The organism is Streptomyces sp. NPDC003042, from assembly GCF_053591315.1.
In genome coordinates, this window is the sequence record NZ_JBSFTP010000025.1 from 1 (window position 1) to 56,839 (window position 56,839).

Genomic DNA, 56,839 nt, shown 5'->3' on the forward strand with positions numbered 1-56,839 from the left:
GCACCGATCGGCGTAGCCGGTCGGTGCCGTCCGTGGCGTAGGCGGCGTACGTTCCGTCTGTCGGTGGACCGAGGCGGTGTGGTAGAACGCTTCATCCTCAGGGGAACGCGTGACCGGTTCTTCGCACCGCTGTTGCTACGCCCTTGCTCCTGTTGCTCCGCCCTTGCTACGCCGACCCGTCAGCCCCTCCGCCGCTCTGCCGAAGGACCGTCATGAGTGACTTACGCATGCTGGAGAACAAGGTCATCATGATCACCGGCGCCTCCAGCGGCATCGGCGCCGCCGCCGCCCGGCTGTTCGCCGCGGAAGGCGCCGCCGTGGTCGTGACGGCCCGCCGGGAGGGGCACCTCGACGCGCTGGCCGAGGAGATACGACGGCGCGGCGGGCAGGCGACAGCCGTCGCCGCTGACGTCGCCCGGTCCGCCGACGTGGCCCGCGTGGTGGCCAGGGCGGTCGAGGAGTACGGCCGGCTCGACGGCGCCCTCAACAACGCGGGCTGGGCCACGGCCGGAACGCGCATCCACGAGACGGACGACGCCGTCTTCGACCAGGTCCTCGACGTCAACCTGCGCGGCGTGTGGAACTGCCTCAAGCACCAGGTCCCCGCGATGCTCGCGGCCGGCTCCGGCGGATCCATCGTGAACACGGCCAGCGTGGCCGGGGTCCTCGCCACCGGCGCCACCGCGTCCTACGTCGCCGCCAAGCACGCGGTGATCGGCCTGACGAAGGCGGCCGCCCAGGAGTACGCGCCCGACGGCATACGGGTCAACTCCCTCGTGGTGGGCAGCACACGGACCGAGCTGATGACCGAGGTCCTCGCGCACACCCCCTCCCTGGAGGACTCCTTCACGGAACGCTCCCTCCAGAAGCGCATGGCCGGCCCCGACGAGGTCGCCCAGGCCGCGGCGTGGCTGTGCAGCGACCGGTCCTCCTTCGTCACCGGTACGGCGCTCCCCGTGGACGGGGGCTGGACGGCCGCGTAACCGGCCGCGTAACCGGCCGCGTGGCCGGCCGCCCGCAGGTCACGGCGCCACGCCGCCCGGCCCGGCCGCGGCGGTGCGGCGCGCGGGCCCCTGCCGGGCGACGTCGAGGAGGCTCTCACGGTCGGCCAGTATCCCCGTCAGCACCAGCCGCCAGGTGCTCTCCAGCAGGGCGATCGCGCCCTCCGTGGACCAGGCCGGGCCCGTGGGGCTCCGCGAGGCCATCTCGGTGGCCGAGACCAGGCTCACCACCAGGGCCGTCACCGCCTCCGGGTCGGTCCCCCCGAGCAGCCCGCCGTCGTCCCGGGCCTGCCGCAGCAGTTCGCGGGCGGCCGGCAGCCAGACCGCGGACCACGGCTGCGCCCCGGGCCGCTCCCGTTCCAGCCGGATGGTGGCCCGTACGGCCGTGCTCCTGCCGATCTGCCGGGTCAGCTCCAGTGTCAGTTCTACGAGTCGCCGCAGCGCGGGGCCCGGCAGGGCCCGGACGCGGTCCAAGGCCGCCCGGGTCTCGGCCCGGCCCGCCCGCTCGACGGCCTCGGCCAGTTCGGCCTTGGACTTGAAGTGGAAGGTCAGTCCGCCCACCGAGATCCCGGCCGACTTGCTGATCTGTGACAACGAGGTGCCGGCGTAGCCGTACTGGTCGAAGTGCGAGGCGGCTGCCCGCACGAGGGTGTCGCGGCTCCTGACCGCCCTCTGCTGCTTGGCCATGGGTTCTCCGAAAGCGCGTCGGGAGGTGCCCGGCCCGATCGGTGCGCTGTCCCGGCACCTCATGCGTGCGTCGTTGTTGCGATGCGTCACAGCTTCCGCATGATCAGCGGGCGAAAGCAACGCAGAGTTGCCGAAGTGGTGACTGGATGTGGTCGCGCCACCTCGGACGGGCCGGGCGCCACTTGCCGAAGTCGGGCCGTCGCGTGCGCGGCCGCGGCGGACGTACGTCCGCCCACTGGAAAAAAAACGAACGATCGCTATGCTACTGCCGAGCGGCTGGATGGCCGGTGGAGGAGGGATCGTGTCATGACGGTGAGCGAGTCGAGCCTTGCCCAAGCACCCGTCTCGGTGATGACCGAGCAGCTCTTCGGGCACCTGCCCCGGGCGGACCAGCGCTACTGGGCGCAGGCCTACCTTCAGGGGCTGCTCACCACCGAGGGCAAGAAGTCGGTACGGCGGATCGCCGCCGCGGTCTCCGACTCCCCGACCGCGCCCCAGTCCATGCACCAGTTCGTCAACGCCAGCCCCTGGGACTGGGACCTCGCCCGCGCCGAGCTGACCCGCTGGGTGGAACGCAGGCTGGAACCCCAGGCCTGGGTGCTCGACACGGCCGTCCTGCGCAAGCGCGGCGAGCACTCCTGCGGGGTGCACCGCCGCTTCGTGCCCGCCACCGGACGCTCCGTCAACTGCCAGGTCGGCGTCGGCGCCTTCCTCGCCACCGAGACCGACGCCTTCCCGACCGACTGGGGCCTGCTGCTCCCGGGCGCCTGGGCCGGCGACGAACAACGCCGCTCACGGGCCCGGATCCCCGACGGCGTCACCCACCGCGGTGTCGAACAGCACGCCCTCGCCCTCGCGGACAGCCTGGCGGCGAGCACCCGGACCGGCGCCCCGCCGATCGTCGCCGACCTCACCTCCTGTCCCGGCGCCGCCGCGCTGGTCCGGGCCCTGAGCGCGCGCGGCCGCGACTTCGTCGTGGCGGTACCCGGCCGCATCCCCGTCGTGCCCGGCGTCCACACCAACGGCCGGACGGCGTACGTGGGCGGCGGTGGACTGCCGGCCGCGATGGAGGCCCGGCGCTTCTTCGAGCTCAAGCCCGAGAGCCACTTCCGGCTCGATACCCTCGCCAGCCACGAGTGGCCCACCGGCCGCACCTCCGTGGTCACCGGCCTGGTCCGGCTGCCCGAACTGCGCACCACCCGCCAGAACCCGCACCACACCTACCGGCTGTTCGCCGTACGCCACCACGCGGGGCGGCGCTCCCCCCAGCTGTGGCTGACCAGCATGGTCTACCGGCGCTCCGACGAACTCGTCGCGCTGGCGCAGCTCCACCGCCGGGCGGGCATCACCGTGCAGCGCTTGGAGGAAGACTTCGGCCTGCTCGACTTCGAAGGCCGTTCGTACCCGGGCTGGCACCACCACATGACCCTGGTGTCGGCGGCCTACGCGTACAGCCGGCTGGCCGTCCCAGGCGAGACCGCGCCCGTGGGCCGTACGGCCTGACCCGCCCGGCCCCTCCCCGGGCCCGAACCCCCCGCCCCTCCGCCCTTCCAACCCCCGCGGCGGAGGGGCGGGGCCTTTCCGCGCGAGCCGCTCCTTCCCGAGCCGCTCCTCGCCGCCGTCCGGGCCGTCAGGTGGTGGCGGCCGGGGCGCGTGGTGGCATCAGGTGGCGGTGGGCGACCACGGCCAGCAGTGCGTACCCGGCGGCCAGCAGGCCGAAGGTGAAGATCCACTCGTGGGAGCCCCCGGGCCGGTAGACCCGCCCGGGGTTCCCGACGTCGACCGAGTCGGCGCTCTGGCCCATCCCGATCGAGCCGCGTCCGCTCGCATACAGCGCCACGTTCTCGCGCCTGCGCTCCCCGTCCGCCGAGCGGAAGGTCCCCGACCATTCGCAGGTCTCGTGCCCGGGGTGCTGGACGCACGTCAGCCGGCTCGCCGTGAACGTTCCCGCGACCCCGTCGGCCGTCGCCGCCCGCAGCGCGTTGCCCAGGTTGGGCAGCGACACGTAGAGCATCAGCACGGCGGCCATCAGCATCAGCAGCGAGACGAACCCGGACGGCCGGCGGGCGGGCTGGCTGGTGAACTCCGGGGCGGGGGCGGCCGTCGGGCTCATGCCGTCAGGGCGCAGTCGCAGCGGGCCGCCGCGTTCGAGCGGCCGGGGCGGGTGTGCAGCACCATGGCGACGATCATCGGGATCGTGACGATCGCGTTGTAGAAGAGGTGCAGCTCCACGCGCGGCGCCACCAGCTGGATGATGCTCGTCGCCACCGTCCGGTCGAACAGGAAGGCGCCGGTCAGGGCCTGGACCAGGAGCAGCAGGTGCTCGAAGTGGTGCCACACCTGGACGCCGAGGGTGATGTTCCACCAGGTGCGGGAGCGGCCCGTGAACCCGCGGCGCAGCAGCAGGAAGCCGACCAGCATCAGCAGGGCGTAGCCGTAGTGCATCCACTCGGACTTCACCAGCCACGGGAAGGGCATCCCGAGGACGCCCCGGGCCTCGGGCAGCGGCCAGCCCAGGATGTAGATCTGCGCCGCCTGCGCCAGGTGCTCGGCCCAGTGCGCCAGGACGATGACCAGGAAGGCCCGTAAGGCGGTCTTGTGGTAGCGGGTGTTGAGCGCGTCGATCAGCCCGTTCGCCCGCCGTGTCGCGGAGTGGGTTCCTGCGGCCATCGCGGCATACCTCCATCGGTTGCGGATCCACCCCTCATCCCAGCACCGCCGCCGACGGGCGGTCTTCTTCTGGATTGCGCAACAGCGGCCGACGGGCCCGTGTGGGTCCTTTCACGCAACTCTCCCGGCTACGGTGGGCCGCATGCTGCCACGGACATACGAAGGACAGGACTGCTCCCTCGCCCGCTCCCTGGAGGTGATCGGCGAGCGCTGGACCCTGCTGATCGTGCGCTCGGCGCTCCTCGGCGTGAAGCGCTTCGACGGCTTCCTCGGCAACCTGCCGATCGCCCGCAACGTGCTCACCAACCGCCTCGCCCGGCTCGTCGACCTCGGGATCATGGAGCGCGTCCCGTACCAGGACCGGCCCGTCCGCCACGAGTACCCGCTCACGCCCATGGGCCGGGACCTGACCACGGCCGTCATCGCCCTGATGCAGTGGGGCGACCGCAACCTGCCCACCGACGACGGCCCGCCGCGCCGGGCCGAGCACATCGGCTGCGACGGACACGTCCACGTCCGGCTCGACTGCGACGGCTGCGCCCGCGAGGTGCACGACGAGGAGGTCGCGGTCCGCCGCATCCGCTGATCCGCGCGGCGCCCCGGACCCCGTGCCGGTACGACGTGAACAGGCCCTGGCCGCAAGGCCGTTGCGCACACCGGAAGATGCCCCGCGCGCCCCCGCCCGCCCACCATGGGGCCCTCCGCCACCACCTCGGGTGGCCGCGCGAAGGAGGAACCGCGTGGCAACGGCACTGGGATCACTGCGCAGGCTGCTCATGGCCCCGTCCCTGCGGGACGTGAGCTTCTCCGGGCGGGGCTTCCCCGTCACCGAGAGCGCCGCCACGCGGCAGCTGGAGACCATTCCGCAGGCCGTCGTCAGCGGCTTCGAATGGGGCGTCGAGGCCCGCGACCTGTGGGAGACCGAGCGCCGGCTGTCGCTGGTCGACGCCGAGCTGCGCGGCTTCGCCTACGAGGGCGCCACCATGGCCTGCGTCATCCGCGACGCCATGGGCCCGGGCCGGGGCGGGCGCACCGCCGCGCTCCTCCAGGGGGGCGGCCGGCCGCACATCTTCCTCAACTACATCGGCATCGGCTTCGCCATGTCCAAGCTGCCCCGGCCCCTGTGGAAGAAGGTCGTGCCCGACCTGGAGGGCGAGGAGTTCTACCCGCCCATGACCTGGCTCGCCGTCGACGGCTACGGCTTCGACCGGGCCTACTTCGACACCCGCCGCTGGATCGACGAGCAGCGCCTCGACACCCCCTACCCGTGGGACGGACACCCCGGCTACTTCCAGCGCGCCGTCGACCAGGGCATCGGCCGCGCGCTGTGGTTCGTGGGCGGCGCCCGCGTCGACCAGGTCGCCGCTTCGGTCCGCCGCTTCGCCGCCGACCGGCAGTCCGACCTGTGGTCCGGCGTCGGCCTCGCCGCCACCTTCGCCGGCTGCTCCACCGCCGAGGACCTCGCCGCCCTCTCCGCCGCCGCCGGCGAGCTGCGGGGCCACGTGGCGCAGGGCTCCGTGTTCGCCGCCAAGGCCCGCCACTTCTCGCGGACGGTCCCCGAGCACACCCGCAGCGCGGTGCACGCGCTGGCCGGCCTCACCGTGGAGTCCGCCGCCGCCCTCGCCGACGACAGCGCCCCCGCCACGAGCCCCGGGCGAGAGGTCCCCACGTACGAGAACTGGCGCCGGGCCGTCCGCGAAAAGGTGCTCGTCCATTCTGTTTGAGCATTCCTGAAGTGGACCCGCCGACACGGTACTTGGCAGATTCGCATGGAGTAAGGAAATTCCAGGAGCAGTAAAGAGGGGCGGTTTACAACGTGTCCACCTTGCGTGCGCTGAGGCGCCGAGTCCTCACGCCCAATGTCCGCGAAACACAGCTGGAAACGCGCGGATTCCACGTGAAGGACCCGGCAGCGAAGCACCAGCTGGAAACCGTCGGGGCGACCTTCCTCCAGGGGTACGCCTACGCGGTCGAGGCCCGGTCCGCGGCCCAGGCCGAGGAGTGGCTGGAGACCGTCCCCCTCACCTACCGCGGCTTCGCCTACGAGGGCGCCGGCATGGGCGCCGTCATGCTCGACTCCCTCACCGGCGGGACCAAGCGGCTGACCGGCCTCCTCGAAGGCAAGGGCCGCCGCCACGACTACATGATCTACGTCGGCATCGGCTGGGCCATGGCCCGCCTGCCCCGCTTCCTGTGGCCCGACGTGACCCGCTTCGACCCGGTCCTGCGCTGGCTGATCCTGGACGGCTACGGCTTCCACCAGGCCTATTTCCACACCGACGGCTACGTCCGCGACCCGCTCGCCGAGCACCCCTTCCACTGGAAGGGCGGCCCCGACGCCTACAGCGCCCGGGTCGTCGACCAGGGCATCGGCCGCGCCCTGTGGTTCGTCGGGGGCACCGACCCCGAGGTCGTCGCCGCTCTGATCGCCGCCTACCCCGAGCACCGCCACGGCGACCTCTACGCCGGCTCCGGACTGGCCTGCACCTACGCGGGCAGCGCCGACGAGGACGAGCTGCGCCGCTTCGCCGGCCTCGCGGGCGCCCACCTGCCGAACCTGGCCCAGGGCTCCGCGTTCGCCGCCGAGGCCCGGGTCAGGGCCGGGACCGTCACCGACCACACCGTCATGGCGGCCCGCGTGCTGTGCGGCGGCCGCACCCCCGAGGAGGCCTCCCGGGTCTGCCTGGAGCTGCGCCCCGCGCACTGCGACGGCGGCGAGGTCCCGGCCTTCGAGACCTGGCGGCAGCAGATCGCCGAAAAGATCACCTCCCCGATCATCTTCCAGAAAGGGGTAAGCGCATGACACACCCCATTTCCTGGATACGCCGACAGGCCCCGGGAATTATCGCGCTCACCCTGATGGTGAGCATGTTCTACGCGGTGAAGCCCGGCTCCCAGGCAATTGCAGACGACGCGAAGCTCGCGAAGAATTTCAATTTCGTACCGATGTCGATCGCCTTGCCCGCCGGACACCGGCAGCAGACGGTCCGCAAGGTGAACAAGGCCTACAAGCACATCGAGGGCTGGATCTCCTCGGTCGGCGCCGGCGTCGCCATGAACGACATCGACGCCGACGGGCTGCCCAACGACCTGTGCATCACCGACCCCCGCATCGACCAGACGGTGATCACGCCCGCGCCGGTCCCCGGCCGCAAGAGCGAGACGTACCAGCCCTTCGTGCTGGACCCGGCGCCGCTGCCGGAGAACGACATCACAGCGCCGATCGGCTGCGTCCCCGGCGACTTCAACGAGGACGGCGCCACCGACCTCCTCGTCTACTACTGGGGCCGCACGCCCGTCATCTACCAGGCCAAGAAGGAAGCCCGCGCGGCCAGGGCACCGCTCGGCCCCGACAGCTTCGTCCCCGTCGAGCTGGTCCCCGGCGTCTCCGGCGCCGTCTACTCCGGACCGCTGTGGAACTCCAACGCCGCCACCGTCGCCGACTTCGACGGCGACGGCCACCAGGACATCTTCATCGGCAACTACTTCCCCGACAGCCCCGTCCTGGACGACACCGCCGACGGCGGCGTCGTCATGAACGACTCGCTGTCCCACGCCCAGAACGGCGGCGGCGGACACTTCTTCCGCTGGACCCCGAAGGGCTACGAGGAGGTCCCCGGCACCCTGCCCGAGGGCATCTCCAAGGGCTGGACCCTCGGCGTCTCCGCCACCGACCTCGACGGCGACCTCAAGCCCGAGATGTACCTGGCGCACGACTTCGGCACCTCGGCCCTCCTCTACAACAAGTCCCGTCCGGGGAAGTTCGAGTTCGCCGAGGTCAAGGCCACCCACACCGCGCTGACCCCCAAGTCCAAGGAACTGGGCCGCAGCTCCTTCAAGGGCATGGGCGTCGACTTCGCCGACCTGGACGGCGACGGCCTCTACGACGCCTTCGTCTCCAACATCACCACCTCCTTCGGCATCCAGGAGTCCAACTTCGCCTTCATCGCCACCGCCCGCGACAAGGCCGACCTCAGGACCCGCCTCAGCTCCGGCGAAGCCCCCTTCGAGGACCGCAGCGCCCCGCTCAACCTCGCCTGGTCGGGCTGGGGCTGGGACGTGAAGACCGGCGACTTCGACAACGACGGCACCCAGGAGATCACCCAGGCCACCGGCTTCCTCAAGGGCAAGCGCAACCGCTGGCCCCAGCTCCAGGAGCTGGCCACCGCCAACGACGGACTGGTCAAGCACCCCTACTTCTGGCCCAACGTCGAAGAGGGCGACGACCTCGCCGGCGACCAGTTCCTGCGCTTCTTCGCCAAGAACCGGGACGGCGCGTACAGCAACCTGTCCAAGCAGCTCGGCCTGGCCGTACCGGTCCCCACCCGCGGCATCGCCACCGGCGACGCCGACGGTGACGGCCGCCTCGACCTCGTCGTCGCCCGGCAGTGGGACGCCCCCGTCTTCTACTGCAACAAGAGCGGCTCCGACAACGCCTTCCTCGGCCTCCGGCTCACCGACGAGAACGGATCCCCCGCGATCGGGGCCCAGGCCACCGTCGTCCTCCCGGGCGGCAAGACGGTGCCGGCCCGCGTCGACGGCGGCAGCGGCCACTCGGGCAAGCGCAGCCACGACGTGCACATCGGACTCGGCGCGGCCGACGGCCCGGCGCAGGTCCGCCTGAGCTGGCGCGACCGGACCGGCCAAGTACGCAACCAGGATCTTCAGCTGACTCCCGGCTGGCACTCGCTCCAGCTCGGCGCCGAGGCCAAGGAGAAGTGACCGTGTCCACCACACAGCAAGCCGCGCCCCCACGCCACGACGCGAAGGTGGTCACCGCGCTCCGCCGGTTCGCCATCTCCATCTCCGTCCTGAACATCCTCGGCTACACGGTGCTCGGCTTCGAACAGGCCTGGCTGTGGCCGTTCGTCGCCGTCGCCACCGCCTACACCGTGGAGATCGCCCTGGAGGCGGTCAGCGCCCGGGCCGACGGACGCGCGCCCCGCTACGCCGGCGGCGGCTTCAAGGGACTCGTGGAGTTCCTCTTCCCCGCGCACATCACCGGCCTCGCCGTGAACATGCTGACCTACGTCAACGACCGCATCTGGGTCATGGTCTTCGGCGTCGTCGTCGCCGTCGCCACCAAATGGGTGCTGCGCTCCCCCCTCAAGGGGCGCATGCGGCACTACATGAACCCGTCGAACTTCGGCATCGCGATCATCCTGCTGCTCTTCCCCTGGGCCAGCATCGCCCCGCCCTACCACTTCACCGAGTACCTGCACGGACCCGCGGACTGGGTACTGCCAGCGGTCATCATCACCCTCGGCACCCTGCTCAACGCCAAGCTGACCGGCCGCATGTGGCTCATCCTGGCCTGGCTCGTCGGCTTCGCCCTCCAGGCCGTCGTACGCGGCCTGCTGCTGGGCACCGCCATCCCCTCGGCGCTCGGCATGATGACCGGCACCGCCTTCATCCTCTTCACCAACTACATGGTCACCGACCCCGGGACCTCGCCCTCCAAGCGCTCCTCCCAGATCGCCTTCGGCGCCGGCGTCGCCGCGATGTACGGCCTGCTGACCGCCCTCGGCATCGCCTACGGGATCTTCTTCGCCACCGCCCTGGTCTGCCTGATCCGCGGCGGCTACCTGTGGGGCCTGCACTTCCTCGACAAGCAGCGCGCCGCCCAGGCCAAGGCTGCCGCCACCACCGCGCGCCCCGCCGCGGGACTCACGGTCCTGCCCCTCGCGGCCGCGTCCCCGGCACCTGCCGCGGCCCTGGCCCCGGCACCGGCCCCGGCGTCCGCCGCTGCCGTCGTCGCGCCGGCCGCCGCGCCCGTCGCCGCCACCGTGACGCTCACCGCCCCGGCCGACGCCTGCGCCGCGGGCACCTGTCAGCACGGCAAGTGCGCCTCCATGCGGGCGGCCAGGGAGAAGCGGGAGGTCTCCGTATGACCAGAATCGCCATCGTGGGCATGGCGGCCCGCTACCCCGACGCCACCAGCCACCGCGAACTCTGGGAGAACGCGGTCGCCGGCCGCCGGGCCTTCCGCCGGCTCCCCGCCGTCCGCATGAACCTGGACGACTACTACGACCCCGACCCGGCCGTCCCCGACCGGTTCTACGCCCGCAACGCCGCCGTCATCGACGGCTACTCCTTCGACCGCGTCGCCCACCGCATCGCCGGCAGCACCTACCGGTCCACCGACCTCACCCACTGGCTCGCCCTGGACACCGCCACCGCCGCCCTGGCCGACGCCGGATACCCGGCCGGCGAGCAACTGCCCCGCCCGCGCACCGGCGTCGTCGTCGGCAACACCCTCACCGGCGAGTTCTCCCGCGCCAATGTGATGCGGCTGCGCTGGCCGTACGTACGGCGCGTGCTCGCCGCCGCCCTCAAGGGCCAGGAGTGGGAGGACGAGCGCCTGGCCGACTTCCTCGACGGGGTCGAGGACGCCTACAAGAAGCCCTTCCCGGCCATCGACGAGGACACCCTCGCCGGCGGCCTCTCCAACACCATCGCCGGACGCATCTGCAACCACTTCGACCTGAACGGCGGCGGGTACACCGTCGACGGGGCCTGCTCCTCCTCGCTCCTGTCGGTGACCACCGCCGCGGCATCCCTCGCCGGCGGAGACCTCGACGTCGTCGTGGCCGGCGGCGTCGACCTGTCGATCGACCCCTTCGAGATCATCGGCTTCGCCAAGACCGGCGCGCTCGCCAGGAAGGAGATGCGGCTCTACGACCGCGGCTCCAACGGCTTCTGGCCGGGCGAGGGCTGCGGCATGGTCGTCCTGATGCGCGAGGAGGACGCCCTCGCCCAGGGCCGCCGCGTCTACGCGGCCATCGCCGGCTGGGGCATCGCCTCCGACGGCCAGGGCGGCATCACCCGGCCCGAGGTCAGCGGCTACCAGCTCGCGATGCGCCGCGCCTACGACCGCGCCGGCTTCGGCGTCGAGACCGTCCCGCTCTTCGAGGGCCACGGCACCGGCACCGCCGTCGGCGACGCCACCGAACTCAAGGCGATCACGGGAGCCCGCGCCGCGGCCGGCGCCACCGCCCCGCACGCCGCCATCAGCTCCATCAAGGGCATGATCGGCCACACCAAGGCCGCCGCCGGCGTCGCCGGACTCATCAAGGCCACCATGGCCCTCGACGCGGGCATCCTGCCGCCCGCCATCGGCTGCGTCGACCCGCACGAGCTGCTCACCGGCGAGCAGGCCAACCTGCGCGTACTGCGCAAGGCCGAGGCCTGGCCCGACGGCGCACCGCTGCGCGCGGCCGTCACCGCCATGGGCTTCGGCGGCATCAACACCCACGTCGTCCTCGACAGGACCCCGCCCAAGCGGCGCACCGCGCCCAGCCGGCGCACCACCACCCTCGCCAACTCCCTCCAGGACGCCGAACTGCTCCTGCTGGACGGCGACTCCCCGCAGGCCCTGCGCGCCCGCGTCGCCGAGGTCGGCGCGTTCGCCGCGCGGCTGTCCTACGCCCAGCTCGCCGACCTCGCGGCCACCCTCCAGCGCGAACTGCGCGAACTGCCCTACCGCGCGGCCGTGGTCGTCACCTCCCCCGACGACGCCGAACTGCGCCTCGGCCGCATCGCCGCCGCCCTCGACGAGGGCGCCACCACCCTGCCCGCGGGTGACGGCCGCAGCTTCCTCGGCAAGGCCGAGGACGCGCCCCGCATCGGCTTCCTCTTCCCCGGCCAGGGCTCCGGCAAGGGCACCGGCGGAGGCGCGCTGCGCCGCCGCTTCACGGAGGCCGCCGAGGTCTACGACCGGGCCGCACTGCCCGCCACCGGCGACATGGTGGCGACCGGCGTGGCGCAGCCGCGCATCGTCACCGGCTCCACGGCGGGCCTGCGCGTCCTCGAATCCCTCGGCATCGAGGCCGACGTCGCAGTCGGCCACAGCCTCGGCGAACTCTCCGCCCTGCACTGGGCGGGCGCCCTCGACGCCCCCACCCTGCTGGAGGTGGCCCGGGTCCGCGGCCGCACCATGGCCGAGCACAGCGCCTCCGGCACCATGGCCTCGCTCGCCGCCGCCCCCGACGCCGCGACCTCCCTCGCCGAAGGCCTGCCCGTCGTCATCGCCGGGTTCAACAGCCCCGGCCAGACCGTCCTCGCCGGGCCCGTGGACGCCATCGAGGCCGTCGCCGAGCGCGCCGGGCGGGCCGGGGTCACCTGCACCCGCCTCGCCGTCTCGCACGCCTTCCACTCGCCGCTGGTCGCCCCGGCCGCCGACTCCTTCGGGGACTGGCTCACGGGTGTCGCCTTCGGCGCCGTGGACCGCCGCATCGTCTCCACCGTCACCGGCGAGGACCTGCGGGCCGACAGCGACCTCCCCAAGCTGCTGCACCGGCAGATCACCGACCCCGTCCTGTTCGCCCAGGCCGTGGGGGCCGCCGCCGCCGACGTCGACCTGTTCGTCGAGGTCGGCCCCGGCCGGGTGCTCAGCTCGCTGGCCGCCGCCGGCGTGGAGGTACCCGCCGTCGCCCTGGACACCGACGCCGAATCCCTGCGCCCGCTGCTCCAGGTCGTGGGCGCCGCCTACGTGGCGGGAGCCCCGCTGATCCACGAGCGGCTCTTCCGCGACCGGCTCACCCGGCCGCTGGAGATCGGCGCCGAGTTCAGCTTCCTGTCCAGCCCCTGCGAACAGGCCCCCGAGGTCACCCTGCCCGCCGGCCGTGGCCGCGCTCCCGCCGCGCCCGAGGAGGAAACCTCCGACGGCGCCGGATCCGCCGCCGCGGACGGCGCCACCGCGACCTCCGCCCTCGACGTCCTGCGCGCCCTGGTCGCCGAACGCGCCGAACTGCCCCCCGAGCTCGTCGCCGACGACATCAGCCTCATCGACGAACTCCACATGAGCTCCATCACCGTCGGCCAGCTCGTCAACCAGGCCGCCGGCCGGCTCGGCATCGCCGCCGCGCACGTTCCCACCAACTTCGCCACCGCGACCCTGATCCAGCTGGCCGAGGCACTGGAGACCCTCGCCGGCACCACCGGCTCCGCGGGAGCGGGCCCCACCGCCCTCGTCACCGGCGCCGCCCCCTGGGCCCGGCCCTTCGCCGTCACCCTGGAACCCGTACCCCTGCCCGTACCCCAGCCCGCGCCGCTCCCCGACCGGACCGGGGGCGCCTGGGAGCTGTACGCGCCCGAGGGACACCCGTACGCCCAGAGGCTGCGGCGGGAGCTGGAGGGCGCCGGGACCGGAGCGGGCGTCCTGGTCTGGCTGCCGTCCCCCTGCCCGCCCGAAGCCGTCGAACAGGCCCTGGCCGCGGCCAAGTCCGTCCTCGCCGGCGACCGCGCACGCCGCTTCGTCCTCGTCCAGGACGGCCCCGGCGCGGCCGGCCTCGCCAAGAGCCTGCACCTGGAGGCCCCGCACCTGCGGACCACCGTCGTCCACACACCCGCCATCGAGGAGAGCGTCGCCCGCGTCCTCGCGGAAGTCGCCTCCACCGCCGGCTTCACCGAGGTCCACTACGATGCCGACGGCACCCGCCGCGTCCCGACCCTCAGCGTGCTGCCCTACGAAGGCACCCGCACCGAACAGGTCCTGGACGCCTCGGACGTCCTGCTCGTCACCGGCGGCGCCAAGGGCATCACCGCCGAGTGCGCGCTCGCCCTGGCCAAGGAGAGCGGCGCCCGCCTGGCCCTGCTGGGCCGCTCCGACCCCGCCGAGGACGAGGACGTCGCGGCGAACCTGCGCCGCATGGAGGACAGCGGCGTCACCGTCGCCTACGCCCGCGCCGACGTCACCGACCCGGCCGGGGTGGCCGAGGCCGTGGCCGCCCTCACCGGCGAACTCGGCCCCGTCACCGCCGTCCTGCACGGCGCCGGACGCAACGAGCCCGCCGCCCTCACCGCCCTGACCGCCGAAGACTTCCGCCGGACCTTCGCACCGAAGGTCGATGGACTGCACGCCGTACTCGGCGCCGTCGACCAGGGCGCCCTCAAGCTGCTCGTCACCTTCGGCAGCATCATCGGCCGGGCCGGCCTGCGCGGCGAGGCGCACTACGCCACCGCCAACGAGTGGCTGGCCGCCGCCACCGAGCAGGCCGCCCGCGACCTGCCCCACTGCCGGGCCCTGTGCCTGGAGTGGTCCGTGTGGTCCGGCGTCGGCATGGGCGAGAAGCTGTCCGTCGTCGAGTCCCTCGCCCGCCAGGGCATCACCCCCGTCACCCCCGACCAGGGCATCGAGATCCTGCTGCGCCTGGTACGCGACCCCGACGCCCCCGTGGTGACGGTCGTCAGCGGACGCACCGAAGGCATCGGGACCGTACGCCGCGAACTGCCCCCGCTGCCGCTGCTGCGCTTCACCGGCACCCCGCTGGTGCGCTACCACGGCGTGGAACTCGTCACCGAGGTCGAACTCAACTCCGGCACCGACACCTACCTCGCCGACCACCACCTCGACGGCAACCTGCTCCTGCCCGCCGTCCTCGGTATGGAGGCCATGGTCCAGGTGGCCTGCGCCGCCACCGGACGCGAACAGGTCCCCGTCATCGAGGACGCCCGCTTCCTGCGGCCCATCCTCGTCCCGCCCAACGGCGCGAACCGGATCCGCATCGCCGCCACCGTCACCGGGGCCCGCACGGTGGACGTCGCCATCCACGCGGAGGAGACCGGCTTCGCCGCCGAACACTTCCGCGCCCGCCTCGTCTACTCCGGCGAGGCGCCCCCCGACGGCGCACCCGACCAGGTCGCCGAAGGCGTCCCGCCGGCCCCCCTCGACCCGGCCGCCGACCTCTACGGCGGAGTCCTCTTCCAGGGCCCCCGCTTCCAGCGGCTGCGCCGCTTCCACCGGGCCGCGGCCCGCCACGTGGACGCCGACGTCGCCGTCGACCCGCGCGGGAACTGGTTCGCCGGATTCCTGCCCGGCCGGCTGCTGCTGGCCGACCCGGGCATGCGCGACGCCCTCATGCACGGCAACCAGGTGTGCGTCCCCGACGCCACCCTGCTCCCCTCCGGCATCGACCGGCTCCACCTGCTCGGCGCCGGCACCGAGGTCCCCGGCGAACTGCGCTACTGCGCCACCGAACGCTCCCGCGACGGCGACACGTACGTGTACGACATCGCCGTACGGACCGCCGACGGAACCGTCGTCGAACGCTGGGAAGGCCTCACCCTCCACGCCGTGCGCAAGACCGACGGCCAGGGACCGTGGGTGGCCCCCCTGCTCGGCTCCTACCTGGAAAGGGCCCTGGAGGAAATGCTCTCCGTACAGATCTCCGTCGCGGTCGAACCCGACGCGGACACCCCCGACGGGCAGCCGGCCGAGCGCAGGGCGGGCACCACGGCCGCCCTGCGGCGCGCCGTCGCCGCACCCGTGGACGTACTCCACCGCCCCGACGGCCGGCCCGAACTCGCGGGCGGCCGCCCCGTCTCCGCCGCGCACGGCCTGGGCCTGACCCTCGGCGTGGCGGCCGCCGAAGGCTCCGACGCCTCCGTGGCCTGCGACGTCGAGGCGGTGACCGGCCGCACCCCGGACGAATGGCAGGGCCTGCTCGGCGGCCACGCCCCGCTGGCCGACCTCGTCGCCAGGGAGACGGGGGAGAGCGCCGACACCGCCGCCACCCGCGTGTGGAGCGCCGTCGAATGCCTGCGCAAGGCGGGCGCGGCCACGGACGCCCCGCTGACCCTGGCCCCCGGGACCAGGCCGCAATGGGTCGTCTTCACCTCCGGCCCCCTGCGCATCGCCACCTTCGTCACCACGGTGCGCCAGCCCGCCCGGCGCACGGCCACGGCCGCCCCGGCCGGCGCCACCGCGACCGTGCCCGCCGCCACCGTGCCCGCCGCCCAGGCGGCGGCCGCCGCCGTCGGCGTACGGGTGGAAGCCCTGCGGACCGGTGTCTTCGCCGTCCTGACCGGCGCCGCCCCCACGACAGGAGGGAACCGGTCATGACCGGCAACGGGTACCCCGGCGGCGACACGGCCGCCGGCGAACGACCGAGCGATCCGGCCGCCTTCGAGTACCGGCACACGGTCGCCTTCGCGGAGACCGACCTGTGCGGGCGGGCCGGCCACGTCGCCTTCACCCGCTGGCAGGTCCGCTGCCAGGAACTGTTCCTGCGCGAGCGGGCGCCCGGCGTCCTCGGCGGCGAGCCCGACGGGCCGCGCCTGTTCACCCAGCAGGTGGAGTGCGAACTCCTCGCCCCCGTCGCCGCCCTCGACGAGATCCGCGTACGGCTGACCTCGGCCGAGGTCGGCCACACCGGCTTCGAACTCGTCTTCGACCACGTGAGGACGGCCCAGGACGGTACGCCGACCCTGACCGCGCGCGGCCGGCAGCGGATCGTCTGCATGAGCGGCCGCCCCGGCGAGGCCGTGCCCGCCATCGTCCCCGCGGAACTGGCCCGCGCCCTGGAGCCCGGCCGCCGCCCCGGCGGGCAGCTCGGCCGCCCGCTAGGCCACCCGTTCGGCCGCCCGCTCGCCGGAAGCTCCTCATGAGCCCGCTCGCCGCGGCGTCCGCCGCGTCCGCGCAGCGCGTCGACCTCGGCGACCGGCGCCAGCTGCGCGGGGTCTTCGGGACGTTCGCCACCGGGGTCACGGTCGTGACCGTCGGCGGCGACGTCCCCCGGGGGATGACCGCCAACTCCTTCACCTCCGTCTCCCTCACCCCGCCCCTGCTGCTGGTCTGCGTCGACAAGGACGCCGACATGCACCGCAGCCTGGAACGGTCGGCCACCTTCGGCGTCTCGGTCCTCGGCGACGGCCAGGAGGCCGTCGCCCGGCACTTCGCCGACCACTCCCGGCCCGTCGGCGCCGGCCAGTTCGACACCGTGGACTGGCGGCCCGGCCGCACCACCGACGCCCCGCTGATCACGGCGGCGGCCGCCCACTTCGAGTGCGAGAAGTGGCGCGTGCACGACGCCGGGGACCACACCATCTTCCTGGGCCGGCTGCTGAGCGCGACCCGGACCGCCGGCAGCGGCGCCCTGCTCTTCCACGAGGGCCGCTTCGGCTGCCCCGGCGAACCGCCGGCCGGCGAACGGGAAGGGAGCAGGGTGGCATGAACATCAACCCGCCCGGACCGCCGCTGACGGCGCTGCCCGGCCTGCTCAAGAAGCTCGCCGTCGACCGGCTCGGCCTCATGCGGGACGCGGCGGCCCTCGGCGACGCGGTCCGGGTGGCGATGGGCCCCAAGAAGCTCTACATCTTCAACCGGCCCGACTACGCCCGGCACGTGCTCGCCGACAACAGCGACAACTACCACAAGGGCATCGGACTGGTGCAGGCCCGGCGCGTCCTCGGCGACGGCCTGCTCACCAGCGACGGCGAGGTCTGGCGTACCCAGCGCCGCAACGTCCAGCCCGCCTTCAAGCCGGCCCGCATCACCGCCCAGGCCGACGCCGTCGCGGAGGAGGCGGCCAAACTCGTCGCCGGGCTGCGCGCCCGCGAAGGGGCCGGACCGGTCGACGTCCTGCACGAGGTCACCGGCCTCACCCTGGGCGTCCTCGGCCGCACCCTGCTCGACACCGGCCTCGGCGGCCACGACTCGGTGGCGCACGCCTTCGAGGACGTCCAGGACCAGGCCATGTTCGAGATGGTCACCCAGGGCCTGGTGCCCAATTGGCTGCCGCTGCCCGGCCAGCTGCGCTTCCGCAAGGGCCGCCGCGAGCTCCACCGGGTCGTGGACCTGCTGGTGGCCGACCGCGCCTCCCGGATGGCCGACGGGCAGCCCGCGGACGACGCGCTCTGCCGGATGATCGTCGCCGCCCGCCGCGAGGGCGACCCGGCCACCGCCCGCCGGCGACTCCAGGAGGAACTGGTCACCCTGCTGCTCGCGGGCCACGAGACGACCGCGAGCACGCTCGGCTGGACCATCCGTCTCCTGGAGGACCACCCGCAGGTGCGCGAGCAGGTCCGGGAGGAGGCCCGGCGCGTCCTCGGCGACCGGGTCCCCGGCGCCGAGGACCTGCACGGGCTGACGTACACCACCCGGGTCGTACAGGAGGCCATGCGCCTCTACCCGCCGGTGTGGGTGCTGCCACGCGTCGCCCAGCGGCCCGACAGCGTGGGCGGTTACACCGTGTCGGCCAAGGCCGACGTGCTGATCTCCCCGTACATCCTGCACCGCAACCCGGAGCTGTGGGAGGACCCGGAGCGCTTCGACCCCGACCGCTTCGAACCGGCGCGGGTGGCCGGCCGGCCGCGCTACGCCTACCTGCCGTTCGGCGCCGGACCGCGGTTCTGCGTCGGCAGCAACCTCGGGATGATGGAGGCGGTGTTCGTCACCGCCCTGCTCACCCGTGACCTGGACCTGCGCAGCGTGCCGGGGCACGCGGCGGTCCCGGAGGCCATGCTGTCGCTGCGCATGCGCGGCGGACTGCCGATGACGGTGCACCCGGTGGACTGACGCGGACAGCCCGCACGCGAAGGGGCCGGCCGCGGAGAGGATCCGCGGCCGGCCCCTTCGTACGTCCGCGCGCGTCTTCGTACGTCGTCCCGCGCGGCCCGTCCCGTGCGGCCAGTCCCGCGCGGCCCGCGGCGTGCGGCCCGCGGCGGCGGCCGACGGCGCCGACGGATCAGTACGCCATCCGCTCCTCGCGCGGGCTCTCCATCAGGTGCGCGTCCAGCCGGGCCAGCAGGACCGGCGGGTCCAGGACGTCCACGGGCCGCAGGACCACCTCGGCGGGCAGCAGCAGCGCGCCCGGGTACACCGTGACGGGCCCGTAGCGGCCCACCGACAGCACCCCGGGGTCGAGCGCCCCGCCCGGGGAGTCCTCGTGCCCGTACTGGAGGGAGTGCACCAGCAGGTGCCAGGTGCCGTTGGGCACGTCGCGCAGCTCGAAGGCGCCCGGCCGGCTGAGCGCGGCCCAGCGGACCGGCCGGCCCTGGGGGACCCGGCTGGGGAAGAGGCCGACGAAGACGGGGCCCTCGGCGGCGGGCTGCTCGGCGACGACCCGGCCGCGCAGGGTCAGGCGCTGGGCGACGGCGGGCTGGAAGGCCGGCTGGGGCATCTTCGCGAGGACGCCGCCGCGTTCGCGGTAGGCGCTGGGGGAGAGGCCGACGCAGGCCTTGAAGCGTGAACTGAAGGTGCCGATGCTGCTGTATCCGACCTGGCTGCCGATGTCCGCCACACTGAATTCCGTGTGTATGAGCAGCCTTTTCGCTTCCTGAATCCGCAAAGCGGACAGGAAACGGCCCGGAGAAGTTCCGGTGACTTCTCTGAAGAAACGCGTGAAATGGAATTTGCTGAACATCGCGGTGCGGGCCATGTCGTCGATTGTCAGGTCCTGGCTGAGATTGACGTGCATGTAGTGGATCACTCGGCGGACAGCGTGCTCGATCGTGGTCGTGGTCACCGTGTCTCCCCGTCGTCGATGGGTGTCAATGCCGAGTTGCCTGAGTCGCACGCAGATCCATGAAGTGGGCGGTGGGCTGGGAAAGCCGCCTGGCGGTGAGGTCCTCGGCGAAACGCAGCCAGGACTCCGAGCAGTGCCGTGCCATTTCCGCGACGGCCTCGTTGCAGTGCGGCGGTATCGCGTCCACGCGTTTGCGCCAGGCCTCGTCGAGGACGAAGTGGGTGTGCATCCAGCGGATGAAGTCGCGGCCCGACTCGGACTGCCGCAGGGACGGGTCGCCCGCGAGCCCGCGCAGGGTGTCCAGCGGCCGGCGCGGGCGCGCCGCGGGCTCCCGCCGGGGGTGCGGCGCCCGGAGCACGCCGGGCGGCGGCTCCCCGGAGCCGGCGGGGCCGGGAACAGGGGCGGGGACGGGGGAGCCCGCGGGCGCGGCGGCGGGTGCGGTGGCCTTCGCCGGCCGCCCCGGGCCGCCGCCCTGGCGGCTGCCGGGCACGGGGTCCTCGCCGCGCAGCAGCCGCTGCCGTACGTCGTGCGCGGTGCCCAGCGAGAGGCCGGTCTCCTTCACCACGGCCCGCAACGGCAGGCCGGGGTCCTTCGTCATCAGCTCGGCGGCGTGCATCCGCTCGGCCGTACGGTCCAGCGGGTGCACCCTGCCGTCGAGGCCCGTACGGGTGTTCAGTGGGGGAACACCCGCGGCTGAACACCGGCGCACGGAGGCCACCGTCTTCGCGTCGAGGCCGGTGTGGCCGGCGACGGCCCGGTCCGACAGGTGCGGACGGGAGGCCAGGATGCGCTGCGCGGCCGCCCTCCGGTCCGCCAGCGACAGCGGCAGCCCGTGGGCGATGTTCGCCGCGACCGAGCGCAGGAAGACCTCCTCCTCGGGCCCGTCGAAGAACCGGACCTCCACGGAGTCGAGCCCGCAGCGCAGCGCCGCCGCGATCCGGTGCATGCCGTCGACGACGCGCATCGTCGGCCGGTGCACGAGGACCGGGGGCAACTGCGGAACGAGCGCGGCGAGCCGCCGTACGTGAACGGCGTCCGTGCCGTTCACCCGGGGTGAATCGGCGGCCACGAGCGAATCGATCCGCACCAGGCGCGTGGAATTCGCGGCATCCCTGGAATCCCTGGAACTCGTCGGCGTCGGCATCGGCATCGGCGTCGTCGCGGAGCGGTCGGAGCTACTCACAATTCCCCCAAGGAGGAGACCCGGCGCCCTTTCGCATGCCCGTTCGCTCTGCGGAAGGACTGTCACACGCGGCGATGAATGCATCCCGGCCAGCAGCCTAAGGGCCGAAAAGAGGGGGTGTGGACCCGGCTGTTCCCGACACTGCGACTCTGCGGAGTCCGATTCCGCCTCGTGACGACTTGGGGAAGTCGCCCGCCCGCCCGAACGGACTTCCGTTGCTTGAACGCGGAGTCCGCGCCTAGCTTTCTGCCATGCCGCAAGGCGCCCCGCTCCGGAAGAAACGACGGGAGGCTGAGATGGGACAGGACGAGGAAAGTGCGGCGCCTGGCGGCGAGAAGCACACGACGACGATCACCCTGGAGGCTTATGCGGACACCATCATCCCCGGACAGAAGCGGTGGTCCGGTGACCGGGCCATCGCCGGCGTCGCCACCGGCGGCGGCGCCGTCCAGGCCGGCGCGCTCGACCTGCTGCGCTGGGACGCGACCGGCATCCACGACGGTCTCGACGACCTGGCCCGGCTCGCCAACGCCCATGCCGAGGAGTACGCCGCCGAGCGCGGCCTGACCCTGGACACGGACGTGCCCGCCTTCGTGGCCCTCGCCTACCCCGACCGGGCCGAACTGGTCCTGCGGCTGACGAGGCCGGGCCACCCGGAGAAGGAGTTCTGGGTCCTGCTCTCGCTCTTCTGCAACATGGCCTTCGACTCCGCCGCCCACCTGCACACCGCCGAGGCACTGGCGGCGGGCCACCCCGGCCTCGCCGCCATGGGCCTGGCCCACCCCGACGCCGACGGCCTGTGGCGCTTCAAGGAATTCGGCTACGGCCGCCGGCTCGCCCGCCTCCACCCCGACACCACGTCCACCGGGAGCCCCGCATGAGCACGACGGCCGAACGTACCGACGTGCTCGTCATCGGCAGCGGCTTCGGCGGCGCCATCGCCGCCTACCACCTGGCGGCCGGCGGCGCGAAGGTCACCGTCCTGGAGCGCGGGCCCTGGCTGAGCGGCACCGACTTCGAACACGACTACAAGCTCGGCTCCTCCTACACACGGGCCTTCGACTTCACGGTCGGCGACGGCATGAGCGTCCTCGGCGGCAACTGCGTCGGCGGCGGCAGCGTCGTCTACTTCGCCGCCATGCCCCGCGCCCCCCGGTTCGTCTTCGACCGGCACGGCTCCATCGGCCGCAGGATGTGGCCGTCGGCCGTCAGCCGCGACACCCTCGACCCCTGGTACGACCGCGTCGACGAGTCCCTGTCGGTCACCCGCCAGGGTTGGGAGGACGTCAGCTACGCCGGTGGCCTGTGGGCCGCCGCCTGCGACCGCGCCGGCCGCACCGCCAACCCGCTCTCCGTCGCCATCGACAACACCAAGTGCGTCAACTGCAACTGGATGATGGCCGGGTGCCGCTTCGAGGCGAAACAGTCGCTGCTGGTCAACTACCTGCCGGCGGCCCTCGCCCACGGCGCCGAGATCCGCCCCCTGCACGAGGTCCAGTACATCGCCCGCACCGACGAGGGCGACTACCGCGTCCACTACGAGGTCGTGGACGACGAGGACTACCGCGTGCACACCGGCTCCGGCGCCATCGAGGCGAAGATCGTGGTCGTCGCGGCGGGAGCCGGCGCCACCCCGGTCATCCTCCAGCGCAGCGAAGGCCACCTCGGCACCATGCCCCGGGCGGTGGGCCGCTACTTCTCCGGCAACGGCGAGCGGCTCAACACCGCCGTCATCGACGAGGCCAAGGCCGCCGAACTGCTGGGGCTCGACCGCGGCGACGGTCTGGCCTACGCGGCCAACCAGATCGGCAAGGGCCCGACCGTGGCCAGCTGGGACCGGCTCGACGGCTCCCTGCCCGAGTACTCGCGCTACTCGCTGGAACAGCTGTACTTCCCGCCCGGCCTGGGCACCATCCTCGCCCAGGTCCCCGACGCCACCGGACCCTCCTGGTTCGGCCCCGAGAAGAAGGAGATCCTCAAGCGCTGGACGTCCTGGCTGACCATCTTCACGATGATCGAGGACGACAACGAGGGCGTCTTCGGGCCGCCCCCCGCCACCGGCAACGCGCACCGGATATCCCAGCAGATGCTGGGCCGGGGCAATCTCCGCTACGTGCCGACGAAGAACACCCTGGGCGCGTGGGACATGTCCGACGCCGAGGTCAAGGAGATCCTGGAGAAGGACGGCCTCGCCAAGGTGATGCCGTGGACCAACGACCTGGTGGGCGCCTACACCGTGCACCCGCTGGCCTCCGTCCGCATGGGCGACGACCCGCACACCTCCGCCCTCGACGACACCAACGAACTGCGCGGCCACCCCGGGATCTTCGTCACCGACGGCTCCGCCGTCCCCGGAGCGCTGACCGTCAACCCGGCCATGACCATCGCCGCGCTCGCCGAGCGCGCCGTGCCCGGCATCGTCCGCGCCGCCCAGGCCCGCGGCGTGTCCGTCACCTACGGCGCGCCGGCCCCCGGCGGCTCCCGCGGCGGCCGCAAGAACGTGCTGCCGCTGCTGCCCACCCTCGTACGTCCCTGACGGTCACCCGTCCGCGGCCGGCCCGGCCGCGGACGGCCCGCACCCCGAGTGAGTTGCTTCAACGAACCATGATGCCGTCCACGCATCCGACGGAGGGAGAGACATGAGCGAATACTTCGAGTACCGGCACACGGTCGGCTTCGAGGAGACCAACCTGGTCGGCAACGTCTACTACGTGAATTACCTCCGGTGGCAAGGGCGTTGCCGGGAACTCTTCCTCAAGCAGAAGGCTCCCGCGGTCCTCGCGGAGGTCCAGGACGACCTCAAGCTGTTCACCCTGAAGGTGGACTGCGAGTTCTTCGCCGAGATCACCGCCTTCGACGAGCTGTCCGTCCGGATGCGGCTGGCCGAACAGGGCCAGACCCAGCTGGAGTTCACCTTCGACTACGTGAAGCTGGGCGAGGACGGCGTCGAGACGCTCGTGGCCCGCGGCCGGCAGCGCATCGCCTGCATGCGCGGCCCCAACACCGACACGGTCCCCTCCCTGATCCCCGCCGCGCTGGCCCAGGCCCTGGAGCCCTACCAGGACGGCACCCGGTCCCTGGCCGGACGGGCGGCGTGAGCGCACCGCCCCGCCCCGTCCGGCCCCGCACGCCCGGTGAGTTGCTTCAAGGAACCCGCCCCGCCCCCGCCCGGTGAGTTGCTTCACGGCACCCACCCCGCACGCCCCGTGAGTCCTTTCACACAACCGACCGCACGACCGCACCGAGGAGAGACGACATGACCGCCCTGAACGACGTACTCAAGGACCTGTCCGCCGACATCGACGAGGTCGCCGCCCTGGTCGGCGGCCTCGACGAGGCCGCCTGGCGCACCCCGACCCCCGCCCCGGGCTGGAGCGTCGCCGACCAGATCGCCCACCTGACCTTCATCTTCACCCTCGCCAAGACCGCCGCCGCCGACCCCGAGACCTTCAAGGCCGTCGCCGCCTCCGCCGCGGGCGACTTCAACGGGGCCGTCAACGCCGCCCTCGCCCAGTTCAACTCCCTCCCGCCCGCCCAACTCCTCGCCCGCTTCCGGGCCGAGGGCGAGGCCTCGGTCGGAGCCCTGGCCGCCGTCCCCGAGGGACAGGTCGTGCCCTGGCTGGTCAACCCGCTGCCGCCGGCCGTCCTCGCCAGCGCCGGGATCATGGAGCTGTTCGCCCACGGCCAGGACATCGCCGACGCCCTCGGGATCCGCCGCGAGCCCACCGACCGGCTGTACAACCTCGCCTTCTTCGCCTTCCTGACCCGCGACTTCGGCTACCTCTCCCGCGGCCTGACCCCGCCCGCCGAACCCTTCCGCTTCGAACTGACCAGCCCCTCCGGCGAGCCGTGGAACATCGGCCCCGAGGACGCCACCCAGAAGGTCAGCGGCCCCGCCCACGATTTCGCCCTGCTGGTCACCCGGCGCAGGCACCGCGCGGACCTGGCCCTGACCGCCACCGGCGAGGAGGCCGGCCGCTGGCTGGACATCGCCCAGGCCTACCGCGGCCCCGCCGGGGAGGGCCGCCGGCCCGGCCAGTTCACCGCACCCCAGGAGTGAGGCGGCCGTGACCAGCGCGGGCCCGTGGAGGGTCACCGTGATCGGCTGCTCAGTGACCGGCACCTCCGTCGCGCTCGCGCTGGTCCGCGCCGGCGTCGAGGTCACCCTCGACGACCCCGACGCCGACGCCCTGGCCAGGGCCCTGCGGCTCGGGGCCGGCACCCCGCTCACCGACCGCCACCCGCCCGCCGGCCTGGTGCTCGTCGCCACCGCCCCGCACGAGACGGTGGACGCGCTGGTCACCGCCCAGGCCCGGGGCCTGGGCCACGCCTACACCGACATCTCCGGCACCACCCCGGCGGTCCGCGCCGAGGCCGAACTGCGCGGCTGCGACCTGCTGGGCCACGTACCCGGGCAGCCGCTGGCGGGAGGCCGCCGCGCCGCCCGCACCCCGCACCCCGGCCTGTTCACCGGCCGCCCCTGGGTCCTGTGCCCCTACGCCGGCTCCGCGCCCGGCGATCTGAGCGCCGCCGAGCACCTGGCCCGGCTGTGCGGGGCCCGCCCCCGCCTCCTGGCCCCCGACGCACCCCGGCCCGTACCGCTCGCCCACCGCACCCTCGCCACCCTCGACACCCCGAAGAGGAGCACGACATGAGCCGCACCAAGACCACCCAGAGCGCCCAGACCCCCCCGAGTGCCCCCGCCGTCGGCTTCGACCGCGACGCACTCGCCGACGACCTGACCGGGGTCCGCGACCCCGACTTCCTCGCCCTCGGCCTCGGCGGGACCAACATGATGGCCATGCTGTGGACGGTGGCCATGGGCCGCCGGGCCGTCGGCGTCGAACTGCGCGGCGGCCCCTCCCTCGGCGTCCACTGGAACATCCGCGAGGAGCTCTACCACCACCTCGGCATGATCGACAAGATGATGCTGGAGCGCTACGGCGAGGCCCGGCTGCCCCGGCGCGGCGACGGCAAGATCCTGTGGCTCGCCGACAGCCTCTACCAGCCCGGCCTGCCCGCCGGCCCGGTCGCCGCCGACGAGGTCGTCACCGGCTTCCTCAGCTCGTACGTCGGCGCCGAGGCCCGCATCGCCGGCACCGTCCAGCACGCGGAGTTCATCGACGACCGCTGGAAGGACGGCCGGCCCCACCGGATCGTCACCGTCCTGGACCCGGTCGCCCTGCCCACCGCACCGGACGAGAACCGCCTCGGCGAATCCATGACCCAGGTCCTCGACGGCCCCTCCGCCTTCCAGTCCCGCGCCGCCGACGTACTGATCCTGCTTCGCCGCTACCTGGAGGCCGTCGAACGCCAGGACCTCCAGGACGGTGTCGAGCAGCCCCGCGTACGCCTGTTCAGCCAGCACCGCGTCCTCACCGACGGCACCGGTTTCCAGGATGCCGGGGACGGGCTGAAGAACGTACGCATCGAGGCGGTGCGCGAGCTGGACTTCAAGGGCAAGTTCCGCCGGGTGCGGGCCCCGGGCACCGACGTCATCGACCTCGGCGTGCCCAAGGTGTTCATGGTCGCGCAGGGCTTCCGCAGCGACGACGCCGACCAGCTCGGCTTCAAGCAGGAGGACGTCCTCGTCGACCACGGCGACGGCCGCGGCCCGGTCGTGGCGCAGGCCGACTACCTCGCCGGACTCATGGACGTCCTCGTCGACGGCCGGCTCCGCAGGCGCGTCGCCTCCGAGTTCGACGAGGACGGCGTCGAGTACTGGACCCGCCAGATCGCCGTCGGCCACGAGGGCGACCCCGCCGTCGGCTGGGTGCTCGTCCAGGTCCCCGACTTCAAGAAGTTCGACCCGGTAGCCGCCGGCCTGACCCCCGAGGGAACCGACCACGAGTCGCCCGAGTACTACGCCGGCTACCAGTACCTGCTGCGCGAGTTCTACCTGGAGCAGTCCTCGCACATCTTGGAGATACCCAAGAGCGAACTGCGCAAGGTCCAGATGACCTACGGGCCCAAGATGTTCAGCCTGGTCGAGCGGACCGGGGCGGACGCCCTGGTGGCCGCCAACGGGGTCATCGGCGGCGACTCCTTCGGCAACGGCCACTTCATGACCAGCGGCGGCGCCATGACCGGCATGATCGGGCACGGCCGGCGCGTCCTCGACTACTGGCGGGCCCGGGACGCGGGCGCCGGACACGACGACGCCGTCCGCGGCCTCGCGGACGGCATCAAGGAGGACACCGACGGCTGGCTCCAGGTCAGCGCCCAGGAGTTCAGCCAGGCCGCCCCCATCAACTTCGGCACCGAACGCATCCAGCAGATCGCCGAGTCCAGCGGCCGCGACTCCTCGGCCCGCGCCGCCGCCATCGACGCCTCCCGCCGCCACCGGCACACCCTGGCCCCGCTCGACTACTCCGACTGGCGGCGCCCCGTGATGTACCCGGGCAGCGTCTACGCCTACCCGCTGCCGCCGCTGGCGCAGACCCACCCCGCCGCCCGCGACGCGATCAAGACGGGAGCGTGAGGACCGTGCCGGAGCTGCGCCCGGGGCTGGAGCCCCGCCAGGACGAGATCGCCGCCATGATGGCCTCCGCGACCTCCTTCGTCTCCGAGTTCATCGGCTCGCTCGGCACCGCCCCGCTGGGCGGCCTCGGCCCCGCCGCCTCCGCCCCGGACCACGGCATCGACGCCGGCACGGCCGCGCTGCTGGCCCCGCCGGCCGAGCACCCGGGGGAGTTCGGCCGGCTCCTCGACACCTTCCGCGGCGCCGCCGAACAGGCCGCCGACACCGCCGGGCCGACCACCTTCGCCTACTTCCCCGGCGGCGGCCTGTTCAGCTCCGCCGTGGCCGAGCTGCTCGCCTGCACCGTCAACCGCTTCACCGCCGCCAGCTCCATGGCACCCGGCCTGGTGGCCATGGAACACGGGGTGATCCGCTGGTTCGCCCGGGAGTTCGGCCTGCCCGCCACGGCCGGCGGACTGATCACCACCGGCGCCTCCACCGGCGCCCTGTCCGCCCTGCTCACCGCACGCCAGGAACTCCTCGGCGACCCGCCCTACCACCACCGCGCGACCGTCTACGTCACCGAGCACACCCATCTCTCGGTGGCCAAGGCCGCCCGCATCGCCGGAATGTCCGCGGACCAGGTCCGCCTCGTCCCCGTCACCGAGGACCTGCGGATGGACGCCGAGGCCGCCGAGCGGATGATCACCGAAGACCGGGCCGCCGGCAGGCGCCCCTTCCTCCTCGTCGCGACCGCGGGCACCACCAACACCGGAGCCGTCGACCCGCTCGGACGGCTCGCCGGCCTCGCCCGTGCCCAGGGGCTGTGGCTGCACGTCGACGCCGCCTACGGCGGCGGCTTCCAGCTCACGGAGCGCGGCCGGGCGGCCCTGGCCGGCATCGAACGCGCCGACTCCATCGCCCTCGACCCGCACAAGTCGATGTTCTTCCCCTACAGCTCGGGCGTGCTGCTGGTGCGCGACGAACGCCTCCTGCACGCTGCCCACAGCGCCGACGCCGCCTACCTCCAGGACATGGACCGCGAGACCCCGCTCCCCGACTACCAGGACCTCGGCACCGAGATGAGCCGCGGCTACCGGGGCCTGCGCCTGTGGCTGCCCCTGCACCTGCACGGGGTCGCCGCCTTCCGCGACGCCCTCGACGAGAAGCTCGACCTGGCCCGCGTCGTCCACCGGGAGCTGCTCGCCGTCCCGGAGCTGGAGACCCTCACCCCGGATCTGACCGTCCTCAACTTCCGCCTGCGCGAGGGCGGCGACGAAGCCAACCGCAGGCTGCTGGAGGCCGTCCACGCCGACCGGCGCGTCCACCTCACCAGCACCCGCATCCACGGCCGCTACACGCTGCGGCTGTGCGTGCTCAACCACCGCACCCACCGCAGCCACGTCGACCAGGTCGTCTCCATCGTCAAGGAGGCCGTCGCCGCGGTCGCCCCCCGCACCCTGGTGACCCTGTGAGCCAGGTACGGGAGACGACGCCCACGGCATCGACCGCGCCGCCCGCCTCAGCCGGCCCCGCTGTCGGGCAGCTCCAGCCACCACGGCGTGGCCCGCGCCCAGTCCACCGTCCGCTCCAGGCCCTCGCGCAGCGGGGTCCGGCACTTGAAGCCCAGCACCGTGCGCGCCTTCGCGGTCAGCGGCACGCGCCGGGCCAGGTCCTCGTACGCCCTGCCGTACGCGGCAGCGGTGTCGGCGGCCGAGGTCCCGGTGGCCGCCCCGGTCAGCTCCACGACCAGGTCCACCACCTCGCCGACCGTGGACTCCGTCTCGCTGCCCAGGTTGAAGGCCTCACCGGCCGCCCCGGGCACCGTCCCGGCCAGCACCGTCCCGGCCACCGCGTCGTCCACGTACGTGAAACAGCGGGTCTGGCCGCCGCGGTCGTACACCACGGGCGGCAGGCCGTTCAGCGCCCGGTGCACCGAGCGGCTGACGATGTACGCCGGCCGCTGGCGCGGACCGTAGACGTTGAAGTACCGCACCACCGTCGCCTCCAGACCGTGCTGGGACGCGAAGGCGAAGGTCAGGTGCTCGGCCAGGGCCTTGCTGGAGGAGTACGTCCAGCGGTCGGCGCTGGTCGGGCCGAGCACCCGGTCCCCGTCCTCCGCCCAGGGCACGGCCGGGTTCTTCCCGAAGACCTCGCTGGTGCTGGCCACGACCACCTTGGCGTCCGCCCGGCAGGCCAGGTCCAGCACGGTGCGGGTCCCCGAGAAGTTGATGTCGATGACGTCCAGCGGGCGCGCCAGGTACTGGTCCACCCCGACGACCGCGGCCAGGTGGTAGACCAGCTCCGCGCCGGCCAGCGCGGCCCCCAGCCGGTCCGCGTCGCGGATGTCGCCCTCCACGAACCGGGCGCCGGCGGCGGCGCGGCCGCCGGGCGGGGGAGCGCCGTCGTAGACGGTCACCTCGTCCCCCCGCTCCAGCAGCCGCTCCACCAGATGGCCGCCGATGAAGCCGTTGCCGCCGGTGACCAGGACGCGGGCCATCACCGCCGCCCGATGCCGCGGTAGACGTGCCCGGCACGGCGCACCGCTTCGATCTCCGGGCCGGAGAAACAGTCCCGCCCGTCGAGGACGACCGCCCGCCCGGCCAGCGGCAGCGCCCCGTAGTCCAGCCCCTCCAGCTCCGGATGGCGGGCCAGCACCGCCACGCAGTCCGCGCCGCGCACCGCGTCCGCCACGCTGTGCTCCGGCTCGGCGCCGAACAGCGTGGTGGCGGCCTCCCGGTCCACCAGCGGGTCGTAGAGGCGCACCTCGGCGCCCGCCGCCCGCAGCGCCCGGACCGTGTCCAGCACCGGCGTGGCCCGCAGGTCACCGGAGCCGGACTTGAACGACAGCCCGAGGACGGCGACCCGCGCCCCGGCCGGACCCCGGCCGAGGCGCTCCAGCTCCTGAAGCACCAGGCCCGCGGTGTGCGCGGGCATCGCGGAGTTGACTTCCCGGGCGACCGGCGCCGTACGGATCTCCACACCCCGCTCGCGGGCCGCGTGCCACACCATCCATGGATCCTTCGTCAGGCAGGAGCCGCCCACCCCGACACCCGGGGTGAGGATGTTGACGCTGCCGTTGCCCTTGGCGATGGTGTTGGCCGCCGTGATGACGTCCAGCACGTCCACCTCGAACAGGTCGCAGAACACGGCGAGTTCGTTGGCCAGGGCGATGTTGAGGTCGATCCACCAGTTGTCGGCCAGCTTGACGATCTCGGCGGCCTCCAGGGAGCCCAGCTCGATCGTGGCCACGCCCAGGGCCCGCTGCCAGAACGCGGACGCCGTAGCGGTGGACGCGGCGTCGAGGCCGCCCACCACGATCGGGAAGGTGCTCAGCTCCCGCAGCGCGGCCCCCTCGGCCAGCCGCTCCGGGGTGAAGGCGAGCGCGAAGTCCCGCCCGCCCGCCAGGCCGCCCTTCTCCAGCAGCGGCAGCACCAGGCCGCGGGTGGTGCCGGGCGACACGGTGCTCTTGAGGACCACCAGCCGGCCGGGACGCAGCCGCCGGCCCAGTTCCGCGCAGACCTCCCGCAGCGCCTCGTCGGCGAGCGAACCGTCCGCGCGGACTGGCGTCCCCACGGCGATCACCACCACGTCGGCGTCGTCGAGGGCCGCGTAGTCGGTGGTGACCCGCAGCCGTCCGGCGGCCATGGTGGCGAGGACCAGCTCGGACAGGCCGCTCTCCTGGAAGCGGCAGTACCCGCGGCCCAGTTCCGCGACCAGCGCGGCGTCGGTGTCCACCCCGACGACCTGGAGGCCGCGGTCGGCCAGGGCCGCCGAGAGGCACGAGCCGACGTATCCGAAGCCCACGACCGCCACGGTGGGCGGACGGTCGTCAGGAAGAACAGGCATGTGCACTCCTGGGGAGACGGGAGGACGGGACGGGCCGGTCACAGCGTTAGATGTAGTGGGTGTTGGGCTCCAGGCCGCACAGGATGCGTCCGTAGAGCTCCAGGTTGGTGGCGGGCTGCATGATGGCGTGCAGGTTGACCACCCGCACGTCCCGCTCGATCCGCTGGATCGGCACGGTCTGGTAGACGGAGGTGCCGCCGCTGGCGGTGGAGTAGACGTCCACGGCCTCCTTCACCAGCTGGCACGCCCGCCCCATGTCGGCCCGTACGCGGGCCCGCTCCTGGACCGTCCACGGCTGCCCGGACGCGTTCTTGGCGTCGACCAGATCGGCGGCGCGGAAGGTATGGAACTCCGCCTCCTCGATCCGCATCTCGGCCTCCGCGGCCTGAAGGTGCGTCAGCTGGGCCTGCTGCCGGCTGGAGTGGTCGGTGTACGTGATGCCCCGGCCCGGCAGCCGCTCGAAGAACGCGTCCCGGGCGGCCCAGCCCAGCCCCAGCACCACCCCGGTGATGGTCGCGCACGCCGTCGGCAGCAGCGGGCCCCGGAAGAGCGGGCTCGCGGCGTTCAGCTCGGACGCGTACGTCTCGTGCAGCACGTCGCGCATGAACAGCACCCGCTCCTGCGGGACGAACACCTCCCGCGCGGTCGTCGACACGCTGCCCGACCCGCGCAGGCCCGAGGTGTACCAGTCGTCGGTGATCTCCAGCTCCGACAGCGGGATCGCCGTCATCACCGGCTCCATCGCGCCGTCGGGGTGCCGCAGCAGCGCCGCGTTCATGTCCCAGTGGCTGTGCAGGGCCGCGCTGTTGAAGGCCCAGGTACCGCTGACCTTGACGCCGCCCTCGACGGGCTCGGCGACGGCGGACGGGCTGAGGATCCCGCACACCCGCACCTGCGGCGTGGAGTGGAACAGGTCCTGCACCGCGTCCGGGAACAGGCCCGCGATCCAGCCGCTGATCTGCCAGATCGCCGCGTTCCAAGCGGCCGACCCGTCGGCCCGGCCCAGCTCCGCGAGCACCTCCACCACCGTGCGGGTGTCGCTCTCGTAGCCGCCGTACCGGGCGGGCACCCGCATCCGGGTCAGACCCGCGTCGGAGATCGCTGTCACCACCTCGTCGTGCAGGCTCCGGTGCTCCTCGGACCACAGCGCGTGCTTGCCCAGCACGGGTGCCAGGTCCCTGGCCCGCTGGACCAGTTCCTGCCGTGACGGTGTGTGCGCGGTCGTCATCAGTTCCTCCCCGACGTGCCCGTGGATGTATGGCCCGACGGTTTCACCGGCCCCGGGCCCCCGCATCTCTTCAGTTGCGCACCGCACGCCGACGGTGCCTTCCGGACACGACGGCGCAATCCAGAAGGTGCCCGGACGGCGAGAACAAGCCAATGCTGGGCCCCACGCGCGCTCCCGCGCCCGGAGACAGCCGAGGGGGAACCATGACCACGATCGATCTGCTGAGCGAGGCCTTCCAGGCCCACCCCTACCCGGCCTACGCCCTCCTGCGCCAGGACGGCGCCGTGCACCGGACGGCCGGACCCATGGGCCTGGAGTCATGGCTCATCACCCGCTACGACGTGGCCCGCGAGGTATTGGCCGATACACGCTTCTCGAAGGACCCCACCGTCGCACCCGACTGGCTGCGCAGCATGGGAGCCGGCGGCGACGAGGGCCCGCTGGGCGCCAACATGCTCAACAGCGACCCGCCCGACCACACCCGCCAGCGGCGCCTGGTCGGCAAGGCGTTCACCCCGCGCCGCATCGAGGCCATGCGGCCGCGGATCCAGGAGATCACCGACGGGCTGCTGGAGTCCCTCGCCGCCGCGCCGCGACCCGACATCGTCGCCCACCTCGCCTTCCCGCTGGCGATCACCGTGATCTGCGAGCTGCTCGGAGTGCCCGCGGGCGACCGCGAGGCGTTCGGGACCTGGACGGACATGGCGCTGGCCCCGCCCGTCGACGAGGCGGCCGTACTGCGCCGCAAGCAGGGCAACGCCGCGATGGAGTCCTACCTGACCGGGCTGATCGCCACCCTGCGCGCGCGCCTCGACACCCGCCTGCCCGTGGACGCCCAGCCCGACCCGCTGAGCGTGCTCATCGCGGCGGCCGACGGCCGCGAGGGGCTCTCGGAGCGGGAGCTGATCGGCATGGCCAAGCTCCTGATCGTCGCCGGGCACAACAACACGGCCAACATGGTCGGCAACGGCGTACTCGCCCTGCTGCGCGCCCCCGACCAGCTCGCCCTGCTGCGCGACCGCCCCGACCTGCTGCCCTCGGCCGTCGAGGAACTGCTGCGCTACGACGGGCCCGTCGAGCGCGCCACCCTGCGCTTCACCACCGCCGACACCGAGGTCGCCGGCACCGTCATCCCCGCCGGCTCCGTCGTGTCCGTGGTCCTGGCCGCCGCCGACCGGGACCCGGCGCGCTTCGCGGAACCCGACCGGCTCGACATCACCCGTACCGACGGGGACAACCTCGCCTTCGGCCACGGCATCCACTACTGCCTGGGCGCGGCGCTGGCCCGCGTCGAGGGCGAGATCGCCTTCGGTTCGCTGCTGCGCCGCTTCCCGGTCATCGCCCTCGACCACCCGCCCGCGCAGCTGCGTTGGCGCATCGGCGGCCCGAGCATCACCCGCGGCCTCGCCGCGTTGCCGGTGACGTTCACCGCACCGGCCCCCAGCACGTCAGGAGATGCGCCGGCGGAAGCCGCGGAGCAACGATGAACGCGTCCGAGCAGGCAGGCGAAGGAGGAATGGTGACCGCAGCACTGGACGCCTACTACGGGACGTTCACCAGCGAGAAGGAGAAGGCAGCCCTCGGCGTGCCGCTCAAGCTGGTGGCCGCCTGGGCGAGGAACGACGCCGACGGCGTGGCCGACGTCTTCACCGAGGACGGGGTGCTCATCCTGCCCGGCGACGTGTACAAGACCAGCCGCGAGGAGATCCGCGCCTTCATGGCGGCCGCGTACGCCGGCCCGTTCAAGGGCAGCGGCGTCACGGGCCAGCCCGTCGACCTGCGCTTCGTCACCGACGACGTGGCGCTGATCCGTACCCACGGCGGGATCCTGCCCCCCGGCGAGACCGAGATCGACCCCGCCCTCGCGGTCCGCTCCACCTGGACGATCGTCAGGCGCGACGGCGAGTGGCAGCTCACCGCCTACCAGAACAGCCCGCGCGGCGCGGGCGCGACCCTGCGCTGGTGAACACCGGTCCCCGGGCAGAGCCCACCCCACCGAGAGGCAGGAGAACCCGATGACCGAACGGGCCGCCAAGGCCGCCCTCCTCGTCGAACAGGCGAAGGAATGGGCCGGCCACTACGGCAGTTTCCCCAACGGCGAGGAAGGAGCCGTCCTCAGCGTGCCGCTGCGGTTCCGCGGCACCTGGGACCGCGGTGACGCCGACGCCCTGGCCGACGTCTTCGCCGACAACGGCAGCCTGCTGCTGGGCGACGACCAGCTCCAGGGCCGCGAGCAGATCCGCACCCGCCTCACCGAGGGCTTCGCCGGCCCCTACAAGGGCACCCGCGTCGTCCACGACCCGGTCTCCGTCCGGTTCATCACCGACGGCGTCGCCGTCGCCGTCACCGAGGGCGGGCTCGTCCGTGCCGACCTCGACGGACCGGCCCCCGAGGACCAGGTCCGCGCCGTGTGGGTGGTCGTCAAGGACGAAGGCGACTGGAAGCTGTTCTCCTACCAGACCAGCCCCGTCAAGGGCTGAGCCACCACGCCCCGCCGGGAGGCCACCGCTGTGAAAGCACTCGTCCTCGCGGGCGGATCGGGTACGCGCCTTCGCCCGCTCAGCCACTCCATGCCCAAGCAGCTCATGCCGATCGCCAACAAGCCCGTTCTGGAGTACGTCCTGGAGAACATCCGGGCGGCGGGCATCGAGGAGATCGGGGTGGTGGTCGGCCAGTGGGCCGATGAGTTCACGCGCGTGCTCGGCGACGGCTCCCGGTTCGGGGCGCGCCTGACCTACATCCGGCAGGACCAACCGCTCGGCCTGGCCCACTGCGTCCGCCTCGCCCGCCCCTTCCTCGGCGGCGACGACTTCGTGCTGTACCTCGGTGACATCGTCCTCCCCGACGGGATCACCGAGGCCGCCGCGCGGTTCGCCGAAGAGCGCCCGGCGGCCCACGTCATGGTCCGCAAGGTGCCCGACCCGCGCGCGTTCGGCGTCGTCGAACTGGGTGAGGGCGGCCGGGTCCGGGCCCTGGTCGAAAAGCCCCGGCAGCCGCGCAGCGACCTCGCCCTGATGGGCGTGTACTTCTTCACCCCGGCCGTCCACCGCGCGGTCGACGCGATCGGGCCCGGAGCCCGGGGCGAACTGGAGATCACCGACGCCCTCCAGTGGATGGTCGCCTCGGGCTCCGCGGTCACCGCCGGGGAACACGACGGCTACTGGCAGGACACCGGCAGCGCCGACGCGGTCCTCGCCTGCAACCGCCGCCTGCTCGGCGCCCTGGAGCCGGCCCTGGACGGCACGGTCGACGGCCTGAGCGTGCTGGACGGGCCCGTGGTGCTGGGACCCGGCGCCCGGGTCGTCGCCTCCCGGATCACCGGCCCGGCCGTCATCGGCGCCGGGACCCTCGTCCAGGACAGCCGGATCGGCCCCTACACCTCCGTCGGCCGCGACTGCGTCCTGAGCGGGGCGTACGTCAGCGACTCCATCGTCCTCGACGGCGCGACCGTCGCCGACGTGCCCCGCCTGCACGACTCGATCATCGGCCGCTCGGCGACCGTCGGGCCCGCGGGCGCCCACCACCGCTTGGTGGTCGGTGACCACACCCGCGTCGAGATCGCCGCCTGAACCGACTTGAGCAATCTGGAAGAAGAGCGCGACCGCCGCGCTCACTACCGTGTCGCAGATACGGCACTCAGCCTCCGCTTCCCCCGCCCGCGCAGGAGTGTGCGCCCCATGACTCAGACCGATCCGGCCCACGTGACCGACAGACCCGCGCCGGACCCCGTGGGCGCTCCCACCGGCCCGGCCCCCTCGGGCTCCTGGCTGCGGCGTCCCTGGACGCTGCCGCTGGCCCTGGTGATCGTGGCCTTCCTCGTCTACACCTGGCCGCGCTACCTGGGCCTGGACCCGGCCGAGTCGCTGATCCCGATCAATCCGGAGTTCGCCGGCCACTACGCCTTCCTGGTGGCGCACATCGTGTTCGGCACCGTCGCCATCGTGACGGCGGGCCTCCAGATGTGGCCCTGGCTGCGCCGCGAGCACCCGGCCGTGCACCGCGTCAGCGGGCGCGCGTACGTCATCGGCGGCATGGTGCCGTCCGCCACGCTCTCCCTGGTGATCATGCCCTTCGGCACGCTCACCGGCCTCGGCGCCATCGGCACCACGCTCTGGGCGGCCCTGTCGCTGGTCGTCACCATCGGCGGGTTCCGCGCGGCGCGCGCCCGCCGCTACGAGGCGCACCGCGTGCTGATGATCTACAGCTTCGCGCTGTGCATGGGCGTCGTGACGGGCCGGATCTTCTTCAACGCGGTCTGGTACGGAACCGCTCTGATACCCGACTTCAACTACGAACTCCTGCCCATACTGGCCCAGTTGGCCGGGTTCTGGGTGAACTGGATCGTCACCCTCCTGGCCGCACACTGGTGGCTGCGCCGCTCCTCCGCCCGCCGGGCGGCGGTCGCGGCCGGAGCCTAAGCACACGCACCAACCGGAAGGACCAACCCTCATGACGACCTTCGTGTTGATCCACGGCGCCGAAGACGGCGCCTGGAGCTGGCACCTGGTGGAAGCCGCGCTGCGCGAGCGCGGCCACGACGTGGTCGCCGTAGACCTGCCCAGCGAGGACGAGAACGCGACCTACAGCGAATACGCCGACACCGTCGTCGAGGCCATCGGCGACCGCACCGACCTGGTCGTGGCGGGCCACTCCCTGGGCGGCTTCACCGCGCCCATCGTGGCCGAGCGCACCGGCGCCGACCTCATCGTGTTCGTGTCCGGGATGATCCCGCGGCCCGGCGAGACCCCGAACGAGTGGTGGCAGAACACCGGCCACAACGCCCTCGTCTACGAACCCGCCGAAGGCGAGGACGAGAACGCGCAGTTCTACCACGACGTCCCGCCGGAGCTGGCCGCCGAGGCCCTGCGCCGCGCGCGGATCCAACAGCAGACCCCGATGGACCGGGTCTGGCCGCTGGAGACGTGGCCGTCCATCCCCTCCAGGGTCCTGATCGGCCGTGACGACCGCTTCATGCCCGAGGAGTGGAGCCGGCAGGTCGCCAAGGACCGCCTCGGCATCGAGGCCGACGCCATCGACGGCGGCCACTGCCTGCCGCTCAGCCGCCCGCAGGAGGTGGCGGACGTACTGGAGGCCTACGCCGCCGAGCTGTAGCACCCCGGGAGTCCCGGGCCGTGGGGCCGTGCGCGAACACGCGCACGGCCCCACCGTCGTCTCCGTCTCCGTCTCCCTCCCGCCCCGACCGGTAGCGGAAACCGGGCAATCCAGAAGATGCCCGACCCACCGCCCCGGTGCGACGCTCGACGCCGGCGCTCCTGCCGGACGTCCCGGCACCCGGGGAGCCGGGCCGTCCGGCCGAGGTCGTTCCCGCTACCGGAAGGGACTCCCATGCGTGTCCTGTTCGTCTCCTGCCTGAACAAGTCTCAGCTGTACCTCCTGGCCCCACTGGCCTGGTCGATGCAGACCGCGGGGCACGAGGTGCGCGTCGCGAGCCATCCCGACCTGGCCGGCGACATCGCCGGCCTCGGTCTCATGCCCGTGCCCGTCGGCGAACCCGCCGCCCACCTCGGCCAGGACCTCGCCGACGCCGAACCCGAGAAGGAGCCCGCGGGCGGGACGCCCGCCGGCGCGGCCCCGGCCGCCCTGCGCCCCACCTCCCGGCAGAGCGAGTACGGCTGGGACGACCCGTACGCCGAGTACGTCTCCCTGGCCACCGAGTTCTTCCCGCTGCTGTCCCCCGACTCCACCTTCGACGACCTGGTCGCCTTCGCCCGCCGCTGGCAGCCCGACCTGGTCGTCTGGAACACCCTGTCCTTCGCCGGTCCCGTCGCCGCCCGGGCCTGCGGCGCCGCGCATGCCCGCTTCCTGTGGGGCGTCGACACCCTCGGACAGCTGCGCACCGCCGTCGCCTCCGAACTGACCCACCGCCACGACCCCATGCGGGCCTGGCTGGAGCCGATCCTCAAGCTCCACGGCTGCGAATTCGACGAGGAGATGGTCCTCGGCCAGTGGAGCCTCGACCCGTCCCCGGACTGGATCCACCACCCCAAGGGCATCCACCACGTCCCGGTGCGCCCCGTCGCCTTCAACGGCCCCGTGCAGTCCCCCGACTGGGTCTACGACACGCCCGAGCGCCGTCGCGTGTGCCTGACCCTCGGCTTCTCGCACCGCGAGTCCCACGGCATAGAAGCCTCCGCGGCCGAACTCCTCGAGGCGGTCGCCGACATCGACGCCGAGGTCGTCGCCACCTTCTCCGGCAGCCAGCTCGACGCGCGGACCACCGTCCCCGACAACGTCCGGCTGGTGGACTTCGTCCCGCTCACCACCCTGCTGCCCACCTGCTCGGCGATCGTCCACCACGGCGGGCCCGGCACCTTCATCACCGCCGTCGAGCACGGCGTCCCCCAGCTGATCGTCCCCGGCACGTACTGGAGCGAGAAGTGGTGGGCGCCCGTGGCCCACGCCAACGGCCTCCAGGACGAGGGCGCCGGCCTGTACGTCGCCGACTCCGACCAGATCACCGCCGAGCTGCTGCGCACCCAGCTGCTGCGCGTCCTCGACGACCCCTCCTTCGCGGCCAACGCCGCCCGGCTGCGCACCCAGCGCCTGGGCACCCCGAGCCCGAACGAGATCGTCCCCCTGCTGGAGCGCCTGACCGCGCGCCACCGAGCCGCCCGCCCCTGAGGTCGCGAGCCCCCGAGGCCGGACGCCCCCCACGGACCAAGCCCCTGTCCGAAGCGACGAAGTGACGTAGACCGGGAAGGAAGACCATGGAAACACCCCCCGAGACCGGTGGCCCCCCGGCTCCCAGGGCCACACGGCGGGAGTGGATCGGGCTGGCGGTCCTCGCCCTGCCCACCACCCTGCTGGCCCTCGACCTGGGCGTGCTGTACCTGGCGCTGCCGCACCTGAGCGCCGACCTCGACCCGAGCAGCACCCAACAACTGTGGATCATGGACATCTACGCGTTCATGATCGCGGGCTTCCTCATCACCATGGGGACCCTCGGCGACCGCATCGGCCGCCGCCGGCTCCTGCTGATCGGGGCCGCCGCCTTCGGCGTCGCCTCCGTACTGGCGGCGTACTCCACGAGCGCCGAGATGCTCATCGTCACCCGCGCCCTGCTGGGCATCGCGGGCGCCACCCTCGGCCCCTCGACGCTGGCGCTGATCAGCAACATGTTCCAGGACGAGAAGCAGCGCGGCATGGCCATCGCCGTGTGGATGAGCTGCTTCATGGCCGGAACCGCCGTCGGACCCGTCATCGGCGGGGCGCTCCTGGAGTACTTCTGGTGGGGCTCGGTGTTCCTGCTCGGCGTACCGGTCATGGTGGTGCTGCTGGTGGCCGGCCCCCGGCTGCTGCCCGAGTACCGCGACCCGGAGCCCGGCCGGCTCGACCTGGCCAGCGTCGGCCTGTCGCTGGCGGCCATCCTGCCCGTCATCTACGCCCTCAAGGAGGTGGCGGCGCACGGCGTGTCGGCCGTGTCCCTCACCGCCGGGGCCCTCGGCATCGCGGCCGGGGTGGTGTTCGTCGCCCGCCAGCGGAAGCTGGCCGCGCCCCTGCTGGACGTCGGCCTCTTCCGCAGCCGCTCCTTCAGCGGGGCCCTGGCCGTGATGCTGATCGGCACGGCCACCCTGGGCGGCGTCGGGCTGTTCGTCACCCAGTACCTCCAGATGGTCGACGGCCTGTCACCGCTGGCCGCCGGGCCGTGGATGCTGCCCTCAGCCCTGGGCACCGTCGTGGGCGCGATGCTGGCGCCCGCGGTGGCGCAGAAGATCGGCACCGGTCAGGTCATCGCCGCCGGCGCGACCCTCTCGGCCGTCGGCGGCCTGCTCCTGACCCAGGTCGGCAGCGGGTCCGGGGCCCTGCCCGTCATCGCCTGCTTCACGCTGATCTTCTTCGGCCTGGGCCCGATGGCCGCGCTCAGCACCGACCTGGTCGTCGGCGCCGCCCCGCCCGAGAAGGCGGGATCGGCGGCGTCGACCTCGGAGACCAGCAGCGAGCTCGGCGTGGCACTCGGCGTCGCCCTGCTGGGCAGCGTCGGCACCGCCGTCTACCGCGCGGAGGCGGCCGACACCCTGCCCACCGGCCTGCCGGCCGGGGCGGCGGACGCCGCACGCGAGTCGCTGGCCGGCGCGTCGGCCGCCGCCGCCGACCTGTCGGAGTCGGTGGCCGCCACCCTGCTCGGCCCGGCCCGCGAGGCCTTCACCAACGGCCTGAACAGCGTCGCGGGCGCCAGCGCCGCCTCCATGGTGGTGCTGGTGGCCCTCGCCTACGGCCTGCTGCGCACCCGGCGCGCCGCGGCCCCCGACGGACCCGCGCCGCAGCCGGCCGCCGCCGAACCCGAGGAGGCCGCCCTCGGCCGCGCCGAGTAGACGCGCCCCCCCACGACGGGAACGCACGACGGTACGAACGCGAAGGGCCCCGTACGGCCGGCCGGTGACACCGGACCGGCCGTACGGGGCCCTTCGCGCGGCCGGGGGACGCCCCGGCCCGCGCCCGGCCGCTGTCAGCCGTTGACGGGGCTGCTCTGGTGCGAGAACAGCCGCAGGTCGCCCTCGCCCTCCTTGACGATGACCCAGGTGGCCCGGATCCGGCGCTGCGGGGCGACCTCGGTCTCGCCGTCCAGGACGATCCCGCCCTCGGTGACGGCCAGCGCGACACCGTCGTCCAGGAACTTCAGCGACAGCGGGTAGCCGGTCACGTGGGCGCCCTTGTAGACGCCCTGGAATCCCTTGGTCATGTAGGAGCGGATCTCCTCACGGCTCGTCAGCTGGTCGTCCTGCATCAGCAGGCTGCCGTTCTCGGAGAAGCAGTCCGCGAAGACGTCGCCGTCGTTCGCCGCCCAGGCGGCCTGCACCCGCAGCGCCACCGACAGCACGGCCCGCTCGTCGGGAGAGGTGAACGAGCGGTAGTAGTCGACGTCCTCCTCCACACCGGCGGCGGCGAGAAGCTCGGCGGCGTTGCCCCAAGCTGCGTTGCCCCAAGACGTGGCGGTCTCGCTCATGCTGGATCTCCTTGTCGTATGCGGGTCGGTTCCGGGCGAACCCCACGCCACATCGTCACACCCGCCGCGGCGCCGCGCGTCTTCGCGATTGCGCTCTGACCGGCGCCCCAACTCCCTTACACCGGAAGCCGTTTAGGCACTCCAGGAGAAGCCGCCCGGAGCACGCTGCGCGATTCTTGAGCCAAACGTCCGAGGAGGGGTTCATGTACGACTACGTCATCGTCGGCGGCGGCTCGGCAGGCGCGGTGCTCGCGGCCCGGCTCAGCGAGGACCCGCAGGTCACGGTGTGTCTCGTGGAAGCCGGACCGGTCGATTCGGCGGAACAGATCCACGTACCCGCGGCCTTCGCGAAGCTCTTCCGTACCCGGCTCGACTGGGACTACGACACGCATGACGAGCCGTACCTGAACCGGCGCCGCCTCTACCTCCCGCGCGGGCGCGTGCTCGGCGGCACCAGCTCTATCAACACGCAGATCTACATCCGCGGCAACCGGGCCGACTACGACGCCTGGGGCCAGCCCGGCTGGAGCTACGGGGAACTGCTGCCCTACTTCAAGCGGTCCGAGGACAACGAGCGCGGCGCCGACGCCTTCCACGGCACCGGAGGACCGCTCGCCGTCAGCGACGGCCGCGCCGAGAACCCCATGTCGACCGCCTTCGTGGAAGCCGCCGTCGAGGCCGGGTACACCGCCAACGACGACTTCAACGGAGCCACCCAGGACGGCTTCGGCGCCTTCCAGCTCAACCAGCGCGACGGCCGCCGCGCCAGCACCGCGACCGCCTTCCTGCACCCCGTGCTGGACCGGCCCAACCTCACCGTCGAGACCAACCTCCAGGTCCACCGGGTCCTGATCGAGAACGGCCGCGCGACCGGCGTCGTCGGCCACCGCCTCGACGAGCTGCTCACCCTGCGCGCCGAACGCGAGGTGATCCTCTGCGCCGGCACCTACAACTCCCCGCAGCTGCTCCAGCTCTCCGGCATCGGGCCCGCCGCCCTGCTCGGCGCCCTCGGCATCCCCGTGGTCCTCGACCAGCCCCTGGTCGGCCAGAACCTCCAGGACCACGTCCTGATCCCGCTGGTCTACCCGCACGAGCACCCCATCAGCATGCTCGCCGCGGGCACCCCCGAGAACTTCCAGCGCTTCCTCGCCGAAGGCCGCGGACCGCTGACCTCCAACGGCCCCGAGGTCGGCGGGTTCGTCCGTACCGACGCCGGCCGGGGCGCCCCCGACGTCGAGTACCTCGCCGCCCCGGTCATGTTCACCGACGGAGGCCTCGGCGTGCCCACCGCCCACGCCTTCACCTTCGGCCCCTCCCTGCTCACCCCGCGCAGCCGGGGCTCGGTCGGCCTGGCCTCGGAGGACCCGACGGCCAAGCCGCGCATCCAGCACAACTACTTCGCCGAGGAAGCCGACCTGGACACGGCCGTCGCCGCCCTGCGGATCGCCCTCGACATCGCCGGTCAGAAGGCGCTCTCCCCCTACACGGCGACCCCGTACCTGCCGCCGGCCTCCGCCTCCGACGCAGACCTGCGCGCCTACGTCCGGCGCGTCACCCACTCCATCTTCCACCCCACCTCCACCTGCGCCATGGGCGCCGTCGTCGACGCGGACCTGAAGGTCCTGGGCATCGAGGGGCTGCGCGTGGCCGACGCGTCGGTCATGCCGACCGTGGTCCGGGGCAACACCAACGCCCCCACCATCGCCATCGCCGAGAAGGCCGCCGACCTCGTACGCGGCCTGCGCGCCCCGGCCGGCACCGCGCAGGACGCGGCCCCCACCGCCGCCTGAGCGGATACACGCCACGAGGGCGGGCCGGCGGATCGACCGCCGGCCCGCCCTCTTCCCGTACCCGCCGTCAGCGGCCGCGCGACTCCCGGTATTCGCGGATCTCCGAGCACACGAGGTCCACGTCGTCCTCGTTGTTGAAGTAGTGGAAGGAGATCCGGGCGAACGCCCCGCGCGGGGCGATCCGGATGTCGCGCGACGCCAGCCACGCGCCCAGCGCCCCCGGATCCGGATCGCACAGCGCCAGGTGCGCGCCCCGGTCGGCCGGGCCGGCCGGACCGGCGAGCTTCTCGCCCTGCTCGGCCAGCAGCCCGGCCGCCCGCCCGGTCAGCGCCGACACGTGCCGGCGCACCTCGTCCGGACCCGCCCGCTGGATCAGCCGCAGGGCGGCCCCCGCCGCGTACGCCGCCGGCACCGCGTGGTTGCCGGTCTCCAGGCGCCGCGCCCCGTCCGCGAAGTCCAGGGTGTACGGGTCGAAGGCGTCCGGGTCGACCCGGCCGAACCAGCCGGTGAGCAACGGCTCCCGTTCGTCGCGCAGTTCCGGCCGTACGTACAGGAAGGCCAGCCCCGGAACCCCGAGCATGTACTTCTGCGAGCCCGCCACCAGGTAGTCCACGTCCCAGGCCGCCACGTCGACCGGCTCCACGCCCACCGACTGGTAGGCGTCGACGAACACCCGCGCCCCGGCCGCGTGCGCCAGCGCCGCGATCCGCGCCACCGGCAGCCGCACCCCCTGCAGGAACGTCGCCGAGGGCAGGAAGACCAGCGAGGTGCGCTCGTCGATCGCGTCCGCGTACCCCTCGGCCACCGCGTCGGGATCGCCTCCGGGCACGAACACCACCTCGGCGCCCAGTCGGCGCTGCGCCAGCAGGACGTGCGCGATCGTCGGGAAGTCCTCCGCCGAGACCACCAGCCGGGGCCTCGTGACCAGGTCCACGACCGACACCGCCTGGTAGGCACCCTGGGTGGCATGGGGGACCAGCGCGACGTCCCCCGGCCGCGCCCCGACGAGCGAGGCGAACCGGCCGCGGGCGTCCTCGATCGCCACCTCCCACTCCGGCCACGGCGAGACCGTCTTGTCCATCGCGCCGAAGAAGCCCGCCATCGCCTCGTCCACGTCCGTCGAACGTGCCCCGAGGCTGCACGAACCCAGGTGCGTGGTGCGCCGCAGCATCGGGAACCGCGCGCGGAACGCCGCCGGGTCCAACGGCCCGTCCGCTTCCGCGCCGCTCCGCGCCCCCGGCGCGGCGCCCCGCGCCGCACCCGTGGCCGGCGCGCTCACGCACACCCGCCGTGGTCGGCCACCAGCTCCGTCGTCGGGCTCGCGGTGTCCAGCGCGGCGGCGTTGGCCAGCGCCTCGTCCTTCGACATCCCCATGTAGTGGATGATCACCTCGTGGTTGGTGGACGTCACCGCGTTGTGCGAACCCGTCCGGTAGTACAGGTCCAGCGACACCGGCGCGTGACGCAGGTCCGCCTCCCGGTCCCCGCGCAGCGCCGCGATGATCGCCGGCACGTCGTACTCCAGCCGCACGCCCCCGCGTACGTGGTACCCCTCGCCGCGCAGCGACACCACCGGCAGCGCGGACTCCACCGGGACCGGGGCCTCCGGGTCGTGGTACACCGGATGCGTCAGCAGGTCGTAGCGGAAGATCTCCTCCACCACCGGGGCCGATTCCGCGGGCAGCTTGGGCCGGATCTCCGAGGCCCACCACCGCCGCAGCAGCTCGCGGGAGTCCGCGTCGGTGTAGAAGAGGGTGACGCCCTGGGCGATGTCACCCGTACCGCCGATGGCGCTCGCCATCGCCGCCCGCAGCGGCTCGGCCGCCGGGTCACCGGAATCCTCGATGTACGCGCCGATGCTGCGCAGCGCCTCCGACTGGGTGATGCCGGCCAGCTCGCGCAGCCCCACCCAGGTGTGGCGCAGCACGCACATCTCGGCGACCACGCGCGCCCAGTACAGGAACCGCTGCATCTGCTGGTTCTGGGCGAAGGTCACGGTGTTGTTCGCCAGCATGTACTCGAAGTCGTCGTTGTCGCCGCGCACCGAGATGATGCCGTACCGGGACTTCTGCTCGGTGTAGTCGGTGTTGGGCAGCATCAGCATCGGGTAGCAGGCGATGCGCGACACCCGGCGCGAGAGCTTGTCGTAGCCCTCCATGAACGACTCCACCGTCTCCCCCGGGGCGCCCCAGATGAGCTCGGCGTACAGGTCGAGCCCCTCCTTGCCCAGCCACTCGGCGAGGTCCTCCCAGGCGTTCACCTTCATGTTCTTGCGGTTCATGAGGTTCAGGGTGTTGTCGTCGAGGGTCTGCAGGGCCAGCGTGAAGGAGCTGCGCATGCCGGCCTTCTTCATCTTGCTGACGATCTCGAAGAACGACTTGGACTTGTTCTTCGCCCACGAGGTCTCCAGCGCGCGCGGGAACCCGTACTGCTCGCGCAGCTCGATCAGGTCGTCCATGAAGTCCACGTCGCTGCGCAGCAGCCCGAAGTTCGCGTCGCACAGGACGATCGTGTGGACCTGGTGCTTGGCGAACAGCTCCAGCTCCTCCCGCAGCCGCTCGCGGGAGAACGCCCGGACCTTCTGCCCGATCGCCCCGCCCCAGTAGCAGAAGGCGCATTTGTACGGGCAGCCGCGGTTCGTCTCCATGATGGCGACGTCGTAGCGGAAATCACCCTTCTCGTCCGTGAGCTCCAGCGCACCCGTCAGGAACGGCGACGGAATGTCGTCGAGGTTCTCGATCCTTTCCCGGTCCTCGTTCTTCACCGGGGCGCCCTCGGGGCTCTGGTACGTCAGACCGGTGATCGAGTTGAGTTCGCGCGGTGAGGTTCCTTCGAGATACGCGGAAAGGATGTCACGGAAGACGAACTCGCCCTCGCCGTTCACAACGGCGTCGACCTCGGGGAACATCCGGAACACCCGGTTCCCCTGATGGGCCACGTGCGTGCCGCCCATGACCACCCAGCCATCGGGGTTGAGCTGCTTGAACGTTTCGGCGAGGGAGCCGAAGGTCCGGAAGTTCCACCCGAGCACGGAGAACGCCAGCACGTCCGGAACACCGTCCCGGAACATTTCGTTCGCCATGCTCGACAGGGTCTTTCCGCCCCGGTAGTTCAGGATGCGGATGTCGGCTTCCCTGGCTATCCGGTCATCGGCCAGGGCCGTGGATTTCATGTACCCCATGGCGAGCGGCATGGATTCCATGGGCGAATCCCACACGCTTTGCTGAACCAGGTAGACCAGGGCTTTCTCACGCGGCATCGTCAGGACTCCCTTGATTCTGCATTCCGGCGCGGTTCGACTGCTCAAGGGTGGCCGCGGCGCGGTGAGCGGAACATCTTCGAGGATGCGCACCTGGTACTGCAACGGTGTTTGCTGTGATGGTTTGTTGGCTTCGGGTGGTGTGTGGCCTCGGCGTTTGTAGTGGCTGACGCGGGCTTGGTGTTGCCGTCGTCGGCGCCAGTACGACCAGTGCAGGACGTGGTTGGTGCTCTGGCGGGGTCGGGTGAGGCGGGTGATCAGGCGTCTGACTTCGGGGAGGGTGAGGGGTATGAGCTGGGAGGATCCGTTTCTGCTTTCCCGGCATCCTGTTCGCGGGCCCGCAGGACGGTGAGGCAGGCGTGGGCGGCCATGGCGAGGGTGATGTGGCGGTGCCAGCCGTCGTGGCGGCGGACCTGGTAGTCGTCCAGGCCGCACTCCTGCTTCGCGCTCTGGAAGCATTCCTCGACGGCCCATCGGCTGCCGGCGACGTGGATCAGTTCGTCGAGGGTGGATCCTGCGGGGCAGTAGGCGATGTAGTACGAGATCTCCTCGGGCCTGGGGACGCTTCGCCGGGCGATCACCCAGTGGCGGCGGTCTTCGCGGTGCCAGGGACGGACCTCGACGCGAGCCCAGTCGTAGACCCGCGGACCGTGGACTCCATTCCCGCAGGAACGGCGTTTCCACTTCTGACGGGGCAGACCATTGAACAGGTCGTGGACGGGGTGGTCGGTGACTCCTCCCCCTCGTGAACGAGGGGGCTTCTCGCTATGCCGGTTGGGCTTCGCGACGGACCAGCCCGGCCCGTAGAACGTTGAGTGCTCCGACTGTGTCGGCGTGCGCGGTGTGGCAGCTTCGCTTCACACCGGCCCGCGGCACCTTCGCCGACCGGGCAAGGACCGTGGCCCGGCAGGTCGCGGACGTCACCGGGCACGAGCCGGTGGCCCTGGACCTGTCCGCTCCGGACTGCCCCGTCCACGCCGTGCAGGTCGTCTGCCCCGGCACCCCATCCCGGATCAGAAGGGCGATGCCCCGATGAACACCACTACCCCGACCGTGAGGTCGGCCGAGTACGACGCCTTCCACGCGACCCGCGCCCGCACCGGTCTGGTCTCGCGCCTGTACGCCGAGGCGATGGGCGAGGAGTACCCGGCCGAGATCGCCGCCTCCAGCTCCTGCGACTGGCCCCTGCTGGGGCTGTTGGCCGCGCGGCTGCGGATGCGTCCGGGCCAGCTCCTCGTGGACGCCGGATGCGGCGCTGGCGGCATCGGCCTGTGGCTGGCCCGCGCCCTCGCCGTCCGCCTGGACGCCTTCGACCTCTCGCGAGGCGCCGCGCCCCCGTCACAGGGAGGCGGAGAACTTCAGCAGCACCACACCGCCGATGATGGCGGCGAACGACGCGATCTTGGGCAGGGTGATCCTCTCCTTGTAGAGGACGGACGCCAGCGCGACCGTGCCGACGGCCCCGACACCGGTCCAGATGGTGTAGCCGACGGCCACGTCCAGCGTCCGCAGGGACAGGCTCAGAGCGTAGACGCCGCAGGCCGCGGCGAGCACGGTGAAAACGGAGGGCCAGAGCTTCGTGAAGCCCTTGGCGGCGTTCGTACCGAGGGCGAAGGCGATCTCGAAGACGATGGCGATCGCGAGGTAGAGCCAGGCCATGACGGTGCTCCTTCGGGTCGGTGGCAGAGGGGTGTGCGTGACCGGCCGTCAGACCGAGACGGGCTCGGGCTCGGGGGCCTTCGCCGTCCCGGACGTGCGGTCGGCGAGCTTGAGCCCCAGGATCCCGCCGATGATGAGGACGAAGGCGATGACCTTGCCGATGTTCAGCGTCTCGTCGAAGATCACCGTGCCGAGGGTGACCGTGCCGACCGAGCCGATGCCGGTCCAGATGGTGTACCCGACGCTGACGTCCAGGGTCCGCAGCGCCAGGCTCAGGAAGTAGACGCCGAAGGCCGCCGCGAGCACGGTGACGACGGACGGCCATAACTTGGTGAAGCCCTCGGTGGCATTGGTGCCCAGGGCGAAGACGACCTCGAAGGCCGAGGCGATGAGCAGGTGTATCCAGGCCATGACGGGCCCTCCGTTGGGTGTACGACGGAAATCGTTGACGATCTCTCGAAGCCGGCTCCGCGCGCGGCCCGGGCCCCGCCGCGCGTGTGCATGTGCGTGTGGATCGCAGGTGGCCCGTCATCCCGTCCCGGCTCCATGCGCCCCTCCTCGTCGGGATCGGCCCATGGTAGGGAGCCGCCCCGGGCGCTACCAATGCCGCCCGGCGACTCAGCCAAGTCCAGCGGCACCCGCCGCCACCACCCGAGCCCCGGCCGACGCCTTCACCGCGGCCCCGCGTCAGTCGCCGGCCCGACCCCGCGGCTGCCGCCCCGATCCCGTTGGAGGAGCCATCGACCGCCCCCTGGACCGTTGGCCACCCGTGGCCGGTGATACGGATCGATCAGCTCAAGCAGTGGCGCGGCCTGGCCACCCGATATGACAAGACCGCCACCATCTACCTCGCCGGACTCCACATCGCCGCCATCTTCATCTGGTCGGCGAGATGACGAGATGATCCGAAAACTACAACCGCCTCACCTACACCGTCGTGCAGCCTCCGCCCGGCGTCGCCGGCGCCCTAAGGGCTGTCCCGTAATCCCCGGCGGGCGCACGACGACAGCTACGGCACCTCGCCGCGTTGTCGGAGCGCCCGAATACGCCCAGTATGAGGACGCCCCTCCGCCTTGCGATGCACCGCATCTGACGCCGTGCGCTGATCCACCGGGGATTACGGGACAGCCCTTAGGCGGTCTCTTCCAGATCTTGCCCGGCCCCCGCTCAGACGAGCCGGGTAAGGGCTTCCTCCAGGGCGGTGACGACCCGGCCGGCCTGCCCGGCGGACAGGTGCGGTCCGATCGGCAGGCTCAGCACCTCGTCGGCCAGCCGCTCCGACAGCGGGAAGGAACCGGCCGGCAGGCCCGCGTCGGCGTACGCGCCCGAGCGGTGCACCGGCACCGGATAGTGGATCAGCGTCTCGATCCCGGACTCGGCCAGCAGCTCGCGCAGCCGCGCCCGCCGCGCGCAGCGCACGACGAACAGGTGCCACACCGGGGCCGCCCAGGGGGCCGGCCGGGGGAGCACCAGCCCCGGCAGGCCGTCGAGCGCGCGCAGATAGCGCTCGGCCACGGCCGAGCGCCGGGCGTTCCACTCGTCCAGGACCTCCAGTTTCACCCGCAGCACGGCCGCCTGGAGCTCGTCCAGCCGGGAGTTGGTGCCCCGCACCTCGTGCCGGTACTTCACCTCGGAGCCGTAGTTGCGCAGGCGCCGGATCCGGCGGGCGAGCTGCCCGTCCGAGGTCACCACCGCGCCCGCGTCACCCACGGCACCGAGGTTCTTGCCCGGGTAGAGGCTGAACGCGACCGTGGAGTCACCCGAGCCCACCCGGCGCCCGTCCACCAGCGCCCCCGGTGCCTGCGCCGCGTCCTCCACGAGCGCCAGCCCGTACCGCCGCGCGCACCCGGCCAGGGCCCGCAGGTCCGCCGGATGCCCGTACAGGTGCACCGGCAGCAGCGCCCGGGTCCGCGGTGTGACGGCCGCCGCCACCTGCGCGGCGTCCAGGGTCCAGGTGTGCTCGTCCACCTCGACCGGCACCGGGGTGGCCCCGGCGGCCGAGACCGCCAGCCAGGTCGCCACGAACGTGTGGGCCGGCACGATCACCTCGTCGCCCGGCCCGATCCCCAGGCAGCGCAGGACCAGCTCCAGCGCGGACCCGCCGTTGCTCACCGACACGCAGTGCGCGCCGCCGCAGTACGCCGCGAACTCCTCCTCGAACGCCTCCACCTCGGGCCCCAGCACGAAGCGGCCCGAGCCCATCACCCGGGCCCAGGCCGCGTCGAGGCCGCTCCGCAGCTCCGTGTAGGGCGCCCGCAGGTCCAGGAAGGGGACCAGCGGCTCACGCGCGGCGCCCGGAGCCGGCTCAGCGGGCACCGGCGTAGCCCCGGCTGACGATCCGGCGGGCCGCCTCGCAGTAGTACGCCTCACTCGTGGGCAGCTCCGTGGCCAGGCCGCCCACATACCGGTTGAACATGCAGAACGCCGCCGCGATCAGGACGGTGTCGTGGATGTCGGCGTCGCAGGCGCCCTCGGCGCGGGCCGCGGCCACCGCCTCGTCGGTCACCGGACCGGCGTGCGCCTGCACCTGGGCGGCGATCCGCAGCAGCGCCCGCGTCCTGGCCCCGACCGGCGCCGAGGCCGGGTCGGCGAGCACCGCCTTGACCAGCTCATGGCCCCCGGCCAGCTGCGCCGCGGCGAACGCGCGGTGCGAGTCGGAGCAGAAGCGGGTGCCGTTGAGCTCGGAGACGTACGCGGCGATCAGCTCCCGCTCACCGCGGCCCAGCGACGGCGTCGCCGTGCGGAGCAGGGCGTCGGCCAGGGCGCCGAGCGGCGCGGCGGTGTCCGGCCGCTGTGCCATCAGGCCGCTGATACCGGGCAGGTCGTTGTCCAGGGTGATGTGGGGCATCGTCGGTTCCTCCAGGAACGGGTCAGGGCCGCGCGGGTGTGGGGGCCGCGGGCGCGGCCCCGGCGGCCGGTGCGGGCGCGGGCAGGGCTCCGATCAGCCGGAGCGGGGGGTGCGCGCAGAGGTAGAGGCGGCCGCCGGGCATCGTGTACCCCCGGTGCCCGCGGCGGGTCAGCCCGGCCCAGGCGGTGGTGTCCCGGGGGGTGACGTGCGGGTCGGCGGCCCCGACGACGGTGGTGACCGGGCAGTCGAGCGGCGGCCCCTGCCGGTACACGTAGCCGTCCAGCATCCGGTGGTCGGCGGCGACGTACGGCAGCACCGACCGGCGCAGCGCGGGGTCCAGCAGCAGCCGCCCGTCACGGCCGCCGAGCTCTACGAGGGCGGCGGCGACGGCGTCGTGGCCGTGCTGGCTGCGGCCCGGGCCGAGCCCCGTACGGGTCTGCGGCGCGGGGGCGCCGGAGGCGAACAGGTGGCCCACCGGGAAGCCGGCCCGCTGGAGCAGCCGGGCGGTCTCGAAGGCCACCCAGGCGCCCAGGCTGTGCCCGAACAGGGCGACCGGACGGTCCATCAGCGGGTGGACGGCCCGCGCGACGGCGGCCGCCAGCCGGTGCACGTCGGTCGGGCACGGCTCGTCGGAGCGGGGCCCGCGCCCCGGATACCGCAGGGCGTACACCTCGGCGGCGGTGAGGCTCTCGCCCCACGTGTCGAAGAGGCGGGCCGAACCTCCCTCGTGGGGGAAGCAGATCAGCCGCCATCCCGCCTCGGGGCGGGGGGTCGTGCGCTCCAGCCAGCTCATGGTGGCGAGGGCGGCAGCCGGTCAGCGCCTGGGCCAGCCGATGTCATCGGGCCCGGTGGCGGCGGAGGCGGTGAGGCGGGCAACGCGAAGGACGGTACGCATGGCGTCTCCTCGATGGGTCGGACCCGACGGAGTGTCGGAGAGTTCGCGACGGCCAGGAACCTAGTGGAGCCGGAAGGGGGTGGCAACGAATTGCCAGACTTTGGCAACTCGCTGCACCACCACCGCCCCCGCCGCCGCGAAGGCCTGTGCGGACGTGGCCGGGCACCCTCCGGGGCGCCGGGGCGGGCCGATGGTCGTACTTCCTGGCGCGCCCTCGACGAGCGTGGCGTAGGCACGGAACAAGCCCTGGGGAGCAGCCTGCCGTTCGTCGCGACGACCTGGGCTGTCGGTTGTACGGCGGCACGTGCGGTCCCCGCCCCGGGTGTCGTGGCGTACTACGAGCACGCGTAACCGCTAGAAGTGGTCGGGCAGCCAGGGTTCGAGGTCTGCCGTACTGCGGACGAGGGACGCGAGCGCCTTCTCCGGCACGGCATGGACCCCGGCCATCCGGGCCGAGGTGGCGGACCGGTAGCCACGGCGTACCAGACCGCGAGCCGGCGCCGGGTGAAGGTCACCTGTCCTTCGACACGGGTGGGGGTGATCTCGGCAGCTGCGGCCATCACCTGGAACATCCAACGGCCCCAGGAGTCGCCGGCCTCGTTCTCGATCTCGATCGGTACAGCGGTGGTGAGGTCGGCGGGCCAGCCACGGAGCCGGACGGCCTCGGGGACGTCGAGGATGCGCAGCATCCACGGGTGCCAGGACTCGGCGATGGGCCGGAAGCGGTGAAGGTTGTGCAGCGGGATGGGACAGGGCGGCAGGGCTCCGCGGCGGAATTCGATGGTCTCGGCACGGGTGTTGTGGCGGCCGAGGAAGGCGAGCATGGCCGCGGCGGTCGGCTGACTCGCTGCCCAGAAATCAAGCGCCGAGATGCACCTCAAGCGCGGCGGCATCGAGCAGGCGTGCGCCACCTGGCACCGGGCGATCGACCACATGGACGGCGTCCGCTCCGTCCGCACCCGCAAGGCCGTCAGCCGCATGAGGGGCGACCTCACCCGCTTCCGGGCCCGTGGCCTGCGGTGCGCGGCGGAACTCGACGAACGTGCCCGCGACTTCCTCGCCGGCAGTTGAGTCAGGCGTCGCGGCGAAGCGGTGTCTGCGTGTACCGGCGGACGACCGGCTCCAGGTAGTCCGCGTGCGGGCCGACCAGGCGGGCGAGCTCGTCCGGGGAGCGCACAAGCGCGATCTCGTCGAGTTCGGGTTCACGGTCCTGAGCGCGCTCCGCCCTCGCCGCAGCGGCGAAGTCTTCGCGCAGCGCGGACTCCGGCAGGGCCGGGGCGAGGTAGGTCAGGCCGATGCTGCTGTTCTCTCCGCGGGTAACCGCCCACAGCCGCAAAGCCCCGGGGGCCGTGTCGATACCCATCTCCTCGACCAGCTCCCGCGACGCCTGGCCACCCAGTGCAGCCTCATCCAGAGCTTCGCCGTCCAGGGGCGGCTCTACCGAACCTCCCGGCAGCTGCCAACGGCCCGGGGCTGCCGTGGACGGCGACATCCTCGCCGCCAATACACGACCGTCATCGGTCGGCTGGACGACGTTCACGAACAACGACGGCAGCGCAGTGGCGCCCGCAACCTGGCGCAGGGCGTAGTGCCGGTAGGTCACCCGCGCCCAGGAGAGGCGAAGGGCGTGCGGCCCGATCCATCCCAGTCCCGCGCACGCCACCACCGGCCCGTCGAAGAGGGTCGGGTTGGCCTGGACCGCCATGTCCCACACGCGGTCTCCGGCCGATTCATCCTCGGGTGACAGCGGCGGCGCTTCAACCTCCGCCAGGTGAAGCCGTTGCACATCAAAGAGGTCAATACCCACGGGGGGCAGCGTCTCGGTCACCGACTCAGCGTAGAGCCTGGGCGGATCGACAAGAGAGGCCGCGAAGCCGACCGCCGATGGACATCTACCGGTGCCACCGGCCCGTGCACGGCGGCCCCCACCTCCGCCCCGACGAGCCGCGCGTTTCGGAGGAACGGGACGACTTCGCGTACGTTCCCGCCAGCACCGGTCCCCGACCTCGCGACCGCCGTAACCTGGGCAAACGGGAGCGCGCCCAGCGACGGATCAGCGCAGTAGCGGGCCTCGGGGCGGGTGTGCGGGGGGTCAGGCGGCGCCGTTGAGGCGGTGGGTGCGCAAGGTGCGGACCAGTGCGACCTGGTCGCCCAGGTTGCGGCGGGACAGTTCGGGCGCGGTCACCTCCACCCCGAACTCCAGGCAGATCCGCCGGGCGAGCCGCGTGACGAGCAGCGAGTCCCCGCCGCGCGCGAAGAAGTCCGAGTGGTCGGTGAGCCCGCCCGACAGGCGCAGCAGCTCGCACCAGGCGGTGACCACGAAGTCCCGTACCTCGCAGTCCCCGAGCGTCTCGGGCGCGGCGTCCGCCGCCGGCCGGGCCGTGGTGCGCAGGAGCGCCAGGTCCACCGGCCGGGCCGCCCTCCAGGGCACGCCGAGGGCGGCCGCGGCCGTACCGCCCCGGCCGTCGGCGATCCGGCGGCCCGCCGCCTTCGGCGCGGGCACGGGCGCGGGGCCGAGCACGACATGGGCGCGGGCGTCCGAGACCCGCGCGGGCCGCACCTCCCCGGCCTGCCCGCGCAGCACCAGCAGGGCGTCGACCAGCGAGACCAGCCCGGCGATGTCCGTGCCCGCGCCCGCGCCGGGCTCGGCAGCGGCCCGGTCCGGCCCGGCGGCGGTGACGGCCGCGTCCAGGATCACCCCGTACGGCCGCGGCGCGCCGGCCGGCAGTTCCCCCAGCCGCCGCAGGACCAGGCAGGCCGCCCCCGCCTGCGAGGGCTCGTGCCCCCCGGCCCCGTGGCCCGCGACGACCACGCACAGGTCGCACTCCCCGGCCCGCAGCGCCTCGACGGCCGCCCGTACGGTCACCAGCGCCGAGCCCCCGGCGGCCGGGAAGTCCCGCACCGGACCGGTGAGCCCGAGCCGGTGCGCGATCCGCCGCGCGGTGTGGCCGGGCCCGGCGGCGCCGGACGCGTACACCCCCGTCGCCGCCGCCTCGGAGTACGGCTCGGGACCGGAGTCCCCCAGCGCCCTGCGGACGGCCTCCAGCATCAGCCGGTGCCGCGGGCCCGCCGTACGCGGCGCCCGCCACCGGACGGGGAAGTCGCCGCTGCCCGGCAACCGGGCGGCCATGCCGGTGACGGCGATGTCATGGGAACGGTCGCGGGTCATGTACGCCGCCTCCTGATGGGCCTCGGCGACGGGCGGTCCCGCGGCGCCGGCTCTGGTCTGTCAAGCAAAAGTAGGGCAACGGCGGCCGTGATGGCAATGAGTTGCCAAGCGTGCTGTCATCCAACGCGCCATGAGAACAAGCGCAGTTCACTGATCAGCCCTGATCGCAAGGGGGTTGCGGCCCCGAATCCTTGCCTGGGACCCGACCGCCTCGCTACTCTTTGGCACATGTGGGTGGAAGCCCGTGGCACAGATACGGCAAGATGGTGAGACTCTGAACACCCCGGTACGCCGATCCCAGCCGTTCGTCGAGACCGTTGAGGGAAAACACGTGTTGGAGCAGCCATCCTTCGGGCGCCGCCTCAGGCAACTGCGGACCGAGCGCGGCCTCGCGCAGTCCGCCGTCGCGGGCGACGGCATGTCGGCGGGCTACCTGTCCCGCCTGGAATCGGGCGCCCGGCAGCCGACGGAGCGCGCCGTGGCCTACCTGGCCGAGCGGCTCGGCATCAGCCCGGCCGAGTTCGAGGGGTCCAGGGCAGGCTCGCTGGTCCAGAGCCTGACCATCGCCACCTCCCTCGACTCCGACGAGACCGGCGAACTCCTCGCCGAGGCCCTCAGGTCGGCCCAGGGGCAGGACCCCCTGCTGCGCTGGCAGAGCCTGTGGCTGCTGGCCCAGTGGAAGCGCCGCCGGGGCGAACTCGCCCAGGAGCGCGCCTACCTCGACGAACTCGTCGGCCTCGGCGACGAGATCGGCCTGACCGAGCTGCGCGCCCGCGGCCTCACCCACCTCGCCCGGTGCATGCGCGCCTCGGGTGAGATCACCGCGGCCATCGAGGCCTCCGCCACCGCCCACCGGCTGGCCCGGGACGGCGGGCTGTCCCGCCAGGACATGGCGACGGCCCTGCTGGTCCTCGTATCGGTCGAGGCCGAGGCGGGCCGGCTGCCCGAGGCCCGCGGCCACGCCGACGAGCTGACGGCCCTCGTCGAGGGCCAGAGCGACGCGCTGTGGGCCGAGGCCATGTGGACCGCCGCGGCGGTCTGGGTGCGCCAGGGCGAGTTCGCCCCCGCGCAGGCGCTCCTGGAGCAGGCGCTCCAGGGGTACAGCGGCCGCGAGAACCTCACGCTGTGGCTGCGCCTGCGGGTGGCCGCGGCCCGGCTCCACCTGCAGAAGTACCCGCCGGAACCGGACGTGGCCCAGAGCTACGTCGAGGCCGCCGAGAGCGGACTGCCCTTCGCCGGGACCCCCGCGCTCGAACAGGAACTGACGGCGCTCGGTGCCGAACTGGCCTTCCTGGAGGGCCGGGTCATGGACGCCCGCGCACTCCTGGACCGGCTGGGCCGCTTCGAGCTGCGCATGACCTACCGGGACGGGGTCCGCCTGGAGGTCCTGCGCTGCCGGCTGCTCATGCTGGAGGGCGCCGAGGAGGAGGGCCTGGCGGGGCTGCAGAGGCTGGCCGCGCAGGCCCAGGAGACCGGCAGTGTCGATCTCGCCGCCGACATCTGGCGGCTCACCGCCGAGTCCCTGGTCCGGGCGCGCGACGCCCACCCCGTCAAGGCCTTCCCGACCGCGCGGACCGCCCGGACGGGAGCCTGAGCGGCCCTTCCGTCCGTCGCGCCGCCGTCCGCGGGAGCCGAACAGGCCCCGGCGGGCGGCGGTTTCGCGCTGTGGGCATTGCCAAGAAGATGCTTCGTGAGGCAACCTGTTGCCAGGTATTGGCATCAGATTGCCAAGGTTGTCAAAACCTGCGTCCGCCCCGGGGGTACACACGAGAAGGCCGAGGTGCCGTCGTGACGCACGAGCTCTCCCAGCGCGCACTGTACGAGGCGGCGGCCGAGGGCCTGCGCGTCCTCGCCGCCGATCCCCGTTGCCTCGCCGCGTCCACCGCCCCGGGCTCGGCCCTGCGGGAGATCCTCGCCCCCGCCGCGCTGCGC

The 56,839-nt window shown here is 72.9% G+C and carries 50 protein-coding genes and 1 pseudogene (1 of these 51 cut by a window edge); 30 read left to right on the forward strand and 21 right to left on the reverse strand.

Features of this window, described 5'->3' with window-relative positions:
- The first annotated feature begins 212 nt into the window (after positions 1-212).
- The gene (locus ACWDYJ_RS15200) at positions 213-983 is read left to right on the forward strand and encodes an SDR family NAD(P)-dependent oxidoreductase (RefSeq protein ID WP_451565990.1); all 771 of its coding nucleotides are present in this window, start codon (positions 213-215) and stop codon (positions 981-983) included.
- A gap of 39 nt (positions 984-1,022) precedes the next feature.
- On the opposite strand, the gene ACWDYJ_RS15205 is transcribed toward ACWDYJ_RS15200, so the two are convergent.
- On the reverse strand, positions 1,023-1,688 hold the full coding sequence (locus ACWDYJ_RS15205) for a TetR family transcriptional regulator (protein ID WP_451565991.1): 666 nt from the start codon (positions 1,686-1,688) through the stop codon (positions 1,023-1,025).
- 306 nt (positions 1,689-1,994) lie between these two features.
- Here ACWDYJ_RS15205 and ACWDYJ_RS15210 point away from each other — a divergent pair, with 306 nt between their 5' ends.
- Positions 1,995-3,191: an IS701 family transposase gene (locus ACWDYJ_RS15210; RefSeq protein WP_451565992.1), complete on the forward strand. Its 1,197-nt coding sequence runs from the start codon at positions 1,995-1,997 to the stop codon at positions 3,189-3,191.
- Between the two features lie 127 nt (positions 3,192-3,318).
- Here ACWDYJ_RS15210 and ACWDYJ_RS15215 read toward each other — a convergent pair whose 3' ends face one another.
- The gene (locus ACWDYJ_RS15215) at positions 3,319-3,801 is read right to left on the reverse strand and encodes a hypothetical protein (protein ID WP_451565993.1); all 483 of its coding nucleotides are present in this window, start codon (positions 3,799-3,801) and stop codon (positions 3,319-3,321) included.
- A complete protein-coding gene (locus tag ACWDYJ_RS15220) occupies positions 3,798-4,358 on the reverse strand; it encodes a hypothetical protein (RefSeq protein WP_451565994.1) in 561 nt (186 codons plus the stop codon). The genes ACWDYJ_RS15215 and ACWDYJ_RS15220 overlap by 4 nt, the downstream gene beginning before the upstream one ends.
- 142 nt (positions 4,359-4,500) lie before the next feature.
- Between ACWDYJ_RS15220 and ACWDYJ_RS15225 the strand changes: the two genes are divergently transcribed.
- The 9 genes from ACWDYJ_RS15225 (at position 4,501) to ACWDYJ_RS15265 (ending at position 18,654) form a co-directional block, all read left to right on the forward strand.
- The gene (locus ACWDYJ_RS15225) at positions 4,501-4,944 is read left to right on the forward strand and encodes a winged helix-turn-helix transcriptional regulator (protein WP_451565995.1); all 444 of its coding nucleotides are present in this window, start codon (positions 4,501-4,503) and stop codon (positions 4,942-4,944) included.
- Between the two features lie 154 nt (positions 4,945-5,098).
- Entirely contained in the window at positions 5,099-6,082 is a 984-nt protein-coding gene (locus tag ACWDYJ_RS15230; protein WP_451565996.1) for a DUF1702 family protein, read from the forward strand.
- Between the two features lie 92 nt (positions 6,083-6,174).
- A complete protein-coding gene (locus tag ACWDYJ_RS15235; protein ID WP_451565997.1) occupies positions 6,175-7,161 on the forward strand; it encodes a DUF1702 family protein in 987 nt (328 codons plus the stop codon).
- Positions 7,158-9,080 (forward strand): CRTAC1 family protein, encoded by a 1,923-nt coding sequence (locus ACWDYJ_RS15240; RefSeq protein ID WP_451565998.1) that lies wholly within the window; start codon positions 7,158-7,160, stop codon positions 9,078-9,080. The genes ACWDYJ_RS15235 and ACWDYJ_RS15240 overlap by 4 nt, the downstream gene beginning before the upstream one ends.
- Positions 9,077-10,249, forward strand: coding sequence for an enediyne biosynthesis protein (locus tag ACWDYJ_RS15245; RefSeq protein ID WP_451565999.1), 1,173 nt, complete (start codon positions 9,077-9,079; stop codon positions 10,247-10,249). Before ACWDYJ_RS15240 ends, ACWDYJ_RS15245 begins: the two co-directional genes overlap by 4 nt.
- Positions 10,246-16,200 carry a type I polyketide synthase gene (locus tag ACWDYJ_RS15250; protein ID WP_451566000.1) on the forward strand — a complete coding sequence of 1,985 codons (5,955 nt, stop codon included), beginning with the start codon at positions 10,246-10,248 and terminating at the stop codon, positions 16,198-16,200. The genes ACWDYJ_RS15245 and ACWDYJ_RS15250 overlap by 4 nt, the downstream gene beginning before the upstream one ends.
- Positions 16,197-16,745, forward strand: a complete 549-nt coding sequence (locus ACWDYJ_RS15255; RefSeq protein ID WP_451566001.1) for an acyl-CoA thioesterase — start codon at positions 16,197-16,199, stop codon at positions 16,743-16,745. The genes ACWDYJ_RS15250 and ACWDYJ_RS15255 overlap by 4 nt, the downstream gene beginning before the upstream one ends.
- Entirely contained in the window at positions 16,742-17,311 is a 570-nt protein-coding gene (locus tag ACWDYJ_RS15260; protein ID WP_451566002.1) for a flavin reductase family protein, read from the forward strand. The genes ACWDYJ_RS15255 and ACWDYJ_RS15260 overlap by 4 nt, the downstream gene beginning before the upstream one ends.
- Positions 17,308-18,654: a cytochrome P450 gene (locus tag ACWDYJ_RS15265; RefSeq protein WP_451566003.1), complete on the forward strand. Its 1,347-nt coding sequence runs from the start codon at positions 17,308-17,310 to the stop codon at positions 18,652-18,654. The genes ACWDYJ_RS15260 and ACWDYJ_RS15265 overlap by 4 nt, the downstream gene beginning before the upstream one ends.
- A gap of 169 nt (positions 18,655-18,823) precedes the next feature.
- Here the strand turns inward: ACWDYJ_RS15265 and ACWDYJ_RS15270 are convergent, their stop codons facing one another.
- The gene (locus ACWDYJ_RS15270; protein WP_451566004.1) at positions 18,824-19,603 is read right to left on the reverse strand and encodes a helix-turn-helix domain-containing protein; all 780 of its coding nucleotides are present in this window, start codon (positions 19,601-19,603) and stop codon (positions 18,824-18,826) included.
- A gap of 25 nt (positions 19,604-19,628) precedes the next feature.
- Positions 19,629-20,690 carry a ParB/RepB/Spo0J family partition protein gene (locus tag ACWDYJ_RS15275; protein WP_451566005.1) on the reverse strand — a complete coding sequence of 354 codons (1,062 nt, stop codon included), beginning with the start codon at positions 20,688-20,690 and terminating at the stop codon, positions 19,629-19,631.
- A gap of 392 nt (positions 20,691-21,082) precedes the next feature.
- On the opposite strand from ACWDYJ_RS15275, the gene ACWDYJ_RS15280 reads away from it, so the two are divergent.
- The 7 genes from ACWDYJ_RS15280 to ACWDYJ_RS15310 all read left to right on the forward strand — a co-directional run bounded on the left by ACWDYJ_RS15280 (position 21,083) and on the right by ACWDYJ_RS15310 (position 28,721).
- Positions 21,083-21,667, forward strand: coding sequence for a DUF5987 family protein (locus ACWDYJ_RS15280; protein ID WP_451566006.1), 585 nt, complete (start codon positions 21,083-21,085; stop codon positions 21,665-21,667).
- Positions 21,664-23,322, forward strand: a complete 1,659-nt coding sequence (locus ACWDYJ_RS15285; RefSeq protein WP_451566007.1) for an FAD-dependent oxidoreductase — start codon at positions 21,664-21,666, stop codon at positions 23,320-23,322. Before ACWDYJ_RS15280 ends, ACWDYJ_RS15285 begins: the two co-directional genes overlap by 4 nt.
- A gap of 103 nt (positions 23,323-23,425) precedes the next feature.
- Positions 23,426-23,884 carry an acyl-CoA thioesterase gene (locus ACWDYJ_RS15290; RefSeq protein ID WP_451566008.1) on the forward strand — a complete coding sequence of 153 codons (459 nt, stop codon included), beginning with the start codon at positions 23,426-23,428 and terminating at the stop codon, positions 23,882-23,884.
- A 158-nt stretch (positions 23,885-24,042) separates the two neighbouring features.
- Entirely contained in the window at positions 24,043-24,846 is an 804-nt protein-coding gene (locus tag ACWDYJ_RS15295; protein WP_451566009.1) for a TIGR03084 family metal-binding protein, read from the forward strand.
- Between the two features lie 7 nt (positions 24,847-24,853).
- Positions 24,854-25,441 (forward strand): prephenate dehydrogenase/arogenate dehydrogenase family protein, encoded by a 588-nt coding sequence (locus ACWDYJ_RS15300; protein WP_451566010.1) that lies wholly within the window; start codon positions 24,854-24,856, stop codon positions 25,439-25,441.
- On the forward strand, positions 25,438-27,267 hold the full coding sequence (locus tag ACWDYJ_RS15305; protein ID WP_451566011.1) for a hypothetical protein: 1,830 nt from the start codon (positions 25,438-25,440) through the stop codon (positions 27,265-27,267). The genes ACWDYJ_RS15300 and ACWDYJ_RS15305 overlap by 4 nt, the downstream gene beginning before the upstream one ends.
- A gap of 5 nt (positions 27,268-27,272) precedes the next feature.
- On the forward strand, positions 27,273-28,721 hold the full coding sequence (locus ACWDYJ_RS15310; protein WP_451566012.1) for a pyridoxal phosphate-dependent decarboxylase family protein: 1,449 nt from the start codon (positions 27,273-27,275) through the stop codon (positions 28,719-28,721).
- A 47-nt stretch (positions 28,722-28,768) separates the two neighbouring features.
- Here the strand turns inward: ACWDYJ_RS15310 and ACWDYJ_RS15315 are convergent, their stop codons facing one another.
- Genes ACWDYJ_RS15315 through ACWDYJ_RS15325 form a run of 3 tightly spaced genes read right to left on the reverse strand, consistent with a single transcriptional unit; the run spans position 28,769 to position 32,323 of the window.
- Positions 28,769-29,746: an NAD-dependent epimerase/dehydratase family protein gene (locus ACWDYJ_RS15315; protein WP_451566013.1), complete on the reverse strand. Its 978-nt coding sequence runs from the start codon at positions 29,744-29,746 to the stop codon at positions 28,769-28,771.
- Positions 29,746-31,095: a nucleotide sugar dehydrogenase gene (locus ACWDYJ_RS15320; RefSeq protein ID WP_451566014.1), complete on the reverse strand. Its 1,350-nt coding sequence runs from the start codon at positions 31,093-31,095 to the stop codon at positions 29,746-29,748. The genes ACWDYJ_RS15315 and ACWDYJ_RS15320 overlap by 1 nt, the downstream gene beginning before the upstream one ends.
- 46 nt (positions 31,096-31,141) lie before the next feature.
- Positions 31,142-32,323 carry an acyl-CoA dehydrogenase family protein gene (locus ACWDYJ_RS15325; protein WP_451566015.1) on the reverse strand — a complete coding sequence of 394 codons (1,182 nt, stop codon included), beginning with the start codon at positions 32,321-32,323 and terminating at the stop codon, positions 31,142-31,144.
- Positions 32,324-32,526: 203 nt separating this feature from the next.
- Here ACWDYJ_RS15325 and ACWDYJ_RS15330 point away from each other — a divergent pair, with 203 nt between their 5' ends.
- From ACWDYJ_RS15330 to ACWDYJ_RS15365, 8 genes are all read left to right on the forward strand, one after another.
- Positions 32,527-33,810 (forward strand): cytochrome P450 family protein, encoded by a 1,284-nt coding sequence (locus tag ACWDYJ_RS15330; RefSeq protein WP_451566016.1) that lies wholly within the window; start codon positions 32,527-32,529, stop codon positions 33,808-33,810.
- A 29-nt stretch (positions 33,811-33,839) separates the two neighbouring features.
- Complete coding sequence (locus tag ACWDYJ_RS15335; RefSeq protein WP_451566017.1) at positions 33,840-34,289, forward strand: SgcJ/EcaC family oxidoreductase; 450 nt, start codon at positions 33,840-33,842, stop codon at positions 34,287-34,289.
- 49 nt (positions 34,290-34,338) lie between these two features.
- Positions 34,339-34,803 carry an SgcJ/EcaC family oxidoreductase gene (locus tag ACWDYJ_RS15340; protein ID WP_451566018.1) on the forward strand — a complete coding sequence of 155 codons (465 nt, stop codon included), beginning with the start codon at positions 34,339-34,341 and terminating at the stop codon, positions 34,801-34,803.
- A 30-nt stretch (positions 34,804-34,833) separates the two neighbouring features.
- Positions 34,834-35,892 carry a glucose-1-phosphate thymidylyltransferase gene (locus ACWDYJ_RS15345; protein WP_451566019.1) on the forward strand — a complete coding sequence of 353 codons (1,059 nt, stop codon included), beginning with the start codon at positions 34,834-34,836 and terminating at the stop codon, positions 35,890-35,892.
- A gap of 108 nt (positions 35,893-36,000) precedes the next feature.
- Positions 36,001-36,741 (forward strand): DUF2306 domain-containing protein, encoded by a 741-nt coding sequence (locus ACWDYJ_RS15350; protein ID WP_451566020.1) that lies wholly within the window; start codon positions 36,001-36,003, stop codon positions 36,739-36,741.
- 31 nt (positions 36,742-36,772) lie between these two features.
- A complete protein-coding gene (locus tag ACWDYJ_RS15355) occupies positions 36,773-37,435 on the forward strand; it encodes an alpha/beta hydrolase (protein ID WP_451566021.1) in 663 nt (220 codons plus the stop codon).
- A 234-nt stretch (positions 37,436-37,669) separates the two neighbouring features.
- The gene (locus tag ACWDYJ_RS15360; RefSeq protein WP_451566022.1) at positions 37,670-38,965 is read left to right on the forward strand and encodes an activator-dependent family glycosyltransferase; all 1,296 of its coding nucleotides are present in this window, start codon (positions 37,670-37,672) and stop codon (positions 38,963-38,965) included.
- A gap of 86 nt (positions 38,966-39,051) precedes the next feature.
- Positions 39,052-40,656 carry an MFS transporter gene (locus tag ACWDYJ_RS15365; RefSeq protein WP_451566023.1) on the forward strand — a complete coding sequence of 535 codons (1,605 nt, stop codon included), beginning with the start codon at positions 39,052-39,054 and terminating at the stop codon, positions 40,654-40,656.
- A gap of 134 nt (positions 40,657-40,790) precedes the next feature.
- On the opposite strand, the gene ACWDYJ_RS15370 is transcribed toward ACWDYJ_RS15365, so the two are convergent.
- On the reverse strand, positions 40,791-41,288 hold the full coding sequence (locus ACWDYJ_RS15370) for an SgcJ/EcaC family oxidoreductase (protein ID WP_451566024.1): 498 nt from the start codon (positions 41,286-41,288) through the stop codon (positions 40,791-40,793).
- A gap of 203 nt (positions 41,289-41,491) precedes the next feature.
- Here ACWDYJ_RS15370 and ACWDYJ_RS15375 point away from each other — a divergent pair, with 203 nt between their 5' ends.
- On the forward strand, positions 41,492-43,078 hold the full coding sequence (locus ACWDYJ_RS15375; protein WP_451566025.1) for a GMC family oxidoreductase: 1,587 nt from the start codon (positions 41,492-41,494) through the stop codon (positions 43,076-43,078).
- 67 nt (positions 43,079-43,145) lie between these two features.
- On the opposite strand, the gene ACWDYJ_RS15380 is transcribed toward ACWDYJ_RS15375, so the two are convergent.
- The 10 genes and pseudogenes from ACWDYJ_RS15380 to ACWDYJ_RS15425 all read right to left on the reverse strand — a co-directional run bounded on the left by ACWDYJ_RS15380 (position 43,146) and on the right by ACWDYJ_RS15425 (position 52,562).
- A complete protein-coding gene (locus ACWDYJ_RS15380; RefSeq protein ID WP_451566026.1) occupies positions 43,146-44,357 on the reverse strand; it encodes an aminotransferase class V-fold PLP-dependent enzyme in 1,212 nt (403 codons plus the stop codon).
- Positions 44,354-46,336 carry a KedN5 family methylcobalamin-dependent radical SAM C-methyltransferase gene (locus ACWDYJ_RS15385; RefSeq protein ID WP_451566027.1) on the reverse strand — a complete coding sequence of 661 codons (1,983 nt, stop codon included), beginning with the start codon at positions 46,334-46,336 and terminating at the stop codon, positions 44,354-44,356. The genes ACWDYJ_RS15380 and ACWDYJ_RS15385 overlap by 4 nt, the downstream gene beginning before the upstream one ends.
- A gap of 257 nt (positions 46,337-46,593) precedes the next feature.
- A pseudogene (locus tag ACWDYJ_RS15390) lies at positions 46,594-47,076 on the reverse strand (IS701 family transposase); the annotation flags it as partial.
- Positions 47,077-47,349: 273 nt separating this feature from the next.
- Positions 47,350-47,601, reverse strand: a complete 252-nt coding sequence (locus tag ACWDYJ_RS15395; RefSeq protein ID WP_451566028.1) for a hypothetical protein — start codon at positions 47,599-47,601, stop codon at positions 47,350-47,352.
- Between the two features lie 73 nt (positions 47,602-47,674).
- Positions 47,675-47,995: a DMT family transporter gene (locus ACWDYJ_RS15400; protein ID WP_451566029.1), complete on the reverse strand. Its 321-nt coding sequence runs from the start codon at positions 47,993-47,995 to the stop codon at positions 47,675-47,677.
- A gap of 48 nt (positions 47,996-48,043) precedes the next feature.
- Positions 48,044-48,406: a DMT family transporter gene (locus tag ACWDYJ_RS15405; protein ID WP_451566030.1), complete on the reverse strand. Its 363-nt coding sequence runs from the start codon at positions 48,404-48,406 to the stop codon at positions 48,044-48,046.
- Between the two features lie 756 nt (positions 48,407-49,162).
- Positions 49,163-50,311: a DegT/DnrJ/EryC1/StrS family aminotransferase gene (locus ACWDYJ_RS15410; protein WP_451566031.1), complete on the reverse strand. Its 1,149-nt coding sequence runs from the start codon at positions 50,309-50,311 to the stop codon at positions 49,163-49,165.
- Positions 50,301-50,843, reverse strand: a complete 543-nt coding sequence (locus ACWDYJ_RS15415; protein WP_451566032.1) for a carboxymuconolactone decarboxylase family protein — start codon at positions 50,841-50,843, stop codon at positions 50,301-50,303. Before ACWDYJ_RS15415 ends, ACWDYJ_RS15410 begins: the two co-directional genes overlap by 11 nt.
- Positions 50,844-50,865: 22 nt before the next feature.
- Complete coding sequence (locus ACWDYJ_RS15420) at positions 50,866-51,636, reverse strand: thioesterase II family protein (RefSeq protein WP_451566033.1); 771 nt, start codon at positions 51,634-51,636, stop codon at positions 50,866-50,868.
- 437 nt (positions 51,637-52,073) lie between these two features.
- Positions 52,074-52,562, reverse strand: a complete 489-nt coding sequence (locus ACWDYJ_RS15425) for a hypothetical protein (RefSeq protein WP_451566034.1) — start codon at positions 52,560-52,562, stop codon at positions 52,074-52,076.
- Positions 52,563-52,608: 46 nt separating this feature from the next.
- Here ACWDYJ_RS15425 and ACWDYJ_RS15430 point away from each other — a divergent pair, with 46 nt between their 5' ends.
- Positions 52,609-52,809 carry a hypothetical protein gene (locus ACWDYJ_RS15430; RefSeq protein WP_451566035.1) on the forward strand — a complete coding sequence of 67 codons (201 nt, stop codon included), beginning with the start codon at positions 52,609-52,611 and terminating at the stop codon, positions 52,807-52,809.
- A gap of 1 nt (position 52,810) precedes the next feature.
- Here ACWDYJ_RS15430 and ACWDYJ_RS15435 read toward each other — a convergent pair whose 3' ends face one another.
- On the reverse strand, positions 52,811-53,566 hold the full coding sequence (locus tag ACWDYJ_RS15435) for an NUDIX hydrolase (RefSeq protein WP_451566036.1): 756 nt from the start codon (positions 53,564-53,566) through the stop codon (positions 52,811-52,813).
- A gap of 264 nt (positions 53,567-53,830) precedes the next feature.
- On the reverse strand, positions 53,831-54,907 hold the full coding sequence (locus ACWDYJ_RS15440; protein WP_451566037.1) for a beta-ketoacyl synthase N-terminal-like domain-containing protein: 1,077 nt from the start codon (positions 54,905-54,907) through the stop codon (positions 53,831-53,833).
- A 331-nt stretch (positions 54,908-55,238) separates the two neighbouring features.
- Between ACWDYJ_RS15440 and ACWDYJ_RS15445 the strand changes: the two genes are divergently transcribed.
- Together ACWDYJ_RS15445 and ACWDYJ_RS15450 are read left to right on the forward strand one after the other, a co-directional pair.
- Entirely contained in the window at positions 55,239-56,501 is a 1,263-nt protein-coding gene (locus ACWDYJ_RS15445; RefSeq protein WP_451566038.1) for a helix-turn-helix domain-containing protein, read from the forward strand.
- A gap of 194 nt (positions 56,502-56,695) precedes the next feature.
- On the forward strand, positions 56,696-56,839 hold the start of the coding sequence (locus tag ACWDYJ_RS15450) for a proline dehydrogenase family protein (protein ID WP_451566039.1). It continues 825 nt past the right edge of the window; only the first 144 of its 969 coding nucleotides appear in the window; it begins with the start codon at positions 56,696-56,698; its stop codon lies off the right edge, out of view.

Coding starts and splice junctions, on each gene's coding strand:
- ACWDYJ_RS15200 (WP_451565990.1), top strand. CDS start 213: ATGAGTGACTTACGCATGCTGGAGAACAAGGTCATCATGATCACCGGC.
- ACWDYJ_RS15205 (WP_451565991.1), bottom strand. CDS start 1,688: ATGGCCAAGCAGCAGAGGGCGGTCAGGAGCCGCGACACCCTCGTGCGG.
- ACWDYJ_RS15210 (WP_451565992.1), top strand. CDS start 1,995: ATGACGGTGAGCGAGTCGAGCCTTGCCCAAGCACCCGTCTCGGTGATG.
- ACWDYJ_RS15215 (WP_451565993.1), bottom strand. CDS start 3,801: ATGAGCCCGACGGCCGCCCCCGCCCCGGAGTTCACCAGCCAGCCCGCC.
- ACWDYJ_RS15220 (WP_451565994.1), bottom strand. CDS start 4,358: ATGGCCGCAGGAACCCACTCCGCGACACGGCGGGCGAACGGGCTGATC.
- ACWDYJ_RS15225 (WP_451565995.1), top strand. CDS start 4,501: ATGCTGCCACGGACATACGAAGGACAGGACTGCTCCCTCGCCCGCTCC.
- ACWDYJ_RS15240 (WP_451565998.1), top strand. CDS start 7,158: ATGACACACCCCATTTCCTGGATACGCCGACAGGCCCCGGGAATTATC.
- ACWDYJ_RS15250 (WP_451566000.1), top strand. CDS start 10,246: ATGACCAGAATCGCCATCGTGGGCATGGCGGCCCGCTACCCCGACGCC.
- ACWDYJ_RS15255 (WP_451566001.1), top strand. CDS start 16,197: ATGACCGGCAACGGGTACCCCGGCGGCGACACGGCCGCCGGCGAACGA.
- ACWDYJ_RS15260 (WP_451566002.1), top strand. CDS start 16,742: ATGAGCCCGCTCGCCGCGGCGTCCGCCGCGTCCGCGCAGCGCGTCGAC.
- ACWDYJ_RS15265 (WP_451566003.1), top strand. CDS start 17,308: ATGAACATCAACCCGCCCGGACCGCCGCTGACGGCGCTGCCCGGCCTG.
- ACWDYJ_RS15280 (WP_451566006.1), top strand. CDS start 21,083: ATGGGACAGGACGAGGAAAGTGCGGCGCCTGGCGGCGAGAAGCACACG.
- ACWDYJ_RS15285 (WP_451566007.1), top strand. CDS start 21,664: ATGAGCACGACGGCCGAACGTACCGACGTGCTCGTCATCGGCAGCGGC.
- ACWDYJ_RS15290 (WP_451566008.1), top strand. CDS start 23,426: ATGAGCGAATACTTCGAGTACCGGCACACGGTCGGCTTCGAGGAGACC.
- ACWDYJ_RS15295 (WP_451566009.1), top strand. CDS start 24,043: ATGACCGCCCTGAACGACGTACTCAAGGACCTGTCCGCCGACATCGAC.
- ACWDYJ_RS15305 (WP_451566011.1), top strand. CDS start 25,438: ATGAGCCGCACCAAGACCACCCAGAGCGCCCAGACCCCCCCGAGTGCC.
- ACWDYJ_RS15315 (WP_451566013.1), bottom strand. CDS start 29,746: ATGGCCCGCGTCCTGGTCACCGGCGGCAACGGCTTCATCGGCGGCCAT.
- ACWDYJ_RS15320 (WP_451566014.1), bottom strand. CDS start 31,095: ATGCCTGTTCTTCCTGACGACCGTCCGCCCACCGTGGCGGTCGTGGGC.
- ACWDYJ_RS15325 (WP_451566015.1), bottom strand. CDS start 32,323: ATGACGACCGCGCACACACCGTCACGGCAGGAACTGGTCCAGCGGGCC.
- ACWDYJ_RS15330 (WP_451566016.1), top strand. CDS start 32,527: ATGACCACGATCGATCTGCTGAGCGAGGCCTTCCAGGCCCACCCCTAC.
- ACWDYJ_RS15335 (WP_451566017.1), top strand. CDS start 33,840: ATGGTGACCGCAGCACTGGACGCCTACTACGGGACGTTCACCAGCGAG.
- ACWDYJ_RS15340 (WP_451566018.1), top strand. CDS start 34,339: ATGACCGAACGGGCCGCCAAGGCCGCCCTCCTCGTCGAACAGGCGAAG.
- ACWDYJ_RS15350 (WP_451566020.1), top strand. CDS start 36,001: ATGACTCAGACCGATCCGGCCCACGTGACCGACAGACCCGCGCCGGAC.
- ACWDYJ_RS15355 (WP_451566021.1), top strand. CDS start 36,773: ATGACGACCTTCGTGTTGATCCACGGCGCCGAAGACGGCGCCTGGAGC.
- ACWDYJ_RS15360 (WP_451566022.1), top strand. CDS start 37,670: ATGCGTGTCCTGTTCGTCTCCTGCCTGAACAAGTCTCAGCTGTACCTC.
- ACWDYJ_RS15365 (WP_451566023.1), top strand. CDS start 39,052: ATGGAAACACCCCCCGAGACCGGTGGCCCCCCGGCTCCCAGGGCCACA.
- ACWDYJ_RS15370 (WP_451566024.1), bottom strand. CDS start 41,288: ATGAGCGAGACCGCCACGTCTTGGGGCAACGCAGCTTGGGGCAACGCC.
- ACWDYJ_RS15375 (WP_451566025.1), top strand. CDS start 41,492: ATGTACGACTACGTCATCGTCGGCGGCGGCTCGGCAGGCGCGGTGCTC.
- ACWDYJ_RS15385 (WP_451566027.1), bottom strand. CDS start 46,336: ATGCCGCGTGAGAAAGCCCTGGTCTACCTGGTTCAGCAAAGCGTGTGG.
- ACWDYJ_RS15395 (WP_451566028.1), bottom strand. CDS start 47,601: ATGCCGCCAGCGCCGCATCCGGCGTCCACGAGGAGCTGGCCCGGACGC.
- ACWDYJ_RS15400 (WP_451566029.1), bottom strand. CDS start 47,995: ATGGCCTGGCTCTACCTCGCGATCGCCATCGTCTTCGAGATCGCCTTC.
- ACWDYJ_RS15405 (WP_451566030.1), bottom strand. CDS start 48,406: ATGGCCTGGATACACCTGCTCATCGCCTCGGCCTTCGAGGTCGTCTTC.
- ACWDYJ_RS15415 (WP_451566032.1), bottom strand. CDS start 50,843: ATGCCCCACATCACCCTGGACAACGACCTGCCCGGTATCAGCGGCCTG.
- ACWDYJ_RS15420 (WP_451566033.1), bottom strand. CDS start 51,636: ATGAGCTGGCTGGAGCGCACGACCCCCCGCCCCGAGGCGGGATGGCGG.
- ACWDYJ_RS15425 (WP_451566034.1), bottom strand. CDS start 52,562: ATGCTCGCCTTCCTCGGCCGCCACAACACCCGTGCCGAGACCATCGAA.
- ACWDYJ_RS15430 (WP_451566035.1), top strand. CDS start 52,609: ATGCACCTCAAGCGCGGCGGCATCGAGCAGGCGTGCGCCACCTGGCAC.
- ACWDYJ_RS15440 (WP_451566037.1), bottom strand. CDS start 54,907: ATGACCCGCGACCGTTCCCATGACATCGCCGTCACCGGCATGGCCGCC.